This window comes from Anaerotruncus rubiinfantis, from assembly GCF_900078395.1.
Lineage (GTDB): Bacteria > Bacillota > Clostridia > Oscillospirales > Ruminococcaceae > Anaerotruncus > Anaerotruncus rubiinfantis.
Map to the genome: position 1 here is coordinate 55543 of NZ_FKLA01000007.1, position 57671 is coordinate 113213.

At 56.6% G+C, this 57671-nt stretch carries 55 protein-coding genes and 1 tRNA gene (2 of these 56 only partly in view); 48 read left to right on the top strand and 8 right to left on the bottom strand.

What is annotated here, in order from left to right; genetic code table 11:
- From BN4275_RS01175 to BN4275_RS01300, 26 genes are all read left to right on the top strand, one after another.
- Nucleotides 1-149: the 3' portion of a cell division protein ZapA gene (locus BN4275_RS01175; RefSeq protein ID WP_066452774.1), read on the top strand. 217 nt of this gene lie to the left of the window's left edge; 149 of the gene's 366 nt are visible here — the last part of the coding sequence; the start codon falls outside the window, past its left edge; it ends in the stop codon at nt 147-149.
- A complete protein-coding gene (locus BN4275_RS01180; RefSeq protein WP_066452776.1) occupies nt 149-2221 on the top strand; it encodes a U32 family peptidase in 2073 nt (690 codons plus the stop codon). The genes BN4275_RS01175 and BN4275_RS01180 overlap by 1 nt, the downstream gene beginning before the upstream one ends.
- Before the next feature lie 6 nt (nt 2222-2227).
- The gene (gene dut, locus BN4275_RS01185; protein WP_423230140.1) at nt 2228-2662 is read left to right on the top strand and encodes a dUTP diphosphatase; all 435 of its coding nucleotides are present in this window, start codon (nt 2228-2230) and stop codon (nt 2660-2662) included.
- Between the two features lie 50 nt (nt 2663-2712).
- On the top strand, nt 2713-3006 hold the full coding sequence (locus BN4275_RS01190) for a DUF4321 domain-containing protein (protein ID WP_066452778.1): 294 nt from the start codon (nt 2713-2715) through the stop codon (nt 3004-3006).
- On the top strand, nt 2981-3580 hold the full coding sequence (locus BN4275_RS01195; protein WP_066452784.1) for a Maf family protein: 600 nt from the start codon (nt 2981-2983) through the stop codon (nt 3578-3580). Before BN4275_RS01190 ends, BN4275_RS01195 begins: the two co-directional genes overlap by 26 nt.
- A 107-nt stretch (nt 3581-3687) precedes the next feature.
- On the top strand, nt 3688-4704 hold the full coding sequence (mreB, locus tag BN4275_RS01200) for a rod shape-determining protein (RefSeq protein WP_066452785.1): 1017 nt from the start codon (nt 3688-3690) through the stop codon (nt 4702-4704).
- Between the two features lie 106 nt (nt 4705-4810).
- Nucleotides 4811-5662, top strand: a complete 852-nt coding sequence (mreC, locus tag BN4275_RS01205) for a rod shape-determining protein MreC (protein ID WP_066452786.1) — start codon at nt 4811-4813, stop codon at nt 5660-5662.
- Nucleotides 5655-6176, top strand: a complete 522-nt coding sequence (locus BN4275_RS01210) for a hypothetical protein (protein WP_066452788.1) — start codon at nt 5655-5657, stop codon at nt 6174-6176. The genes mreC and BN4275_RS01210 overlap by 8 nt, the downstream gene beginning before the upstream one ends.
- Nucleotides 6177-6194: 18 nt before the next feature.
- Nucleotides 6195-8303: a penicillin-binding transpeptidase domain-containing protein gene (locus tag BN4275_RS01215; RefSeq protein ID WP_066452792.1), complete on the top strand. Its 2109-nt coding sequence runs from the start codon at nt 6195-6197 to the stop codon at nt 8301-8303.
- Nucleotides 8304-8321: 18 nt separating this feature from the next.
- The gene (locus BN4275_RS01220; protein WP_066452794.1) at nt 8322-9050 is read left to right on the top strand and encodes a nucleotide-binding protein; all 729 of its coding nucleotides are present in this window, start codon (nt 8322-8324) and stop codon (nt 9048-9050) included.
- Between the two features lie 132 nt (nt 9051-9182).
- Entirely contained in the window at nt 9183-9587 is a 405-nt protein-coding gene (mgsA, locus tag BN4275_RS01225; protein WP_066452797.1) for a methylglyoxal synthase, read from the top strand.
- A gap of 339 nt (nt 9588-9926) precedes the next feature.
- Nucleotides 9927-10253 carry a hypothetical protein gene (locus BN4275_RS01230; protein ID WP_066452799.1) on the top strand — a complete coding sequence of 109 codons (327 nt, stop codon included), beginning with the start codon at nt 9927-9929 and terminating at the stop codon, nt 10251-10253.
- Between the two features lie 50 nt (nt 10254-10303).
- Complete coding sequence (hisS, locus tag BN4275_RS01235; protein WP_066452801.1) at nt 10304-11629, top strand: histidine--tRNA ligase; 1326 nt, start codon at nt 10304-10306, stop codon at nt 11627-11629.
- 288 nt (nt 11630-11917) lie between these two features.
- Complete coding sequence (aspS, locus tag BN4275_RS01240; RefSeq protein ID WP_066452804.1) at nt 11918-13705, top strand: aspartate--tRNA ligase; 1788 nt, start codon at nt 11918-11920, stop codon at nt 13703-13705.
- Nucleotides 13706-13766: 61 nt separating this feature from the next.
- Nucleotides 13767-14993: a class I SAM-dependent rRNA methyltransferase gene (locus tag BN4275_RS01245; protein WP_066452806.1), complete on the top strand. Its 1227-nt coding sequence runs from the start codon at nt 13767-13769 to the stop codon at nt 14991-14993.
- Nucleotides 14994-15081: 88 nt separating this feature from the next.
- The gene (locus BN4275_RS01250; RefSeq protein WP_066452808.1) at nt 15082-15837 is read left to right on the top strand and encodes a hypothetical protein; all 756 of its coding nucleotides are present in this window, start codon (nt 15082-15084) and stop codon (nt 15835-15837) included.
- A 175-nt stretch (nt 15838-16012) separates the two neighbouring features.
- Entirely contained in the window at nt 16013-16441 is a 429-nt protein-coding gene (gene rplM / locus BN4275_RS01255; protein ID WP_066452812.1) for a 50S ribosomal protein L13, read from the top strand.
- 18 nt (nt 16442-16459) lie between these two features.
- Complete coding sequence (gene rpsI / locus BN4275_RS01260) at nt 16460-16858, top strand: 30S ribosomal protein S9 (RefSeq protein WP_066452814.1); 399 nt, start codon at nt 16460-16462, stop codon at nt 16856-16858.
- A gap of 416 nt (nt 16859-17274) precedes the next feature.
- On the top strand, nt 17275-18321 hold the full coding sequence (locus BN4275_RS01265) for a resuscitation-promoting factor (RefSeq protein WP_066452816.1): 1047 nt from the start codon (nt 17275-17277) through the stop codon (nt 18319-18321).
- A 170-nt stretch (nt 18322-18491) separates the two neighbouring features.
- A tRNA-Arg gene (locus BN4275_RS01270) sits at nt 18492-18568 on the top strand.
- 472 nt (nt 18569-19040) lie between these two features.
- Complete coding sequence (locus BN4275_RS01275) at nt 19041-19718, top strand: GntR family transcriptional regulator (protein WP_079987981.1); 678 nt, start codon at nt 19041-19043, stop codon at nt 19716-19718.
- A 256-nt stretch (nt 19719-19974) separates the two neighbouring features.
- A complete protein-coding gene (locus BN4275_RS01280) occupies nt 19975-20676 on the top strand; it encodes a cyclase family protein (protein WP_066452819.1) in 702 nt (233 codons plus the stop codon).
- Nucleotides 20677-20728: 52 nt separating this feature from the next.
- On the top strand, nt 20729-22252 hold the full coding sequence (locus BN4275_RS01285) for an amidohydrolase family protein (protein WP_066452820.1): 1524 nt from the start codon (nt 20729-20731) through the stop codon (nt 22250-22252).
- Nucleotides 22253-22299: 47 nt separating this feature from the next.
- Nucleotides 22300-23028 (top strand): aspartate/glutamate racemase family protein, encoded by a 729-nt coding sequence (locus BN4275_RS01290; RefSeq protein WP_066452821.1) that lies wholly within the window; start codon nt 22300-22302, stop codon nt 23026-23028.
- Between the two features lie 17 nt (nt 23029-23045).
- A complete protein-coding gene (locus tag BN4275_RS01295) occupies nt 23046-24452 on the top strand; it encodes a cytosine permease (protein WP_066452823.1) in 1407 nt (468 codons plus the stop codon).
- 75 nt (nt 24453-24527) lie between these two features.
- A complete protein-coding gene (locus BN4275_RS01300) occupies nt 24528-25919 on the top strand; it encodes a carcinine hydrolase/isopenicillin-N N-acyltransferase family protein (protein WP_066452825.1) in 1392 nt (463 codons plus the stop codon).
- Between the two features lie 112 nt (nt 25920-26031).
- Here BN4275_RS01300 and BN4275_RS01305 read toward each other — a convergent pair whose 3' ends face one another.
- On the bottom strand, nt 26032-27051 hold the full coding sequence (locus BN4275_RS01305) for a LacI family DNA-binding transcriptional regulator (RefSeq protein WP_147349428.1): 1020 nt from the start codon (nt 27049-27051) through the stop codon (nt 26032-26034).
- Between the two features lie 209 nt (nt 27052-27260).
- Here BN4275_RS01305 and BN4275_RS01310 point away from each other — a divergent pair, with 209 nt between their 5' ends.
- On the top strand, nt 27261-27548 hold the full coding sequence (locus BN4275_RS01310) for an acylphosphatase (RefSeq protein ID WP_066452826.1): 288 nt from the start codon (nt 27261-27263) through the stop codon (nt 27546-27548).
- Between the two features lie 53 nt (nt 27549-27601).
- On the opposite strand, the gene BN4275_RS01315 is transcribed toward BN4275_RS01310, so the two are convergent.
- Entirely contained in the window at nt 27602-28636 is a 1035-nt protein-coding gene (locus tag BN4275_RS01315; protein WP_066452827.1) for a LacI family DNA-binding transcriptional regulator, read from the bottom strand.
- Between the two features lie 373 nt (nt 28637-29009).
- On the opposite strand from BN4275_RS01315, the gene BN4275_RS01320 reads away from it, so the two are divergent.
- From BN4275_RS01320 to BN4275_RS01370, 11 genes are all read left to right on the top strand, one after another.
- Nucleotides 29010-29849: a 3-hydroxyacyl-CoA dehydrogenase family protein gene (locus tag BN4275_RS01320; protein WP_066452828.1), complete on the top strand. Its 840-nt coding sequence runs from the start codon at nt 29010-29012 to the stop codon at nt 29847-29849.
- A 61-nt stretch (nt 29850-29910) separates the two neighbouring features.
- A complete protein-coding gene (locus tag BN4275_RS01325; protein WP_066452830.1) occupies nt 29911-30747 on the top strand; it encodes an N-acyl homoserine lactonase family protein in 837 nt (278 codons plus the stop codon).
- 163 nt (nt 30748-30910) lie between these two features.
- On the top strand, nt 30911-31447 hold the full coding sequence (locus BN4275_RS01330) for a TRAP transporter small permease subunit (RefSeq protein WP_066452832.1): 537 nt from the start codon (nt 30911-30913) through the stop codon (nt 31445-31447).
- The gene (locus tag BN4275_RS01335) at nt 31444-32784 is read left to right on the top strand and encodes a TRAP transporter large permease (protein ID WP_066452833.1); all 1341 of its coding nucleotides are present in this window, start codon (nt 31444-31446) and stop codon (nt 32782-32784) included. Before BN4275_RS01330 ends, BN4275_RS01335 begins: the two co-directional genes overlap by 4 nt.
- 69 nt (nt 32785-32853) lie before the next feature.
- Entirely contained in the window at nt 32854-34065 is a 1212-nt protein-coding gene (locus BN4275_RS01340; RefSeq protein WP_154018784.1) for a C4-dicarboxylate TRAP transporter substrate-binding protein, read from the top strand.
- 105 nt (nt 34066-34170) lie between these two features.
- Nucleotides 34171-34959 (top strand): SDR family NAD(P)-dependent oxidoreductase, encoded by a 789-nt coding sequence (locus BN4275_RS01345; RefSeq protein WP_066452835.1) that lies wholly within the window; start codon nt 34171-34173, stop codon nt 34957-34959.
- Between the two features lie 14 nt (nt 34960-34973).
- Nucleotides 34974-35837 (top strand): sugar phosphate isomerase/epimerase family protein, encoded by an 864-nt coding sequence (locus BN4275_RS01350; RefSeq protein WP_066452838.1) that lies wholly within the window; start codon nt 34974-34976, stop codon nt 35835-35837.
- Between the two features lie 33 nt (nt 35838-35870).
- A complete protein-coding gene (locus BN4275_RS01355; protein WP_066452840.1) occupies nt 35871-37505 on the top strand; it encodes a class I adenylate-forming enzyme family protein in 1635 nt (544 codons plus the stop codon).
- Nucleotides 37499-39085 (top strand): acyl CoA:acetate/3-ketoacid CoA transferase, encoded by a 1587-nt coding sequence (locus BN4275_RS01360; protein ID WP_066452842.1) that lies wholly within the window; start codon nt 37499-37501, stop codon nt 39083-39085. The genes BN4275_RS01355 and BN4275_RS01360 overlap by 7 nt, the downstream gene beginning before the upstream one ends.
- Nucleotides 39086-39104: 19 nt before the next feature.
- The gene (locus tag BN4275_RS01365; RefSeq protein WP_066452844.1) at nt 39105-40286 is read left to right on the top strand and encodes a thiolase family protein; all 1182 of its coding nucleotides are present in this window, start codon (nt 39105-39107) and stop codon (nt 40284-40286) included.
- Between the two features lie 268 nt (nt 40287-40554).
- Nucleotides 40555-41739, top strand: a complete 1185-nt coding sequence (locus tag BN4275_RS01370; RefSeq protein ID WP_066452845.1) for an aminotransferase-like domain-containing protein — start codon at nt 40555-40557, stop codon at nt 41737-41739.
- Nucleotides 41740-41882: 143 nt separating this feature from the next.
- Here BN4275_RS01370 and cysK read toward each other — a convergent pair whose 3' ends face one another.
- The 3 genes from cysK to BN4275_RS01385 all read right to left on the bottom strand — a co-directional run bounded on the left by cysK (nt 41883) and on the right by BN4275_RS01385 (nt 44537).
- Nucleotides 41883-42812, bottom strand: a complete 930-nt coding sequence (gene cysK, locus BN4275_RS01375; RefSeq protein ID WP_066452847.1) for a cysteine synthase A — start codon at nt 42810-42812, stop codon at nt 41883-41885.
- Between the two features lie 188 nt (nt 42813-43000).
- The gene (locus tag BN4275_RS01380; RefSeq protein ID WP_066452848.1) at nt 43001-43321 is read right to left on the bottom strand and encodes a cupin domain-containing protein; all 321 of its coding nucleotides are present in this window, start codon (nt 43319-43321) and stop codon (nt 43001-43003) included.
- A gap of 34 nt (nt 43322-43355) precedes the next feature.
- A complete protein-coding gene (locus tag BN4275_RS01385; protein ID WP_066452850.1) occupies nt 43356-44537 on the bottom strand; it encodes an iron-containing alcohol dehydrogenase in 1182 nt (393 codons plus the stop codon).
- 248 nt (nt 44538-44785) lie between these two features.
- On the opposite strand from BN4275_RS01385, the gene pyrB reads away from it, so the two are divergent.
- Genes pyrB through BN4275_RS01400 form a run of 3 tightly spaced genes read left to right on the top strand, consistent with a single transcriptional unit; the run spans nt 44786 to nt 46647 of the window.
- Nucleotides 44786-45697, top strand: a complete 912-nt coding sequence (gene pyrB / locus BN4275_RS01390; protein ID WP_066452852.1) for an aspartate carbamoyltransferase — start codon at nt 44786-44788, stop codon at nt 45695-45697.
- 14 nt (nt 45698-45711) lie between these two features.
- Entirely contained in the window at nt 45712-46140 is a 429-nt protein-coding gene (locus tag BN4275_RS01395) for an aspartate carbamoyltransferase regulatory subunit (RefSeq protein ID WP_066452854.1), read from the top strand.
- A gap of 30 nt (nt 46141-46170) precedes the next feature.
- Nucleotides 46171-46647: a peptidylprolyl isomerase gene (locus tag BN4275_RS01400; protein ID WP_066452857.1), complete on the top strand. Its 477-nt coding sequence runs from the start codon at nt 46171-46173 to the stop codon at nt 46645-46647.
- 71 nt (nt 46648-46718) lie between these two features.
- Here BN4275_RS01400 and ypeB read toward each other — a convergent pair whose 3' ends face one another.
- Entirely contained in the window at nt 46719-48068 is a 1350-nt protein-coding gene (gene ypeB, locus BN4275_RS01405; RefSeq protein ID WP_066452861.1) for a germination protein YpeB, read from the bottom strand.
- 184 nt (nt 48069-48252) lie between these two features.
- Between ypeB and BN4275_RS01410 the strand changes: the two genes are divergently transcribed.
- From BN4275_RS01410 to BN4275_RS01435, 6 genes are all read left to right on the top strand, one after another.
- Nucleotides 48253-49395 carry a cysteine desulfurase family protein gene (locus BN4275_RS01410; RefSeq protein WP_242863530.1) on the top strand — a complete coding sequence of 381 codons (1143 nt, stop codon included), beginning with the start codon at nt 48253-48255 and terminating at the stop codon, nt 49393-49395.
- A 43-nt stretch (nt 49396-49438) separates the two neighbouring features.
- A complete protein-coding gene (gene thiI / locus BN4275_RS01415) occupies nt 49439-50608 on the top strand; it encodes a tRNA uracil 4-sulfurtransferase ThiI (RefSeq protein ID WP_066452863.1) in 1170 nt (389 codons plus the stop codon).
- Nucleotides 50609-50641: 33 nt separating this feature from the next.
- Nucleotides 50642-53113, top strand: a complete 2472-nt coding sequence (srtB, locus tag BN4275_RS01420) for a class B sortase (RefSeq protein ID WP_066452865.1) — start codon at nt 50642-50644, stop codon at nt 53111-53113.
- Between the two features lie 358 nt (nt 53114-53471).
- A complete protein-coding gene (locus BN4275_RS01425; protein ID WP_066452867.1) occupies nt 53472-54206 on the top strand; it encodes a SpoIID/LytB domain-containing protein in 735 nt (244 codons plus the stop codon).
- A gap of 177 nt (nt 54207-54383) precedes the next feature.
- Entirely contained in the window at nt 54384-55490 is a 1107-nt protein-coding gene (locus BN4275_RS01430; RefSeq protein WP_066452869.1) for a class B sortase, read from the top strand.
- Between the two features lie 70 nt (nt 55491-55560).
- Nucleotides 55561-56133: a serine acetyltransferase gene (locus BN4275_RS01435; protein ID WP_202614979.1), complete on the top strand. Its 573-nt coding sequence runs from the start codon at nt 55561-55563 to the stop codon at nt 56131-56133.
- A gap of 43 nt (nt 56134-56176) precedes the next feature.
- On the opposite strand, the gene BN4275_RS01440 is transcribed toward BN4275_RS01435, so the two are convergent.
- Entirely contained in the window at nt 56177-56512 is a 336-nt protein-coding gene (locus tag BN4275_RS01440; RefSeq protein ID WP_066452870.1) for a helix-turn-helix domain-containing protein, read from the bottom strand.
- A gap of 184 nt (nt 56513-56696) precedes the next feature.
- On the opposite strand from BN4275_RS01440, the gene BN4275_RS01445 reads away from it, so the two are divergent.
- Nucleotides 56697-57092: a hypothetical protein gene (locus tag BN4275_RS01445; RefSeq protein ID WP_066452871.1), complete on the top strand. Its 396-nt coding sequence runs from the start codon at nt 56697-56699 to the stop codon at nt 57090-57092.
- Between the two features lie 69 nt (nt 57093-57161).
- On the opposite strand, the gene BN4275_RS16865 is transcribed toward BN4275_RS01445, so the two are convergent.
- A protein-coding gene (locus BN4275_RS16865; protein WP_079987988.1) for a TSUP family transporter crosses the window boundary here: on the bottom strand, nt 57162-57671 show its 3' portion. It continues 735 nt past the right edge of the window; 510 of the gene's 1245 nt are visible here — the last part of the coding sequence; the start codon falls outside the window, past its right edge; the stop codon is at nt 57162-57164.

The window sequence follows — 57671 nt, forward strand, 5'->3', positions numbered from 1 at the left end:
ACCGGATGCGCTCTCAGATCACCGAATATCTGGAAGACGCAGCAAAGGCGCGCATCGAGCTCGACGAGGTCAAGCGGGAGAACGCCCATCTGCGCCGCCAGCTTGACGGCCAGGAGCTGAAGGGCCAGATAAAGGATATGAAAGTTTGATGCCGGTGAACCAGCCTGAAATCCTGGCGCCCGCGGGCGGCCCACAGGCGCTTGCGGCGGCGGTGCTCTGCGGCGCGGATTCGGTCTATCTTGGAGCCGGCGCGTTCAACGCCCGCCGCAACGCGGAAAATTTTACAATGGAAAATCTGGCGGAAACGGTCCGTTACTGCCACATCCGGGGTGTCAGGGTTTACCTGACGCTCAATATTGTTTTACTCGAAAACGAGATCCCGCGGTTCCTCGCGGCGGCGCAGGCGGCCTGTGAGGCCGGGGTAGACGCGGTGATCGTGCAGGATTTGGGCGCGGCTAGGCTTTTGCAGAGACATTGCCCGGCGCTGCGGATGCATGCCTCCACCCAGATGGCTGTGCACAATCCCGACGGCGTCCGCATGCTCGAGGACCTTGGCTTTCGGCGTGTGGTACTTGCGCGCGAGTGTTCCAAAGACGAGATTGCCCGAATTGCCGCCGCCACGCCGCTCGAAATCGAGCTGTTTGTGCACGGCGCACTGTGCATGTGTGTGTCCGGCCAGTGCTACATGTCCTCGGTGCTCGGCCAGCGCAGCGGGAACCGCGGACTCTGTGCCCAGCCGTGCAGGCTGGCGTTTTCCTCGTCCGCGCGGGAATATGCGCTCTCTCTGAAGGACATGAGCCTCATCTCCCGCATGGACGAAGTGCGGGCGCTTGGGGTGCATTCGCTCAAGATTGAAGGCCGCATGAAGCGGCCGGAGTATGTTGCCGCGGCCGTGACCGCCTGCCGGTCGGCGCTGGCAGGGGAAGCGGTCGATCTCAATGCTTTACAAGCGGTATTTTCCAGGGGCGGATTTACGGATGGTTATTTTACCGGCAAGCGTACCATTGATATGTTCGGGGTGCGCGGCAAGGAGGACGTCACCGCCGCCGCGGGGGTCCTAAAGCAGCTCGAGAATCGCTATACCGACCCGCGCAAGCAGGTGCAGAAGGTTGGCGTGGAGTTTGCTTTTGCGATGAAACCCGGCCAGAAGGCGTTCCTGTCCGCTTACGATTGTGACGGGAACAGCGTGTGTACCGAAGGCCCGGTGCCGGAAAATGCCGTCAATAAGCCGACTGACGAGGCCCGCGTGAAAGCGAGCCTTGAAAAGACCGGAGGCACGCCCTATCATGTAGAAAATGTCCGGTGCTCCATTTCGCCGGGGCTGATGCTGCCCGCGTCAGCGCTCAACGCGATGCGCCGTGAGTCCCTTACGCAGCTTGATGAAACCCGCGGAACTTTGCGCCCGATCCCGTGGCAAGCCGCCGGGCGCGAAGCGCCCGCGCCGCGTATAAGTGCGCGGCGGCCTGCGCTGCGGGCGCGGCTTGCCGCGATGGCGCAGCTGACCCCGTCCATCCGAAAACGCGCGGCGCTCATCACTCTGCCGGCGCCGGAACTGCTCAAGCTCTGCGAAAGCGGCGCGGAGGACTGCATGGACCGTCTCTGCGCGGGCGTGCCGCGCATCCAGTTTTCCGGGCAGGAGGAGACGAAAGCGCAGCTCGCAAAACTGTGGGAATACGGCGTGCGGCATGCCGAGGTGGGGAATCTCGGCGCAATCGGGCTTGTGTCCGGTATGGGATTTGCGCTGCATGGAGAAGCTTTCCTCAACGCGGCCAATTCCGAAGCTGTGCAGGCGCTCGCTGGGATGGGGCTCCGTGACCTGACCCTTTCCTTTGAACTGAGCCTTGCGGCGGCAAAACATCTTCCGGAGGAGATCCCCTGTGGGGTTGCGGCCTATGGATTCCTGCCGCTGATGACGGTGCGCAACTGCCCGGTGCGGCTTTCCGCCGGGTGTGCCCGCTGCAAAAAGGGGGAAGCTGCGCTCACCGACCGCAAAGGCAACAAATTGCGGACAACCTGCGCCTATGGGTGCAGTGAAATTCTCAATCCGGTGCCACTTTATATGGGAGACCGGCTGGAGGAACTTTCCGGGTTCGATTTCGTCTCTTTACAGTTTACGGTCGAAAGCCCGGAAGAATGCGAACAGATTTTTCTGGACTATGAAAATGGGGGTGAACCGCGCGGAGCGTTCACCCGCGGGCTGCTCTATAAAACGATCCTGTAGGAGGGCATTATGCTGAAAATGAAACGCCTGCGTCCGTCGGCGCAGATCCCGAAGAATGCCACACCCGGAAGCGCCGGGTACGACCTCTGCGCCGATCTTGACGCGCCGGTGGAGATCCCCGCGGGCAGGACGGTCAAAATCCCGACCGGTCTTGCGATGGCGGTGGAACCTGGCTATGCGGGTTTTGTGTTTGCACGCAGCGGGCTGGGGATCAAGCATGGGATTGTGCCGGCCAACTGTGTCGGCGTGATCGACAGCGACTACCGCGGAGAGGTGATCGTGGGGCTGCACAACCAGTCACAGGAGGCCTTCACGGTGAACCCGGGAGACCGGGTCGCCCAGCTGGTGCTCCTGCCGGTTTTTACTCCCGGGATCGAGGTCTGTGAAGAATTGGACGAGACCGGCCGCGGAGCGGGCGGTTTTGGTTCGACCGGGCGATAAGCCGGGAGAAGCGATACACGCCGGCGGACGGACAGGGAGGAATGACAGCAATGCGAAGGGCGCTGATAGGAATTTTTTATACTGTGGCGGCGGTGATCGTGGGCGCGCTGGCCGCGGCGATCGCGGCGAACGTGCCGTTTCTCAGCTGGCTGGCCTTTGGCAAGAGCATCGGCCTGCCGGTGGACACCCCGATGGTGCTCGATCTATCGGTTGTGAAGGTCGCATTCGGATTCGAGGTCGGTGTGACGGTCGCGCATATCCTGGCGTTCATTGGGGCATTTTTCGGATATAAATATACGATAAAGGCGATGCATCTGAATGGAAAACACGAAGGTGAAGAATAGGCGGGTGGTGCTGGCTTCCCAGTCCCCGCGCAGGCAGGAACTTTTGAAGTTCCTGTTCGAGGATTTTGAAGTCCGGGTATCAGACGCGGACGAAAGCCTGCCGGACGCAACTCCGCCCGCCAAGGCGGTCGAAACGCTCGCTTTGCGCAAGGCGCGGGCAGTGGCGGCGGACTGTCCGGGCGCGCTGGTGATTGGCTCGGATACGGTGGTGGCGATCGATGGGCTGATCCTGGGCAAGCCGGATGATCCCGAAGAGGCCGCCGCGATGCTTCGCAGGCTCTCCGGGCGGGTACATGAAGTTTACACCGGCGCGGCGCTTTGCCTTGGCGGACGGGAAACAGTGTTCCATGTCTGTACCGGCGTGGAATTCTGCCCGCTCAGCGACGCGGAGATCGCCTGGTATCTCTCAACCGGCGAGCCGTTCGACAAAGCGGGCTCCTATGGCATCCAGGGGTATGGCGCGCGGTATATCAAAGGCGTTCGCGGGGATTATTTCACCGTGATGGGGCTGCCGGTCAACCGCCTATATGCAGAAATTGGGGAATTCGCCAAAGAATACTTGACCGAAAAATGAAGAATATTAACATTTACCCTGTTGTGCATTTTGGCGGGAACAGGTATAATATGTAGGATAATGAAAGCGCAACGCTGTTTTTGTAAAAGTATAAGGGGGAACCGGGTATGTTTTCGAAAGACATTGGAATAGATTTGGGCACCGCAAACACCCTCATCTTTATGAAGGGAAAAGGAATCATCATGCGGGAGCCCTCGGTCGTGGCGGTTGATACCCGCAACGACACCATGCTGTACGCGGGCAATCAGGCAAAGGAAGTCATCGGGCGCACACCGGGCAGTATTGTGGCGGTCCGGCCCTTGAAAGACGGCGTTATCGCCGATTTCGACGTCACTGCCTCGATGCTCCAGTATTTCATCAAGCGGGCGCTCAACAACTCGATCCTGGCGCGCCCGCGGGTGATCATCTGCATCCCCTCCGGCGTCACGGCGGTCGAGCGCCGCGCGGTCAAGGAGGCCTCCTTCAAAGCCGGCGCGAAACACGTTTCAATCATCGAGGAACCCATGGCGGCCGCGATCGGCGCGCAGCTTCCTGTGGCGGAGGCCACGGGAAGCATGGTGGTCGACATCGGCGGCGGCACCAGCGAGGTCGCGGTGATTTCGCTCGGCGGCATTGTGGCGGCGCGTTCGGTGCGCGTGGGAGGCGATGAGCTGGACGCTTCGATCATCCAGTATATCAAACGCAAATACAACCTCCTCATCGGTGAACGCACCGCCGAGGACATCAAGATCGGAATCGGTTCGGCTTATCCGCTCGAGGAGGAAGCCACCATGGACATCAAGGGCCGCGATCTGATGGACGGCCTGCCCAAGAACATTCAGATCACTTCGGAGGAGATCCGCGAGGCGCTTGCCGACCCGCTTTCGATGGTGCTCGACGCGATCCGCACCACGCTTGAAAAAACCCCGCCGGAACTTTCCGCGGACATTATCGACCACGGCATCACCCTCACCGGCGGCGGCGCCCTGCTGCGCGGGCTCGATTCGCTCATCGAGCGGGAAACGGGCATGCCGGTACATATTGCGGAAAACCCGCTCGACTGCGTCGCAATGGGCACCGGCAAGGTGCTTGACGACATCGATAATCTGCGCAAGCTGCTTGCAGACGACGACAAAAGTTACTAATCCGAACATGTTGCGGCGCCCGTTCAATCTGTGAAACAAGGAGGATTGGACGGGCGGCCTTTCATTCTGACCAATCCGTGGATTTTGCCGGAAGAGGAGTGGCCTTTTGGGAGACTTTTTTAGAAGCGCAAAATTTAAAATACTTGCCGGTGTGTTCATCGTGCTGCTCGCCTTCATGCTGCGGGCCGCGTGGACCGGCGGCCTTTCCCCGATCATCTCCTCGGCGGTCGGGTTTGTTGTCACGCCGCTGCAGAGGGTTTCGGCTTCGATTTCCGATACGGTGCGCGGCTACTTTGAACGCTATACCAGAGCGGACGAGATCGCGCTGGAGAATGAGCAACTGCACGCGGAGGTGAATGAGCTGCGCCGCCAGCTGGTTGATTACGAGCAGTCGAAGAAGGAAAACGAGATGCTCAAGCAGTTTCTTGACCTCAAGGAACAGAACCCTGACTTCGTCCTGGAGCCGGCCTCGGTGGTCGCGCGCGACCCGAACGACCGATTCTATTCCTTCACGATCGACAAGGGCTCGCTGAACGGCGTGAGCCTGCACGACCCGGTGGTTTCAGCCGACGGGCTGGTCGGGCGGGTCAAGGAGGTCGGCCTCAACTATTCAAAGGTGCTCACAATCCTGGATGTCGCGGTCGATGCGGGCGCTTATGATGTGCGCACCCGTGATATCGGCATCATCGGCGGCTCGATCGACCTGGTGGACAAGGGATACTGCAAAATGAGCTACCTGCCGCGGGAAAGCGGAGCGGCGGCGGGGGATCTTGTGGTGACGACCGGCGGCGGCATCTTCCCGAAGGACCTTGTGATCGGCAGGATCACCCGCATCGCGGACGAGGCCGGCGGCATTTCGCTCTACGCGGAAATCGAACCGGCTGCCGATATCCCAAACCTCACCGACGTGATGATCATCAAGGCGTACGACGGGCAGGAGGAACAGCCGGATGAATAACAAGGCCCGAATCCACATAGAAAAATACATTTCGTATATTATTGCGATGATATTGCTTTTTGTTTTGCAAACAACGCCCGGATTCCTCGCGATTTTCGGCGTCAAGCCAAATTTTGTCGTCCCCGCGGCGGTCTGTATCGCGATGATGGAGGATGAATTCATCGGCGGGCTGTATGGCGCGTTCGCCGGGGTACTGTGCGATTTGGGCGGATTTACGCTGTTCGGCTTCAACGCCATCCTCATCATGGCCGGCTGTGTGGCTGTGGGGCTGCTTTCGATCTACCTTCTGCGGATGAGCGCCATCAACTTTGTCCTTTTGGTCGCTGGGGTGCTGCTCGCGCGCGGGCTGCTCGATTACCTGCTCAATTTTTACATGTGGGGATATGAAGGAGTCTGGCGGGTGCTCTGCTACCGCATCCTGCCCGGCGTCATCTATTCGGCGGCCGCCGCGCCGCTTTGTTACTGGCTTTTTACCCGGATGCGCGGTTATTTTGAAGCGCGCATCCAGTCCTGATATTTTGGAGATTACCGCATGAAAAAACATTCCCAGACGGTACGCATGATAATCCTCGGCGCGGCGTTTGTGCTGGTGCTGCTGCTTTACTGCCTGCGGCTGATGCAGATGCAGGTGGTCGAAGGGGAGGACAGCGAAGCGCTGCTTGAACGCGGCTGGTCCTCCACCCAGGTCATCAAGGCGGCGCGCGGCGAAATCCTCGACCGCAACGGCCGCCCGCTTGCCATGAACGCGATTGGCCGCGACGTGGTGATCAACCGCGCGTTTTTGGAGCCGAAGGACACCAATGCCGTGATCCTGCGGCTCATCCGGATTATGGAGGAAGCGGATGAGGACTGGATCGACAACCTCCCCATCACCGAGGAAGCGCCTTTCCGTTTCAAGGATCAGCAGACCTATGCCACCGAGATCGCACGTCTCAAGAACGCTTTCGACCTGGGACAGTTCGCCACGGTGGACGACGTGATCTATCACCTGAAGAAAACCTACAATCTGGAGACCTATGGCGATCCGGAAAATCCGCAGCATTACACCGACGAGGAATTTCGCAAGATTGCGGGTGTCCGTTACGAGATGACCCAGCGGGGATTCTCGATGTCGGTGCCGTACACCTTTGCAACCGACATCAAAATCGAAACGGTCCCGAAGATCAAGGAGCGCAGCTTTGAGATCCCGGGCGTGGACGTGGTGGAAAGCCCGATCCGCCAGTATGTAAGCGGCGATATCGCGCCGCACATCATAGGCAGCGTCGGCCCGATCTATAAAGAAGTATGGGACGGCATGAAAAAGGAAACGGTGGACGGCCAGGTCTATGCCACCAGGGAGGGCCGCACCTATCAGATGAACGATGTGATGGGCAAGGACGGCGCTGAGCTTGCGTTTGAGCAGTACCTCAAGGGGGTCGACGGCGAACGCAAGATCGTGCAGAATTCCCGCGGCGACGTGATCGATATTGTCGAAGAGGAGGCGCAGGTTCCGGGCAGCACGGTTGTGCTCACCATCGACAGCCAGCTGCAAAAGGTTGCGCAGGATTCCCTCGCCAGCAATATCAAACGCCTCAACGAGACAAAAGAGGAAGGCAAGGGCAAAGAAGCGCAGGCCGGCGCTGTGGCGGTGGTCGAATGCGAAACCGGCGAGATCCTCGCGCTGGCCACCCACCCCTCTTACAGTCTTGTGAATTTCCAGCGGGATTATGAGCAGATCGTATCCCAGCCCAACCAGCCGCTTTTCAACCGTGCGCTCAGCGCCGCCTATACACCCGGCTCGTCCTTCAAGCCCGCGGTTTCGCTGGCGGCCCTTGCGAGCGGCACCATCACCCCGTCGACCCGATTCAACTGCACCCATGTCTACAACCGTTTCGCGCCGGGCTACACCCCCTACTGCGAATCGATGCACGGACAGATCGACGTGGTGCGGGCAATCCAGGGCTCCTGCAACATCTTTTATTATGAAACCGCCTATTATATGGGTATCGAGACGCTGGACGAATACGCCGCGCGGCTGGGCTTTGGGGTGCCGACCGGCATCGAGCTGCCCGAAAATATCGGGCAGGTGGCTTCTCCTGAGGTCAAAGCGAAATCCCCGGCTTATGCGAACGATCCGACTTGGTGGCCGGGTGATGTGATTCAGGCCGGTATCGGCCAGCAGGCAACAACGGTTTCACCGCTGCAGCTGGCCAATTATACCGCCGCGCTTGCCAACAACGGCAAGCGGATGAAGGCGACCATTTTGAAGTCCGTGCGCTCCTATTCGTTCGACGAGACGATCTATGAGCACACCGCCGAAATCGCGGAGGAGATCGACGCGCCGGAAGCATTTGCGACCGTCCGGCAGGGGATGGTCGCGGCGTCCGGTGTGGGCGGCACTGCGAGCGGTACTTTTGCGAACTATCCGATCCAGGTCGCGTCCAAGACCGGCACGCCGGAACGCGGAGATGGACTGTTCAACTCGGTATTTATTGCCTACGCGCCGGCCAACGATCCGAAAATCGCGGTTGCGGTGGTGGTTGAAAAGGGCTGGGAAGGCTTCCAGGTCGCGCCGGTGGCACGGGATATTTTTGATGCATATTTCTTCTCACAGAACAGCAAGTCGTCGGCGGAAGCGGATTACGGCGTGCTGCTGTCCTGATTTTATAAGGAGGGCCCTATGGCACAGGTGATACTGGTGACCGCCGGACGCGGCGGCGTTGGAAAATCCACAGTGACCGCGCTTCTGGGCGGCGCGCTTGCGCGCGCCGGGAAAAGCGTGCTGCTGATCGAAGCTTCGCACCGTTCGCTCGACGTGATGTTCGATGTGGCGGACAAGGTGCTTTTTGATCTTTCGGATATTCTGGAGGGCAGGTGCGAGGTAGCTGAGGCGATGCTCCAGGTCGGCGCGACAGAACGGCTGCAACTCATCTGCGCGCCGATGGAACCGTTTGATGAGATCCCGCTGGCGGTTTGTGAGGAGCTGATGCGGGCGCTTGATACGCATTTTGATTTTATCCTGGTTGAAGCGGACGGACATGACCGGGAGCTGCTGATCGTGCTGACGGCGGTGATCGACCGCGCGATCATTGTGGCCACGGCAGATCCGGTGAGCGCCAGGGACGGGCGCTCGGTATCGGATCTGCTGGCCGCGGCGGGCGTGATAGATATCCGGCTGTGCGTCAATATGCTGCCGGGCGATTTTCTCAAACGGCGGACAATCCCGGATCTGGACTGGCTGATCGATCAGATCTGCGCACAGCTCATTGCAGTGATCCCTTACGATAAATCGATGGCCGTGTTGCATGGTCTGTCACAATCGATCAATTTGTCCAATATATCCAAAATGGTATTTGATAATTTTGCACAAAGAATTCTTGGAAACTATATTGATTTATTGATCCAATAAGTGCTATAATATAATATGTAATTTTGTCTGGAATTTCGTGGAAAGGGACTCCGTTTCTGTGGCTTTCGTGGATCCGCGGCAAAATACTTGATTTTTTCCCAAGGTTTGGATAATATAGAGGAGGCAACGCCCATGAACATCGCACTGATCGCACACGACTCCAAAAAGGAGCTGATGGTGCAGTTTTGCATCGCCTATTGCGGCGTCTTCAGCCGCCATAGCCTTTGCGCCACCGGCACCACCGGAAAGATGGTGGCGGAGGCAACCGGACTGGAAGTGTTCCGTTTCCTCGGCGGATCGCAGGGCGGCGACCAGCAGATTGCGGCGCGTATCGCCTGCAATGAGATCGACCTGCTGCTCTATTTCCGGGACCCGATCCGGGCTAATCCCGGCGAACCGGATGACGCGGGGCTGCTGCGCCTTTGTGATGTACACAACATTCCGGTCGCGACCAACATCGCCACTGCTGAAGCGCTTATCCATGCGCTGGAGCGCGGCGACCTCGACTGGCGCAACATTGTAAATCCAAAGCGTTGACCCGTTTTTGATAAAGAGGAAAGGCGTCGATGCGGGAACAGTACCAACAGCATGCGGACAGAGAAGCCGGACCTGGCTGAGAGCCGGCATACGCGGGATGCTTTTGGGAAGGACACCTGCATAGCCTGCCGTGAGAACGGCACGTAAAGCCTGCGTTAAAGGCCTTGAGTGGGATGCGTTCAAAGCATCCAACAAGGGTGGCACCGCGTGGAAAAAACCTCGTCCCTTTGCAATGGCAGAGCTTTGCATCGAGACGGGGATTTTTGTTTTTTCTGCGGCCCCATAGGCAGGCGCCTTCCAGCGTACCATCCGGTGGGAATTTGCTTGGGGGTGAAAAGATTGGACAGGCTCACAAAGGACCTGCTTTCGCTGGCAGCTGTGAGCGCGGTGGTTTTTTATGGGCCGTGGATTGCGGCCAGGACGGCGGAGGGATTTTCGTACAGCTTTCTGTTTCCCATTTTCCATGCGGGGAACGTGCTGTTCGGGTATCCTATCTTCTGCCTCGTTGCCGGGATGCTCTGCAGCGGGCGGCACGGGTTTTCCTGGCTGCGGGCGCTTCTGCCCGCGCTTGTTTCGCTTCGTTTCTGGGAGATGTTCCCGCTTTATGCCTTGGCGGGGTTGCTGGGCGCCTGGATCGGCGGCAGGGGGCGTAAAAAAGGCCCCTGATACATTTAATTCCCGTTTCAAACAACATTTCAGATATAGGAGGAACCTTCATGGCATTACTCACAAGCGCCCCGCGCGGAACGCAGGACGTTATTCCGGCGCAGAGCCGGAAATGGCAGTATATCGAACAGACCGCGCTGGAAGTTGGCAGGCTGTTCGGCTTTTCGGAGATCCGCTTCCCGACCTTTGAGCACACCGAACTCTTCAACCGTTCGGTGGGCGATACGACCGACGTCGTCCAGAAGGAGATGTACACCTTCAATGACAAAGGCGGCCGTTCGATCACCCTGCGTCCGGAAGGCACCGCGGGTGTGATGCGCGCCGTGCTGCAAAACGGCCTGCTCAATGACGGCATCCCGCTCAAGGTGAGCTACCTGACCAGCTGCTTTCGGTATGAGAAACCGCAGGCGGGACGGCTGCGCGAATTTCACCAGTTTGGCGTGGAGATGGTCGGCTCCGCGAACGCCGCCGCCGACGCACAGGTCATTGGTGTGGCCAAAGCGATCTTTGACAAGCTCGGAATAAAGGATCTGCGGCTCGAGCTCAACTCGATCGGCTGTCCGGAATGCCGCGCGAAATACCACGCGGCGCTCAAGGACTACTTTACCGCGCATATCGATGAGCTCTGCGAAACCTGCCGCGGCCGGCTAGACAAGAATCCGATGCGCATCCTAGACTGCAAAAGCCCGGTTTGCGCGGAGATTGCGAAGGGCGCTCCAGTCGTGCTCGATTATATCTGTGACGATTGCCGTACGCACTTTGAAACACTCAAGGGCAATCTCGACGCAACGGGTATTTCCTACCAGGTGAACCCGACTATCGTGCGCGGGCTTGACTATTACACCCGTACGGTGTTTGAATTTGTCGCGACCGGCATCGGCGCGCAGGGAACCGTCTGCGGAGGCGGTCGGTACGACGGACTGATCGAGCTGCTCGGCGGCGCGTCCACCCCTTCGGTTGGATTTGCGATGGGGCTGGAACGGCTGCTGCTCGTGATGGAACAGCAGGGGTGCGCCTTCCCGGATGCCAAGCCCTGCATGCTTTATATCGGCAGCATGGGAGAACCCGCTTCCCGGAAAGCGGCGGAGCTCTGCACCGCGCTGCGCGAGGAGGGCTTTTACGTCGACTGCGACACCGTGGGGCGCAGTATCAAGGCGCAGATGAAATACGCGGATAAGCTGCATGCAAAGTTTAGCTGTATCATCGGCGACAATGAGCTTGCCGAGGGCAGCGTGAAAATCAAGCGGATGGACAGCGGAGAAAGTGAAACAGTCTTTCTCGACCCGAACGATCTGACTCGTTACATCTACGGCGAAACACTGAGCGACCTGAATGAATTCACCGACGGCACCATGGGTTCCGTTTTGCGCTACTGAGTGCAAGCGCTGTCCGATGCTGGGGATTGAAGGACAAACCGATTGAAAAATGCGCGTTGGGAGCGCAAAACGTCGGCTTCAGCCCTGAGCTGACCGTGTGTTGGGAGCGTTTGCGGCGCGAGTTTTGGCAAGGCGTCCGCCGGGATTTCGCAAGGGGTCGGCTAGTCCCCTTGCGCGAACTTTTAGTTACTTTTCGTTCGCCCGAAAAGTAACCCGTGGAGCGCGGCGCACCGCGCCGGTCAGGCCGCAATACAATCTAAATTTACAGAAAAGGGAGACTATAAAAAAATGGATACCATGCAGGGACTTAAACGAACCAAATACTGCGGACAGTTCACCGCGGACGATATCGGCAAAGAAGTGGTAGCCTGCGGGTGGGTGCAGAAAACCCGTGATCTTGGCAACCTCATTTTCATCGATCTGCGGGATCGAAGCGGTATTGTGCAGCTCGCCTTTGATGACGGCACCGCCCGCGATGTACACGAAAAAGCCGCTTCGGCGCGCGCGGAATACGTGCTGATGGTGAAAGGCGTGGTGCGCCGCCGCGAATCGGTGAACCATGAAATCCCCACTGGTGAAATTGAAATCTATGCAGGAGATCTGCGGGTGCTCGCCAAGGCGCAGACCCCGCCGTTTGAGATCACTGACCACACCAACGTCAAAGAGGAGCTGCGGCTCAAATACCGCTACCTCGACCTGCGGCGCGGCGAGATGCAGGACGCTTTGATGATGCGCCACAAGATCGTCAAGATCGCCCGCGACTATTATGATGAGAACGGCTTCCTTGAGATCGAAACCCCAATGCTCATCAAGTCCACGCCGGAAGGCGCGCGCGACTATCTGGTGCCCTCCCGCGTGAAACCGGGCTGTTTTTATGCGCTGCCGCAGTCGCCCCAGCAGTACAAGCAGCTGCTGATGCTTTCCGGCTACGACCGCTATATGCAGATCGCGCGGTGCTTCCGTGACGAGGACCTGCGCGCTGACCGCCAGCCGGAGTTCACCCAGATCGATATGGAGATGTCCTTTGTCGAAGAAGAGGACGTTATGGCCATCAACGAGGGTTTCATGGCCCGCGTTTTCCAGGACGTGCTGGGTATCGAGGTGCAGACGCCGTTTTTGCGGATGCCTTACCAGGAAGCGATGGACCGTTTCGGCTCGGATAAGCCGGACACCCGCTTCGGACTGGAACTCTGCGACCTGTCGGATCTGCTCGCGAACTGTGAATTCAAGGTGTTCAAAGGCGCGTTGGAGGCGGGCGGCAGCGTGCGCGCCATCAACGTGAAGGGCGCGGCGGCAAACCTCTCCCGCAAAGAGATCGACAAACTTACCGATTTTGTCAAAACTTACAGGGCCAAGGGTCTTGCCTTTACCCGGCTGACTGCGGACGCGGAATCCTCCTCATATGAAAAATTTCTCACCGAGGACGAGAAAAACGCCATCCGCGCGCGCATGGGAGCCCAGACCGGCGACGTGATCCTGGTGGTGGCAGACGGCAGCAGCCAGGTCGTTTATGACAGCCTGGGCGCGCTGCGCTGTGAACTGGCACGCCGGCTCGATCTGATCCAAAAGGACACTTTCAACTTCCTGTGGGTCACCAAATTCCCGCTTTTCGAATACAGCGAAGAGGAGGACCGGCTGGTCGCCAAGCACCATCCATTTACCCACCCGGCGCTCGAGGACCTCGACAAACTCGAAAGCGACCCGGCCCACTGCAACGCCCGCGCCTACGATATGGTCCTCAACGGCTGCGAAGTCGGCGGCGGTTCGATCCGTATCAACAATCCGGAGCTGCAGGATCGGATGTTCAAGGCGCTTGGATTCACCGAGGAGCGCGCGCACGCGCAGTTTGGCTATCTGATCGACGCGTTCAAGTACGGCGCGCCGCCGCATGGCGGCATGGCCTATGGCCTTGACCGTTTGGTGATGCTGATGCTCCAGAAGGATTCGATCCGCGATGTGATCGCCTTCCCGAAGGTGCAGAATGCGAGCGAACTGATGACTCAGTGCCCGGCTGAGGTGGACGAGCAGGCCCTCAAAGAGCTTTCGCTCAAGCTCGACATCCAGAAAGAAGAATAAACCCGAAGTATTTTGCAGGGGAAACTTCATCCGGAAGTTTCCCCTGTTTTGGAGGAAGCAGATGAAAGAACGCAATTTTCCGCAGGCGCAGATCACCCGAAAAGGCCAGAACGCCCTGGAAGGCGGGCATCCGTGGGTATATGACACGGAGGTCGCAAAGCTTTCCGGCCCGTATGAAAACGGCGGGCTTGTCGATGTGGTAAGCGACAAGGGCCGGTATCTGGGCACCGGGCTGCTCAGCGAAAAATCTAAGATCCGCATCCGGCTCATCTCCCGCAACGCGAACGACCGTTTTGACGAGGCCTTCTGGGAGCGCCGGTTCCATTATGCATGGGAATACCGCAAGGCGGTCATGGGGGAACAGGATCTCTCCTGCTGCCGGGTGATCTTTGGGGAAGCGGACCAGTTCCCTGGCCTCACCGTCGATCGGTTCGGGGATGTGCTGGTCACCCAGACCCTTTCGCTCGGCATCGAGCGGCTGAAACCGGTGCTGCTTCCCGCCCTTTACCGGGTGCTCACAGCGGACGGGCAGGCGGTGCGCGGCATCTATGAGCGCAACGATGTGGCGATCCGGGAGCTTGAAGGGCTGGAGCAGAGCAAGGGCTGGTACCCGCTGCCCGGCGTGACGCCCCCGGAAAACACCGAAACGATCATCACCGAGAATGGAATCGAATACCTGGTGGACTTCGAGAACGGACAAAAGACCGGTTTTTTCCTTGACCAGAAATATAACCGGCAGGCGGTGGCAAAGCTTGCGAAAGACAAACGGGTGCTCGACTGCTTCACCCACACCGGATCGTTTGCCCTGAACGCCGCGAAAGGCGGCGCGGGACATGTCACGGCGGTGGACATCTCGGAAGCGGCGGTAGCGCTCGCGCGGGAAAACGCGAAGCGAAACGGCCTTGACGGCCTTATGGACTTTCAGGCGGCGAACGTGTTCGACCTGCTGCCCACGCTGGAAAACGGTCCGGAGCGGTACGACTTCATCATCCTCGACCCGCCCGCCTTCACCAAAAGCCGCAAAACGGTCGAGTCCGCGTCGCGCGGCTACAAGGAGATCAACCTGCGCGCCATGAAACTGCTGCCGCGCGGCGGATATCTGGCCACCTGTTCCTGTTCGCACTTCATGACCGACGAGCTGTTTCGGAAGATGCTGCACGCCGCGGCGCGCGACGCGGCGGTGCAGCTGCGGCAGATCGAAGCGCGCCAGCAGGCTCCCGACCATCCGATCCTCTGGAATGTGCCGGAGACCGACTACCTGAAATTCTACCTGTTCCAGGTGGTCTGACGGCGCAGAAGCGGGATGCCTGTCCCGCTTTTTGCATGTGGGTGGTTTCATTCGTAAGCAGTATTTGCGGAAAGGAGAATCTTCCGTTATGAAAAAAACATTTGCAGCGCTTCTATGTGCCCTGCTTCTGCTCGTGGGCTGCCAGTCCCAGGCCGGAGTGCCGGATACCTCCGGTTCCCCCGCGCCGCCGGTCTCCGCCGCTTCGTCCGCAGCCGAACCCGCCGCCTCCGGGGCGGCAGAGGATTCGGACCCCGGCCTGCAGGTGCCCGAACCGGCGGCCTCTGTGCCGGAGACTGAAAAGTCGCTCACAGCGACGGACTGCGCGCCGCGTTTTGTGCCGGACGGCTGGCAGGTCTTTGTGGTGCGCCTTGCGGTCTATGACCAAGCGGACCGCAAGGAGATCGGCTATAACGGGCTGGCACTCGCTGTTCCGGCAGGCTGGACGAACGGCTCGGAGCCGGACGAAAACGGTATGACCAGCTCGATCAGCTTTTCGGATGAAAACGGCAGGAAGATGCTCGATATCTTCGGCGGGCGGAATATGGAAGGGGAGGGCTTCCCGGACGAAAAGAACATCAGCGATTCGCCCGAAATGACCCCGCGCACCGACCTTGTGATCGATAGCCGCCCGGCCGCGGCATATATTGGGGAACCGTCCGTGATGGATGGCGGCGGACCGGAAATCCGGGTCACGGTGCCGCGCGTCTACGAGATCCTTTCGGGCGATTACCGGATTGGAATGAATGCCTATCCGGACGAAAACGACCTGGCGGCGCAGAGCGCGGTGCTGGAGCAGATCCTCGCAAGCGCCGCGGTCACGCCCGGAAATTTTGAAAAAACGTGATTTGGGTTTTGAGCATACGAGAGAATGAAAGAGAAAACAGGTGAAAACGGGAGTATCCATTTTGTAAATTAAATTTTTCTGAAAAAAGTGTTGACATGCCGTGCCCGGCAGGTTATAATACAAACTGTCGTCTAATGGAATTAGAACAATACTGAAGAAATTTGGAGGAAACGGTATGTCTACTACAATGCCTAAAGCAGCCGAAATTACCCGCAAGTGGTATATTCTCGACGCTGCTGGAAAACCGCTTGGACGTACGGCGGCCACCGCTGCCAACATCCTGCGCGGCAAACATAAGCCCGACTTCGCCCCGAATGTTGACTGCGGTGATCACGTCATCATCATCAATGTCGAGAAAGCGGTTCTGACCGGCAAAAAGCTCGAGCAGAAAATGTACCGCCATCACAGCGGATGGGTCGGCGGCCTCAAAGAGGTTAAATACAGAATCTTTATGCAGGAATCCCCGGAGAAAGCGATGCTGCTGGCTGTGAAGGGCATGATCCCTGACACCACGATCGGCCGCAAAGCGCTCACCAGATGCCGCGTTTTCAAAGGCGCAGAGCATAACCATGCCGCGCAGAAACCGCAGGCATGGACACTGTAAGGAAGGGGGATAAAAAGAATGTACGAATCGAGACCTTATTTTTACGGCACCGGCAGAAGAAAACAGTCGGTTTCCCGTGTACGGCTGTATCCCGGCACCGGCTCCATCACCATCAATGGCCGTGACATCGACGATTATTTCGGCCTTGAAACCCTGAAACTGGTTGTCCGCCAGCCGCTGAACCTGACCGATACAGTCGGCAAGTTCGATGTCGTCTGCACCGTTACCGGCGGTGGCGTTTCCGGCCAGGCAGGCGCGATCCGCCATGGCATTTCCCGTGCGCTGCTCCAGTCGAGCGATGAGATGCGCCCCATCCTGAAGAAGGCCGGGTTCCTTACCCGTGATCCTCGTATGAAAGAGCGTAAGAAGTACGGACTCAAAGCGGCCCGCCGCGCTCCGCAGTTCTCCAAGCGCTGATTTCAGTATATTGCTTGCCAAAGGGCCTCCCGTTTTTCGGGAGGCCCTTTTTCGTCTTCGCGTTTTCTTGTCGGCCGTGTTTTGCAAATATGCCTCGCAAATGAATGTTAGAGCAGGAAAAATTGTAGTAAAATTTTTGTGAATATTTACCGCAAGCCCGACTTTGGACTGTAGAAAATTTGTCCAGATTTGTCACAAAACATTTTAAAAAAACAGATAAAGCGCCATTTGGGCGAAGATATTGCACAACCGGAATTTGACAAAACTGTGGATATTGAATATAATGGCAACTGCTCTGCTATACTAAGCACAGGGTGATTTTTCCAACATCAATTGCGCAAATCCAACTGACAGAGTACACCCTATGTAGGTCTCCGCGGGCTTGCCTGCGGATGGAAAAGCGAGAAGGAGTAACTATGATAAACCTATGGAACAAAGTCCGCGCGCTGGGCAGATTTATGCGCAGCCGGGCCTTTGCGGTAAGCATGTTGTCGGTGGTGCTGGCCTTTGTGGTATTCCAGATCACCACCCGTACCAACGTTGTTTACTACATGGATCAGGATCAGCGTACGATCACTTTTACCATGGAAGATCAGCCGGAAAAAATTCTGCAGCAATTTGGGAGCGGAATGCTTTCGTCAAAGGACATCAATTTTTCCGGGATATCCGGACACTTTGCACAGATCAATGCGGACCACCTGCTGGAAGCCAGCATCACCGTTGACGGTGCGACCACCCTTTATCAGGTCAAACGTGGTACGACCGTGGGGGAACTTCTTTATCAGCAGGGCATCACCTACGACGGCAATGACCTGCTCAGCCCCGCGTCCGACAAACCGCTGGAACAAGGAGATAAAATCCAGCTGCAGCGGGTGGAATATGAGCGGTATACGGTGGACAAACCGATTCCCTATAAGACGGTGCATAAAAACACCTCTCTGCTGCGCGTGGGCGCGACCCGGACCATCCAGCCGGGCATCGATGGGATCAACACCCAAACCTATGTGCGGCGCACAGTAGATGGGGTGAAAGAGGACGTGCAGCTGCTTGGTGAGCATGTGACCAGACAGCCGGTGACTGAAACCATTTTAATCGGATCGGTGGCAGCGGTCTCACCCCTGGATTTCGATTTGGATGTGGATGAACATGGAAAGCCGATGGAATATGCCCGGCTGCTGACCGAACAGATCGCTACCGGCTATAGCGCCCGCCCGGGCGCAAAGACTGCCAGCGGACGCTATGCGGTTCCGGGGCATGTGGCGGTGGACCCACGGGAAATCCCGTACGGTTCCAAACTCTATATCGTTTCGCGTGACAACAGCTTCATCTACGGCTGTGCGATCGCGGCCGATACCGGGACAGGCTTGATGCAGGGGATCGTGGATGTGGACCTGTTCTACGACACCTATGCGGAAAGCGCGCTCAACGGGCGCAAAATTCTGGATATCTATGTTTTGGAATGATTTTTTCCGGCCGCGTCAAAAATATGGCGCGGCCGGAAAAAATATAAAATAATACTTGACTTCGCTTGGTAAATATAGTATTATAGTAGGGCTGACGAAAGCTCCGTAAGGGCAGGCTGGACAGGCTTGTTATGAAGCGGAAGCGCTCTCGTCGGATGCCGTTCATAGATGCGCGTGTAGCTCAGCTGGATAGAGTGACTGGCTACGAACCAGTAGGTCAGGGGTTCGAGTCCCTTCACGCGCGCCAATTGTTTGGCGGACCGCCCACACCTTTTTGGTGTGGGCGGTCTTTTTGTATTTGCAGAGTGTGCAAAGCTGAAGCCATGTGGATTCCATTCATAAACGGGTGCAAAGCGGGAGGGGAAAACCTACCGGATCGTGGCTCGTTTCCAATTTTACATACAATTAATTGGCTGGGATGATGGACTCCACAGATGCAGCTCACAATGAAAAGTGCTCTGGAGAGGACGTTTCCGGACAAGGACATCTCTGACAAACCTGATTTTATATTTGTTAAGGCCTGCTCTATTGCAATTCTGTACAAAAGGATTTCGGAATCTTTGTAAAGTCGATGGAATTTCCTCGAATGGTATTGACATGCCTTTTGGGGGATGCTATCATCAAGTTAATAAAAATTGCATGCAAAAATCCATTATTTATCGTAAGAAACGTTAAATTTAAGAAAATTTTGCAAATTTTGTATACAACGGGGTGTACTTGTGAAATCTGGTGATCAATTAATCGTAACTTCGATCGTCGAAGTACTACGCAAAAAAATTATTAGCGGGGAACTCCCGCCGGGCAAAAAAATGCGGGAGGTGGAACTGTCAGCCGAATTTTGCGTCAGCCGTACCCCCATCCGGGAAGCATTCCGTGTCCTGCAGTCCGAAGGACTGCTCACATATATTCCGCGCTGCGGGGTGATGGTAGCCGACGGGCTCGATGATCTGAAAGTATTTGAGATGATCCAGGTGTGGGGGCTTCTCTCTACCGAAGCGTCCTTTCTGGCTGCCATGAACGCCACCGATTCGGAGAAGGCGGAACTTTTGCGCATCCAGGACATCATGGAGCGGGATCCTTTTGAGCCAAACAAGATGGGGAATCTGGATCATCGGCTGCATGGCGCCATTGCGAAAATCAGCCGGAACTCCGCACTTTACGATTATGTCTGCGATATCCAGAGCCATCTGGGAAGCCTGGCTTTCGCGACCCAATTCAATGAACGCAGGTATGTAAATTCAGTGATGGAACACAAGAACATGGTAGATGCCATTGTCAACGGCCATGCCGAACTAGCGCGCGCCTACACCCAGATCCATTTCCAGCTGTCCGCGGCTTTCCACCGTGGCAACGTCCAAGAGTTCAATCAACGCCTTTCCGGGAAAAAAGGCCCGTGAGATACTTTGAAATCACAGTAAAAAAGAGGCTGCTGCGGACTGGTCCTCCGCAACAGCCAGATGGTTAATTACACTTGGGGAAGCGTAGCTTAACCGTTTTCCAGTTTACGCTGTTTCCTGATTTCTGTCAATTGTTTTTTCTAATTGGCACGGGAAATGGGTACGAACAGGAAGCTTTGGTTGCTGCTGGTTTGCAGAGGATCTTTCCGGCCTTTTTCATAAATGTCCATATACAATTATGAAGGAGGTCTCACAAATGGCAAAGAAAGTATACGATCTGACACAGGAACTCTACATGGGTATGCCTATCTGGCCGGGACATGTGCGTACCGTGGTCTGGACCCACGATACCCATGAAGGCACCTTAAAGGAGCCGGGTGGGTATTCCTGGGAATCCCGCGGCATCATGGTCAGTGATCACGGCGGCACCCATGTGGATGCGGTCACCCATATGACTGACGATCCAGCCGCACCGTCGATTGAACAGATCCCGCTCGACAAGTTCTACGGGACGGCGGTCTGCCTGGATGTCTCCGAAACCGACCGCGATGGCTTCATCACACCTGAAATCCTCGACAGGGCGGAAGAGAAACTCAGAGCCGCAGGGCAGGAGATCCGGCCGGACGACATTGTTCTGCTCTTCACCGGCGCCTGGGCCTATCATCATGACGACAAGGACTTTTTAACCCGTTACGCCGGACTCGATGGCCCAGGAACCGAATGGCTGGTCAATAAGAAGGTCAAGAATTTCGGTATCGACGCCCCCAGCACCGACAATCCCAAAGCACCGTGGTTCCCTTCGCATCTTGTAACCAAGGAACATTGGCTGATCCACATCGAATACCTGGCGGATCTGCGCCCGGTTGTCAATAAACGTTTCATGTTCTACGGCTTCCCGCTCAAAGTCAGAGGCGGCACAGGGTCCCCGATCCGTGCGGTCGCTGAAGTGGATGAATAACCGATACGATTCGTGTAACCGCCACAGGTCACTTTGAGAAGGAGGGTAAAGCATGGAAAATATCCGTCGGAAATTACTCAAAAATGCGCTCGTCATGACCCTGAACGAAAAGGACGAGATTCTCGAAAATGGTGATCTTTTGATCGAAGACGACTTGATCAGTGAAGTCGGCCGTGGGCTGAATCCACAGCCGGGCGACCAGGTCATCGACTGTACCGGCAAACTGGTGATGCCAGGCCTTGTCAACGCACATCTGCACTCACAGGAAAACTTATTCAAGGGCTATCTGGACAATCTGCCGCTCGAAATATGGATGCTCTACACCTATCCGCCGCTTGCGTATGGGCCGATTTCCCATCGGCTGATCTATCTGCGCACGATGCTAGGTGCGATTGGCATGCTCAAAAGCGGGGTCACCTCGGTACAGGACGACTTCCATGAGATTCCGTTCGCAACGCTGGAAGGGGAGAGCGCCGCCATTCAGGCGTATGTTGACGCAGGGCTGCGCGCGAACGTTTCTATGACCGAGACGACAAAACACCTGTGCGATATGATCCCCTATCTGCGGGAGATCTTCCCCAAGGAGGTACAGGACAGCATTCCCAACTCGCGCGGTTCGGACGAAATTTACCATACCCAGGAGGAGATCATCCAGGCATGGAACGGCAAGGAAGACGTGAAGATTGTCGTTTCTACCGGCGCGCCGCAGCGGTGCGATATCGCGCATCTGCAGCGGATGTTCAGACTGGCGGAACAGTACGATCTGCCGTACCATATCCACATCTGCGAAACCCGTGCGCAACGGGTCACCGGGCATGAATTTTATGGATCCACCATCGCGCAGTTCGCCGAATCTGTTGGGATTCTCGCACCGCGCACAACCATCGCTCACAACATCTGGGTGGATGAAAAGGATCTGGAAGTCTATGCCCGCACCGGCATCAACGCGGTGCATAATACGGTGAGCAACCTGAAGCTCTGCAGCGGCGTCATGCCGATCATCAAGCTGCGGGAAGCCGGGGTCAACGTCTGTCTCGGCACCGACGGCATGAGCAGCAACGACAGCTACAATATTTTCGAGGTGATCAAGACCACCGCGTTGCTGCATAAGGTCACCCAGCCGGATTTCACAAAAGCCCCCACCAGCGGGGAGGTCCTTCAGATGGCCACCAAAAATGCGGCCCGCAGCCTGATGCGCTCGGACGAGATCGGATCGCTCGAGGAGGGCAAAAAGGCCGACCTGCTGATTTTGGACCTCACGACCGATGCGTTCGGGCCGCTGACTACCCCGGAGAATCTCAAAAACCATCTGGTCTACTGCGAAAACGGCACTTCAATTGAAAAATCCATCATCCGCGGAAAAATTGTCATCGACGGCCACAAGATCGTTTCCATCGACGAAAAAGCGTTGCTTGCGGAACTGCGGAGTCTGATGCCCGCTTTCTGGGAGGACTACAAAAAGACCAAAGCGGCCTCCGACAAGCTGGTTTCGTACCTTCGGGAAATGTATTGGAAGTGCATCAACCATCCCGATCCGATGTGGCGATTTACTGCGCCAAAGTCCGAGTATCTCTGAAGGGGTGGTTATCCGTCTGAGGCACCCGAACGATGGGAGGGACTATGATGAAAATATTGGTGATCAATCCAAATATTGTCCTGCCGATGACCCGCGATATCGAGGCGACTGCCCGTACAGCAGCCGGCCCTGGCGTGCAGGTCGACGCGGTCAGCCCGCGGATCGGGCCGTCGGCCATCGAATGCTACCTGGAATTCAACTATGCGTCGATCGGTGTGGTTGACACAATTGCCAGAACGGAAAAAGAGGGCGGCGCGGACGCCTATATCACCGCCTGTTTCTGTGACCCCGGACTCGAAGCGGGCCGGGAGATCACCGAAAAGCCAGTGGTCGGCATCTGTGAAGCGGCCGTGACCTACGCGCGGATGCTCGCCCCCAATTTTTCCATTGTTACCGTGCTGGATGCAACCAGGAGGCTTAACGAATTTCGGATGGTCTCCTACCACGCGGAAAAGCTCTGCAAATCAATCCGCCCGACCCATGTGGGCGTTTTGGAATTTCGAGAGAACCCGCAGTGCGGGCTCGACGCGCTTTTTGAGCAGAGCCGACTTGCGGTGGAGGAGGACGGCGCTCGATGCATCCTGCTGGGATGTGCGGGTTTTGCGGCGGCCGCCCGTGAATTCACCGAAAAACTCGGCGTACCGGTGCTTGACGGGGTGACCCTGGCGGTACGGTTGGCGGAGAGCCTGGTACAGACTGGGCATAAAAATGTAGCAACGCTGAGCCGCGCGTACCTCGAGACAAAAACCATGAAGGGCTTCGACATAACCTTTTAAGATGGAGGAGGGACAACATGATTAATTTTGATATGCCCGAGAAATGCGACCTCATCAACGACGATACGAAACCGGTCAATTATGCCAAACGCCAGGTCGGCATGATCTCGCTGATCACCCTGTGGGTCGGCATGGAAGTGAACCTCGGCGCAATGATGATCGCCGGGCAGCTCTATCCGACCCTTTCGGTGGGGCAGGTCTATGTCATCATCGTGCTGGGCATGCTGACCATCGGTGTGATTCTGGGCTGTGTACAGGATATGGGGCTCAAGTACGGCATTCCCTTCATAGTGGCGATCAAGGCCTCCTTTGGATACCGCGGGGCTGCTATCGTGGGCTTCTTTGAATGTATCCCACTGGTCTTTTGGCTGGGTATTAACACCTGGGCCGGCGGCGAGGCGCTTTCAGAAATTTCCCGGATGCTCTTTGGCGTGTCGAATACGCTTATCGGTGTGCTGGTATTTATGGCCATCCAGATGTATCTTTGCTTTTATGGTATCAAGTTACTCAAATACTGTAGCTGGGTCGCCACACCAATTCTGCTTGTGATGTGCGGTTACGCTTACTATTCGCTCGTACAGCAGTCAGGCATGAGCTTTGGACAGATTCTCACGCAGGGCGGCACCGCGTTCACCTTTTCCAATTTTCCGATCTTTGCGGCGGCCTTTGTCGCGTATGTGGGCGCTTGGGTGGGCGTCATGGAAAAGATGCAGGACGTCACCCGCGACGTCTATACCAGCGACGCGGTCTCAAAAAGTTGGTGGAAGTCGAATTTTAAATATGTGATTGCACAGATCATCGGCCTTCTGCCGACAGGTATGTTGGTCAACGGCCTGGGCGTCATCTCGAACGCCACCACTGGAAATTGGAATCCGATCATCATGTTCAGCAATGTTTTTGGCGCGAAATCCACCGCCTTGGCGGTGGCGGCACAGATATTCATCGTTTTTGCGCTGCTCTCCACCAATCCGGTCGCGAATATGTATGGACCGGCTATCACCATCTCCAATTTCTCTAAGAAGCGGCTCAGTATCCGGCAAGCGGCGTTCATTTTCGGCATCATTGCCATCCTGATCCAGCCGTGGAGCCTCATCAACTATCTGAATAACATCATCACCTATTTCGGCAGCTTTATGGGTCCGATCTTTGCCATTTCGGTGGTCGACTATTTCATCATCCGTCACCGCGAGTATACGCTTGAGGACCTCTACTGGTCGAAAGGCAAATACCGTTATGACAAGGGATTCAGCCTCGCGGCCATCTATTCCATGCTCATCGGCTTTGGTGTGGGCTGTATTCTCAGCAGCTTCATGTATTTTGCCAGTATCCTTGGGGCGGGTATCGCCTACTATTTCCTGATGACCAAATGGTATCTGAAGAAGCATCCGGAAGTGGCCGACCTGCCGTTACCTTCCGTCGTTTGATCAGATCCGCACCGGCAAATGGGCGGCCTGCAAAATGATCCGTTTTGCAGGCCGCCCAAAGAAGGAGAAGAAGTTATGTATCATATGAATGAAGGCGGAGGGTGTTCTTCTATGGTTGCGCTGCCGGAAGCCACGGCGGACGGCAGCACTATCTTTGGCAAGAACAGTGACCGTCCTTTAAACGAATCACAGCCGTTCTGCTTTTATCCCGCGCGGGATTATCCAGAGAGGGCGCAGGTGGAATGCACCTATATCCGCATCCCGCAGGCCTCCCACACCTATGCCTGCTTCGGCTCGCGCCCCTACGCAATCTTCGGGTTTGAAATCGGGGTCAACGAGCGGGGCGTTGTCATTGGAAACGAAGCGGTCTATGGCAGGGAGATCCCCGAGCGGCGCTGGGGACTTTTGGGAATGGATATCCTGCGGCTGGCACTCGAGCGTGCCGACAACGCGGCGAACGCCGTGACAGTGATGGGGGAACTGCTGGAAACCTATGGAACCGGCGGTAATCCGGCGACGCGCGACCAACGCTTCAACGGCAACTATATCATCGCGGATGCGAAGGATGCCTACCGCTTTGAATCGATGCAGCGCTGCTGGGTGGCAAAAAAGATCGAACACGTTGGCTATCTCTCGAACTGCTATTCCATCCGGGATGACTACGACCGCATTGGGCGGGATACGCTGCGAACGGCTGCTGAAAAAGGCTGGACGCTGCCCGGGGAACGCATCGACGCGGCCAACTGCTTCACCCGCAGCGATCTTGTTTTTGCCGATGTAAAAAGCTTTCTGCGCTTTCCGCGCCTGCGGTACCTGATGGAGGGCCGGGAGCCCTTTACCCCCAAGATGATGATGAAAAATCTGCGTGACCACTATGAGGGCACCCCACAGGAAAGTCTCTTCTATGGGCGCGCCGCGGCCAAGGTGCCGGGCGTCTGTGGACATTCAGGCGGGCTCAGCGGCAGTACCTCGGCGGCAAGCGCGGTTGTGGTGATCCGGGCGGATGCGCCGGAACCGCTGCGTTTTACCTACTGGAACAGCATGTCTCCGCCCTGCTGTTCGGTGTTCCGACCGTTTTATAATATCCACTGGTTGCCGGAGGATCTCCAGCACGCGCACGCGCTGTTCGATGAGCGTGACCAGTGGTGGGTATTTATTGCGCTGGAGCGCTACATCGCGCTCAATTATGACCGGTTCGCACCTGTGGTACAGGAACGCTTTCAGGCGTTGGAGGACGATTTTCTGCAGGAAGCGGCTTCCCTGGAGAAGTTCTTCGACGGAAACGTCGAACCGCTGCGCGCCTTTTCGCTGCATGCCTCCTGCCAGAGCGTGCAGCTTGCCAAGGACTGCCTGAATGAAATCAAATCCAAGCTGAAGACGACCGATATCGACCGCCTGCTGCTTGACTATTTCCAATTGTCGGCCGAGGGGTGCGGGATGCCTTACGACCAGCGGGTAATCCGTTAGAAGGGGGCTTTTGCAGTGGCCTGCCTTTCGGCGACAGGGCTTCCAAACAGAACAAGGCCCTCCGCAGGAAACTGCGGAGGGCCGTTTTTATCACATGATAAACAATACAAAATCAGCCGCCAGCTGGTCCGGTGGTCTTGCGCACGATGAGCTGGGGATCATAGATCACACACTCATTCGCGCTGGACGGCGCGGAGATTTTCTTATGCAGAAGCTCGGCGGCACGCCTGCCCATCTCGCCCGACTTCTGACGCATGGTGGTGAGGTCGATGCCTGCCACAGCGGAAAATGGGATATCATCAAAGCCGATAATCGACATCGTTTCCGGGATAGAAACCTGACGTTTGCGGCATTCGTCCAGAAAACCGATCGCCATCAGATCATTGCAGCAGATGAGCGCATGCGGCAGCTGGTCGAGCCGCGGCAGATAAGCCTGGGCGGATCGGCGACCGCATTCCATCGTCAGATCTCCGGGAATGAGATAATCGTCCCGATAAGGAAGATTATAATTTTTGAGCGCCTGCCGGTAAGCATCGTAGCGGGCAATCATGGCGGGGGAATCTGCCGGACCCATCAGGAAAGCGATATGCCGGTGGCCGAGCTCGATGAGATGACGCGCTGCGGTATAGCCGGCCTGGAAGTTATCCTGGATAACGACGTTGCCGTCGAAATCGTTGAGATGACGGTTGAGCAGCAGCACCATTGGGCAGGAGAACAGACGGACCGCTTCCTTTGCCTGTTCAGGGTCGGCGGGCGGCATCATAAGGACCCCGCCGAAACTCGATGGCACATCGGTTTTTGCCAGCTCCTGCAATTCCTGCAGGGTGCCCTTGAACGGCATTGCGACGGGGATATACCCATTTTCAAGCAGGGCCTCCTGCGCATGATAGATGATATCCGCGTAGAAAGGATTGCGCACATCGCGGATAAAAATTGCGACAATATTTGAAGAACGGGCCCTTCTGTTTTCATAGGAGGAACCGCTCGGCGCATAACCGAGAGATCGGGCAATTTCTAGAATTTTTGCCCGTTTTTCCTGTCCAACTCCAGCTGTTCCATTCAACACGCGGGACACTGTGGCGGGGGAAACCCCAGCCAATTCGGCAATATCCCGGGCGGTATATTTTTCCACACGACCACCCCTATTTGGTATTATTATAAGCAATCCGTCGCAATTGCGCAAGCGGTTTGGAATGTTTTCTATTTATTGGATGAAAACAAGTTGATTTTCCTGCAATATTTCATAGGCCGCTTGCCAGATGCGGTGAAATCCACTAAAATAAGAGACGTTCAGATTTTGACAGGCTTATTGTAGGCTTTTAAAGATTGTGAGGGATTCTGATGCAGAAGATCAGATGGTATGTACTGGTGTCCGGACGCGTACAAGATGTTGGATTTCGTTTTTTTTCGCGCTGTCTGGCGCTGTTGGGCGGATTGACGGGTTGGGTGCGAAACCGGCCGGACGGCAGGGTCGAATTGGAAATCCAGGGGCCGCAGGACCGTGTGAATACATTCCTTCGCCGGATGAAAAAAGGAACCCGGCGCGTCCAAGTGGAAACGGTGGAGACTGAACCGCGGGAAACTCTCCCAAATGAAAAGCATTTCATAGTCCGGTACGACGATATCTGAATCCGTGTGAAAAAGGAGATCCCCTGTATGGATGTACCATACGGGGGATCTCCTTATTTTTGTTTCCGATCCGCAGGAAGGACGCCGGTAGTCCGGCGCACAATCAGCTGGGAATCCAGGATTACATATTCATTGCCGCTTTCGGGGTGGCTGATCTTTTTATGCAGCAATTCCACCGCCTGGAAGCCCATTTCGGCGGTGGACTGGCGCATTGTGGTCAGTGCGATCCGCTCGAGCGAGGCGCTGGGGATGTCGTTAAAACCGATGACCGAAATTTCCTCTGGAATTTTGATGCCGTTATGTTCGCATTCGTCCAGAAAACCGATGGCCATCAGATCATTGCAGCAGATGAGTGCGGTCGGCAACTCACCTTTGGCGATGCAGGCAAGCGCAGTCTTTCGACCGCGTTCCAGCGTAAAATCCCCTGGATATACCATATCTTCCCGGAAGGGGATATTGTAGTACCCGAGTGCCTGCCGGTATCCCTGCAGGCGCGCGGCGCTTACCGCGGAGCGCTCCGGCCCGGTCAGGAAGGCGATCTTGGTGTGGCCGTACTCGATGAGGTGGCGGGTTGCGGTGTAACCCGATTGGAAGTCGTCCAGGATGACCACGCTGCAGCTCATCTCGCTGCCGACCGAATAGTTGAGCAGAAGCACCGTCGGGATGGTCAGGGACTTGAGCGAGTCGAGAAATTCGGGCGGTTCGTCGACAGATATGAGGATGAGTCCGCTCAGTCTCTGTGGGAGGCATGGGGTGCTGGAGCGGGCCTGCGGTTTCTGAAAATTGGAAAAAGGGAACAGGACGGGGAGATACCCGTATCGTTTCAGCCGTTTCTCCATATGATAAGCAATTTCCGCATAGAAAGGATTGCGCAGATCTCCGCCGATCACGATGCCGATTATCGAACCGCAGTCTCCGGTGGCGCGGTTCATTGCGATTTTGGGCGCATATCCAAGCGATTTTGCAACAGAAAGGATTTTTCGGCGGCTTTCGCCGCGCACGCCCGGGAAATTGTTCAGCGCGCGGGAAACGGTCGCCGGCGATACGCCGGCGATCTGGGCAATATCCTGAATGGTGTGTTTTTGCATTGAAACTCCCCCTCTGTACTGATTATAGCGCTTTCTCACCTTTGTTTCAATGAGTTTTTATGAATGCCTAATAAAAATGTGAAAAAATTTCAAAAATAATTTTTTATAAAAGAAATTTTAGTCGCAATTTGTTTATGCAAATTTGCTAAGATTTCTAAAAAAACTTTTTAAACTGTGGTTATTGCATAATTATAATATAAAAATTTTTACATTAATATTTAATTTGATTATTTAAAAAGTATTGAAATTACTAAACACAGGTAGTATGATTCAATTACAAGAGAAATATTTCTAAATATATTTCGTTTATCAGAGAAATGGATTACGAAACAATATGAAACAAATCAGAAAAACAAGGAAAGAAGGAGCCAGCATGAAAATTGGAGTTGTCGGGGCTGGGATGATGGGCTGCGGAATTGCGGAGACCGCTGCGCAGGCCGGCTTCACGGTAATCAATGTGGACACCTTTTCGTCCGCCTTGGAAAATGCGCAAAAATGTGTGCAAAAGGATATGGAAAAGCTGGTCGCCAAAGGCAAACACACCCGCGGGGAAGCCGACGCGGTGATCGCGCGAATTGCCTATGGCACAGATATGCGGATGCTGGCTGATTGCGATGCGGTGATCGAGGCCGTCCCGGAAAATCTGGAGCTCAAAGCGTCGATCTTCGCGCAGCTTGACGCGATTGTAAAGCCGGAGGCATTTCTGGCGAGCAACACCTCCGCCATCGCCATTTCGGCGCTCAGCGCCAAAATGACAAATCCGGCGCGCTGCGTGGGTATGCACTTTTTCTGTCCGGCGCCGGTCATGAAGCTGGTGGAGATCGTGGACGGCCTCTATACCGCGCCGGAGACCACCGGGCGCGCCGTCGAACTCGCAAAGGCGCTTGGCAAGACGCCCGCCAAAGCACCGGAGATGCCGGGCTTCCTGGTAAACCGAATGCTTGTTCCAATGCAAAACGAAGCCGCTTTCCTTGTCATGGAGGGGGCCGATCCGAAGGATGTTGACACGGCGATGAAGCTTGGCGCGAATTTTCCGATGGGTCCGCTGGAGCTCACCGATTTTGTCGGTGTGGACATCATGTACAACACGATGCTCACCCTTTATGAAAGCTTCCACGACAGCAAATACCGCCCCTGTCCGCTGCTTGCGAACATGATCGCGGCGGGAAGGCTCGGGCGCAAATCCGGCCGTGGATTTTATGAGTATGGATGACGGAACCTGGGCTGGAAAGGCCTGAAAATATAATCATCAAGGAATAAGGAGAGAAAACTGTATGGCAAAAAAGATTATCGGCGCGGGCAAATGGAAAGCAAAAGTCCTTTTCTGCGGGGATCATTCCACCTATAAGGCGAACCTCACGATCGAACACGATCCGGACCTCTATATCAAGCTGCCGTATCTCGCCTTCCTGCTCACAGACGGCGAGATGAACGTCCTCATCGACAACGGCATGAACGACCGCTTCATCATCGACGGCAAAGCCTGGGCGAACTGCCCGTGCAATTCCGGCGCGCAGTATTTCCTCGATTCGCTTGCGAAAGAGGGCCTCAAGCCGGACGACATCGACCTGATCCTCTACACCCACCTGCACAACGATCATGCCGGCAACTGTAATTTTTTCCCCAAGACCAAATCGATCGCGCAGTATGACGAGTGGCAGAACCTGCTTGATCCGAACTTTTCGGAACGCCGCAGAAGAGACTATGACCTGGATGTCATCCCCTACCTGCACAACAACCCGAACTTCTATAAGATTGACGGCGACGCGGAGATTCTCGAAGGAATCAAGCTGATCAAAACCCCGGGACACACCCGCGGCAGCCAGTGCATCGTGGCCAACACCGTGAACGGCGTGCGTATCTTTGTGGGCGACCAGTTCCATATGGGATGCAGCTTTTATCCGTGGCTTGAGGAGATGCCGGATGTCGACGGCGTGTCGCATAAGATCACGGCGGAACACGAATGGCCGACCATCCCCTCCAGCCTGATTTACGACTATCCGTCCTATTATAAGAGTGTGGAAAAGGTCCGTGCGTATGTCCCGGACATCACCGACACCCAGTATGTCATGTGCGGGCATGACCCCGCCCTGCTTTTCAGAGAGATTTAAGCTCCTTTCTGTCCCCTCCGGCGTTCCGGAAGGCCGTCCGCCGGAGGGCCCCTGGTTTTAAAGGGTTCCATCCCATTCGGTTTCCCTGCCGAAAAATCCAGCAGCTGGTCGTCGTGACGAAATCGAAACGGCGGTTCGATGCGAAAGAAAGGAGATATGCAGATTGATCCGGAAGTTCGACGCTTTTATGAATAAGCTGGCGTCCTGGTCCAGCTTCATTGGGGCAATCTGGATTTTTATTATTATGATATTCATCTGTGTCGATGTCAGCGGGAGGCTGTTTTTGCACCGCCCGATCATCGGCACGCCGGAAATTGTCCAGAATTCGCTGGCCGCCATCGCTTTCCTGATGCTGCCCTGGGCGACCCATCTCGGACAGCATGTCCGCTCCACCATGATCAAGGATAAACTCCCGGAAAGGGGCGGCTATATCATAGAGATCTTCGCTTTCCTGATAGGCGCGCTCCTGTTTGCCTTCATCGTCTATGCGAGCTGGGAACCAATGGTTTTCGCAACGCAGATCAAGGACTTCCAGGGCGAAGGCCTGCGTGTCCCAATTTATCCCGTCTGGTGGGTGATCGTTTTCGGCGCGGTGCAGAGCTGCTATCAGTGTATTTCCAAAATCGTCCGCGCGGTGCTCCTGTTCAAAGGGAAGAAAGGCGTGGAGGACCTCAATGAGGAAGGAGGCATCCAGATATGAGCGCAATCACGGTTGCAGTCCTTTCGATCTTCGCGCTGCTGGTATTGGTTCTTTCGGGTGTGCATATCGGCTTTTCGCTGGCTGCTATGAGCTTTGTCGGCATCTGGATGATGACGGCGAACCATGTCACCGCGTTTTCCATTCTGGCGACCACCTCGTTTGAGGCGATCCGCGACTATTCCTTCGCGGTCATCCCCTTGTTTGTCCTGATGGGCTGCTTTATGAGCCGGTCGGGCGTGGCGCGGGATTTATTCGATGCGGCGAACTATTTTCTCAAGAAGCTGCCAGGCGGCATGGGCATCGCCACGGTTATTTCGAACGCGGTCTTTGCGGCCGTGACCGGCGTGAGCGTCGCGTCCGCTGCGGTTTTCAGCCGCATCTGTTTGCCGGAGATGGACCGCTTCCACTATAAGAAAAATTTTGCGCTGGGCGCGGTGGCGGGAAGCTCGGTGCTCGGGATGCTCATCCCGCCGAGCCTTCTGATGATCGTCTACGGCATGCTCAGTGAGACCTCGATCGGAAAATTGTTCGTGGCGGGCGTCGTACCGGGGCTGGTGCTCGCGGGAATCTACTGTATCGGTATCATCATCATGGTCACCCGCCGCCCGGAGCTTGCTGGACAGCGGCGCAACGAACATGGTAAAATCATGCCGGTGAAGGTCGATTCGGACAAGAATGAAAGCTTCCTGAAGGTCTTTTTCCGCGCACTGCCAATCTTTGGCGTGGTGGTGCTGGTGCTCGGCGGCATCTGGGGCGGGCTTTTCACCCCGACCGAAGCGAGCGCGGTAGGCGCGCTGGCTTGCTGCATCCTGAGCATCTGCAAGGGGATGCGGCTGCAGGAACTCAAAAGCGTTCTGCTCGAATCGGTCGGCACGACCGCTTCGATCCTATTTTTGCTCATCACCGCGCAGATGTATTCCCGGATGCTGGCGGTGAGCGGCATCACCGTCCTTTTGGGCAATGCCATCGTAAATTCCGGCCTCACTTCCGGGTGGGTGCTGCTGATTGTCTGCCTTGTGCTGATCGCGCTGGGCTGCGTGCTCGATTCCACCTCGATTTTGCTGCTCACCGTGCCGCTGATCCTGCCGATCGCGGACGCGTTTGGATGGGACCGCATCTGGCTCGGGATCGTGATGATTATCGTGGTCGAGATGGGGCTTCTGACCCCTCCGTTCGGCATGGTGGTATTCTCGATGAAGGCGACGGTCGACGACGACAGCGTTTCGGTCGAGAGCATTTTCCGCGGGGCAATGCCGTTTTTATTCATGATGGTGATTGCGGTGCTGCTCGTCATCTTTTTCCCATCGCTTGCCACCTGGCTTCCCAGCCTGCAATAGAAGCCTGTACGTTCTGAGACCGGCCTGACGGCGGGTTTGCCGCAGGCCAACATGAAATGGAGGAGCAAAATGAAAGGCATCAAGAATATCGTCAGCATCCTGTTGGTTATCTGCATCGCAATGGGCCTGCTTGCCGGATGCGGCGGCAGCGCCGCTCCAAGCGCGGCGGCTCCGGCATCCTCCGCAACAGCCTCCGGCGCTGCTTCCGCGCCCGCGGCTCCGGCATCCTCCGCAACAGCCTCCGGCGCTGCTTCCGCGCCCGCGGCGCCCTCGGCCGACCGGCAGAAGATCACTTTAAAGATCGGCGGCGGCCATCCGTCAAACACAATGGCCTATACCGCGGTCTGTCAGGATTTTTTCCAGTCGGAAATTTCCCGGCGCTGCGCGGAGGAAACCAACTACGACATCGAATGGATCGAAGCCTACGGCGGGACCATCGCGAAGCTCGCGGAATGCCTGACCGCCTGCCAGCAGGGCCTGCTCGATGTCATGTGCAGTTCCTACTCCTTTGACAACAAGAAGCTGTTCCTGATGAACATGCCATATTATATCCCGTTCTCCTCTCCGGACCCGGTGACCGTAACCCAGGCCGCCCGCAAAACGGTCGACCAGTTCCCGGAAATCTATGAAAATCTTTGGAGCACCTACAACCAGAAATTTCTGGCGTTCGGCCCGACCGGCCGCTACGAGCTCATCACCAACTTCCCGGTCAATTCCCTCAGCGACCTGAGTGGGCATAAAATCGCGGCGGCGGGCGCGAACCTGCCGTGGCTGGACGCGGGCAACTCGATCCCAGTGCAGTCGAACCTCAACGAGGCGTATACCTCGATCCAGACCGGCGTTTATGAAGGCTGGGTCATGTGGCCGGATTCCTCCTATCGCTACAAGCTGCACGAGGTTGCGCCATATTACACCTTTGTGGGCTTTGGCGCAATGCCGATTCAGGGTATCTCGATCAACCTGGATGTTTGGAACAAGCTTGACCCGTCGGTTCAGAAGATCTTTACAGAAGTAGCCGCCGAGTATGAGGTCAAGTCCGCGGAAACCGCGAAACAGTGGGATGAAGAGGCAACCGAGGAAATGAAAGCCGCTGGCGTTACGGTCACCGACCTGCCCGCGGCGGATGTCGAAAAATGGATTGAAAGCCTGCCCAACATCCCGCAGGAAAAGGCGGATGAAGCGACCCAGATGGGTTATCCGGGCGTGGAGATCTTCAACGCCTATATCGCCGCGCAGAAGGAACTGGGCTATACCTACCCGCGCGAGTGGGTTATCGAGTAATCCCGCAGTGAATTGGGCGGTCTGGAAGCGGGCAAACACCCGCTTCCAGATCGTTTCGCCGCATCTGTAAGGATGCGGATAAATGCGAATAAAGGAGGCGGCGCAATGAGCGTCTATGGAACCAGCGAAACAATTTTCAGCGTCAGGGGGAGGAAAGCGCTTGTGACCGGCGGCACCAAGGGGCTGGGCAGGGAGATGGTGACCTGCCTTTTGGAAAATGGGTGTGATGTGTTTGCCGTGAGCCGGCACGTGGACGGGAACGATGATTTGAAGGCGCTTGCAGAGGAAAACGGCTGCAAGATCCATTTTTACGCATGCGATGTGACCGTGACCGAAAAGGTTGTGGAAATGGCAGCAAAGGCCGTCCAAACCATGGGACGGATCGATATTCTCATCAATTCAGCCGGAATCAACATCATCAAATTCCTCACTGAAATGGATGACGAATCCTGGGACAAAGTCCTCAATCTCAACCTGCGCTCGGTCTTTATCGTCACCCGCGAGGTGGCCAAGGTGATGAAAGCGCAGAAATACGGCAGGATCATCAACCTCTCCTCAATGAAAAGTGTCTTTGGGACCTCTGAGCAGGGATATACCGCCTACTGTGCGTCCAAGGGCGCCATCAATATGCTTACCAAGCAGATCGCCTGCGAATTGGCGGCGGACAACATCACCGTCAACGCGATCGCCCCCACCTTTATCCGCACTGCCATCAACGCGCACCAGCTTGACAATCCGGATTTCCGAAAAGCGCTTGAAGCGCGCATCCCGGTCGGCAGGGTGGGGCAGTTTAAGGATTTGATGGGACTGCTTTTGCTGTTCGCATCCGACGCGTCCGAATTTATCACCGGGCAGACGGTGCTGCTCGACGGCGGGATTGCAGCCAGGCAGTAGGAAGGGGATTTGAGATGAAAAAGATGAAACAGATCGTGCACACCTGGATGTTCGGGGATTCCCCGCTCGAAGAGAATACCGCCAGCCTTGCGCGCGTTGGCGCGGATGGCGCGGATCTGAGCATCACCTATGAAGGCAGGCACACCACCGAACAAGCGCTCCGAAAGCTGGATATCCAGCGGATCATGGCGGACAGCGGCCTTAAAGTGATGGCGGTGACCCCGCTGTATATGCATCCGGATCTGGAGCTCTGTCATCCGGATGAAAGAGTCCGGCAGATTGCGATTGATTTTTCCAAAGCGGGCGCGGACATCGCCGCGCAGGCGGGCTGCGACCGTATGCTCATTTCCCCGAGCTGGATCTCGGTGCGCCATCAATATTACCGCTGCTATGAGGACGACTGGAAGCAGGCGGTGGATTCGCTGCGCATAATCGCGGAATACGCGGGAAAGCAGGGCGTTTCGCTGATGATCGAACCGATCAACCGCTATCGGGTCAGCCTGGTACATACGGTGGAGGAGGGCCTGCGGATGATGCGCGAGGTGGATATGCCCAAGGTTGGTCTGGTGCCGGATATTTTCCATATGAACATGGAGGAGCCGCTCCCGCTCGCGCAGACCCTGAGAGAAGCGAATGGGCATCTGCTCTGTCTGCATATCGGGGACAACAACCGGAAAACTCCGGGCGGCGGCTACCTCGACTGGAAGCCCATCCTCCAGGCAATTTCCGATATGGACATGGAGATTCCACTCTCCCATGAGCCGGTATTTCTCTATTTCAGCGAGCAGAAGGTTGCGCAGGACCAGTCCTGCCGCAAATTCTTCGAGGATCACCTCGCAAACGGAATCCGTCATCTGAACGCCGTTATGGAGGCGTAAAAATTCCGCTTCAGCTTCAAGGAGGGGAGCCGTATGGCCTCGTGGGGAAAAAACTGGCCCGAAGAGATGGAAAAAGACCTTGCCGCGCGGGAAATTGGCGGCAGGCAGGTTGTCACCTTCCCGGGCCTGCCGCCGAGCATCTATCATGCGCTGTCCGCGTCCGCCGCGCGGAATCCGGACAAAACCGCGCTTGTGGACAACTGGGGCAGACCGTACTCCTATGCCATGCTGCTCCGCTTGACCAACCAGTTTGCGGGGCTGCTGCACCACAACTTTGGCGTTCGTAAGGGCGACCATATCGGGCTGATGCTCTATAATTCGGTGGAATTTTGTATCAGCTTCCTGGCGCTTTGCAAAATCGGGGCGGTCACCGTGCCGCTGCCGAGCAAATATAAGCAGCCCGAAGTGCTTTCCCTGGCGGAAAAGGCGGACGTCTGCGGCGTCATCTGTGACGCGGACTTCTACAACTGGTTTTTGCCATGCCTGGAGCAGGGGGTCTGGCTCATAAAATCCACGGAAGGCGCCCGGGGTTATGGATTCGCCTCTCTGTTCCCGGAGGAAGCCGCCTCGGTCAAAGCTGCCGGGGAACCTGCCGACCCGGTCATCCTGATGTTCACCTCCGGCACAACCTCCCGTAGCAAGGGCGCGCTTTTGCGCAACTATAATCTTATGCATGCAGTGGAAGCCTACCGCCGGACATTGAGGATCAGCGAAGAGGACCGGACGATGATCTCGGTCCCGATTTACCATATCACCGGTATGTCGGCGCTTTTAAGCCTGTTTCTTTATGTGGGCGGCACCATCTATCTGCAAAAAAAGGTGGACGGCCCCCGGATGCTCGCCTGTATCCGGGAAAATGAGATCACCTTTCTGCATGTTTCGCCCACCGTGCTTTACCTGCTGCTCGACTGTCAGGAACGTTTTCCGCATATCCCCAGTCTGCGCAAGATCGCCTGCGGCAGCAGCAACACGCCGCCGGAAATTATCCGCCGGTACCATTCCTGGATGCCGCTCATGGAGTTTCACACCGTTTACGGGCTCACCGAAACCACCTCGCCCGCCAGCGTCTTTCCCTATGACGCGGCGCTCAGCCCCCACATCGGTTCGGATGGTTGGCCGATCCCCGGGCTTGAATGCATCATCGTGGATGAGAATGGGCAAGAGCTGCAGCAGGGGGCGGTGGGAGAGGTTGCGCTCAGAGGCGCCGTGATCCTGGAAAGCTATTATCACATGGAAAGCGGCGCGTTTTTGCCGGGCGGCTGGTTTCGTACCGGCGACCTTGGGTATTTCGACCCGCAGGGCTACCTGTTTATCGTCGACCGCAAAAAGGATATGATCAACCGCGGCGGCGAAAAGATCTGCAGCTTCGATGTGGAAAATGAACTGTATGCGCTGCCGGGCGTGGCGGAAGCCGCCGTAGTGGGCGTCCCGGACGAAAAATACGGGGAAATTCCGGCCGCCGCCGTGCGGCTGCAAAAGGGCGCGGAACTTACGGAAGCGGAAATTCGCGCGGCACTGGCAAAACGGCTGGCGAAATACCAGATCCCGCAGCGTTTCCTGTTCTTATCCGAGATTCCCAAAACCCCGAACACAAAGACGGACAAAAAGGCCATCCGCCTCCTGTTCACCGAACTCCCTAAGCAATTGACGGAGGATTATATATGTTAAAAACGACTTTTATCACCGCACAGCAGGCGGCCGGCATGATCCCGGATGAAAAGACGGTCTGCACCATCGGCATGACGCTGGTCAGCGCGAGCGAAAGCATCCTCAAGGCGCTGGAAACCCGTTTTTTGACGTCCGGCCATCCTGCAAACCTGACTTTGCTGCATTCCTGCGGGCAGAGCGACCGCGACCGGGGCATCCAGCATTTCGCGCACGAGGGGTTTATCAAGCGGATCATCGGTTCCCACTGGGGGCTGCAGCCGCGCTGGATGGATATGATCGCGCAGAACAAGGTGGAGGCCTACTGCCTGCCGCAGGGACAGATCGCGCAGCTCTACCGTTCGATGGCATGTGGCCTTCCTGGCAAGCTCTCGAAGGTCGGGCTCGGCACCTTTATTGACCCGCGCCTCGAGGGCGGCAAGATGAACGACCGTACCAAACCTCTGCCGGACATCGTGGACGTGGTGGAGCTCAAGGGCGAGGAATATATGCTCTATAACGCCGTCCCGCTCGACTACTGTATCATTCGCGGCACCGTCTGCGACGAGATGGGCAACCTCACCACCGACGACGAAGCGATGAAGCTGGAGGTGCTTCCGGCGGTGCTGGCGACAAAGCGGTTCGGCGGCAAGGTGATCGCGCAGGTGCGCGAGGTCGCCCAGACCGGCACCCTCAACCCCAAGAACGTCACGGTGCCCGGTGTGTTTATCGACGCGGTCGTCGTCTGCGAGAATCCCTTCGAGGACCACCGGCAGACCTCCTCCTGGTACTTTGATCCCTCCTACTGCGGCAAACTGCGCACCCCACGGGGCAGCATGGAGCCGGTGCCGTTTAACGAGCGCAAATTTATCGCGCGCCGCGCCACGATGGAGATCTGCCGCGGCAACGTCATCAACCTCGGCACCGGAATCCCCAACGACATGGTCGGCAAGGTCTGCAACGAGGAAGGGGTGGCGGACGACATCATGATCACCGTTGAGTCGGGCATTTACGGCGGTGTGCAGGCCGGCGGGATCGACTTCGGCATCGGCAAAAACCTCTATGCGATGATCGCCCACCACGAGCAGTTCGATTACTATAACGGGGCGGGCGTGGACGTGACCTTCATGGGCGCGGGCGAGCTCGACCAATGCGGGAATGTCAACGCTACCAAGATGGGGCCGCGCTGTACCGGCGCCGGAGGCTTCATCGACATCACCCAGAACGCGAAGAAAGTGGTTTTCTGCGCGACCTTCACCGCTTCCGGCGCGAAATATGACTTTTCCGGCGGGAAGCTGCGGATTTTGCAGGAGGGCAAAGTGCGCAAGATGGTGAAGCGGGTGGCGCAGATCTCCTTCAACGGAAAGATCGCGCGCGAGAAGGGCCAGAAGGTGGTCTTTGTCACCGAACGGTGTGTCTTCGAGCTGGTGCCAAACGGCGTGCTGCTCACTGAGATTGCGCCCGGCATCGATCTGCAAAAGGACATCCTGGCCAATATGGATTTCCAGCCGATCATCAGCAAAAATCTCAAAACCATGGAAGCTTCCCTTTTTAACCGGGACGGCCTTTTCGGCCTGCGCGAAATGATGCTTGGGAAAGCTTAGAAAGATAGGAGGCAGCCTTATGAACCAGAAGATTGTACTTGTGAGCGGATGCCGCACGGCGGTCGGGGAATTCCTCGGCGGGCTTTCCACCGTGAACCAGATCGACCTGGGCGGCATTGTGGTGAAGGAAGCGGTGAAGCGCGCGGGGATTGATCCGGCAATTGTGGATGAAGTGATTGTCGGGAATGTCGGCCAGATCGCGGAGAGCGGATTTATCGGCCGCGCGGTCATGCTGAAAGCGGGTCTGCCAAAAGAAACGACCGCTTACAGCGTCAACCGGCAGTGCGGCAGCGGCATGCAGGCGATTGTTGACGGCATGCTCGAGATTCTGACCGGCAACGCGGAGGTGGTCGTGGCCTGTGGGACTGAAAACATGTCGCAGGCGCCCTATTATATCAAAAATGCCCGCACAGGGCTGCGCATGGGCCATCAGCAGCTGGAGGACGGCCTCATCGACCTGCTGACCTGGCCGCTTGGTCCATACCACAATGGCATGACCGCCGAAGCGGTCGCGGAGAAATTTGGCGTCACCCGCGAGATGCAGGACCGGTTCGCGCTGGAGAGCCAGAACAAAATGATCGCCGCGATGGATGCGGGCAAATTCAAAGAGGAGATTGTCCCGGTGCAGGTGAAACAGAAAAAAGAAACGCTGACAATCGACACTGACGAGCATCCGCGCCGCGGGCTTACGCTTGAGAAGCTCGCACGGCTGCGTCCAGCTTTCAAGGAAGGCGGATCGGTCACGGCGGCGAATTCCTCGGGTATCAATGACGGCGCGGCTGCCGTGGTGATGATGACCGAAGAAAAAGCAAGGGTGCTCGGCTGCAGGCCGCTGATGGAATTCGTTGGATACGCGGTAGCGGGATATGAGGACATCCTCATGGGTTACGCCCCATATTTTTCGACCCGAAAGCTGCTCAAAAAGCTGGATATGAACCTTGATGAGATCGACCTGGTCGAGCTCAATGAAGCGTTTGCCTCTCAAAGCGTTGCGGTGATCCGGGATCTCGGGCTTAACCCGGCAAAAGTGAACGTCAACGGCGGGGCGATCGCCATGGGCCATCCGGTCGGCGCGACCGGATGCATCCTCCCGGTCAAAATGATGTATGAGATGAAGCGCACCGGCGCGAAAACCGGCCTCATTACCATGTGCATTGGCGGTGGGCAGGGCATCTCCGCCATCTTCCGAAACCTTCAATAAGCCTTTTCTTCATCACTTTCCATAAACCGCGGGGGCGGGCCGGGAAATTTACTCCCCGGCCCGCCCCCGCGGCTCAGCGTGAAAGGTTTGCGTTAGAATCGCTTTTTCACCGGCAATTGAACCATATGGTCATTTTTTTCCATCATCCGCTCAAATAAGGCGTATTATATAGGGATAAAGAAGGCGGTAGAAAGAGGTATCGACAGAACTTCGACAAATCGTCTTGAAAAAGACTTTTATACGCAGAAACAGGAAGGGGTAAAATTTTATGCACACAAAGTTTGCGAAACGTGTCGGTCAGATCAAGTCCTCGGAAATACGGGAGATCTTGAAGGTAACAGAGCGGCCGGAGGTCATCTCGTTTGCCGGGGGGCTTCCCGCCCCGGAACTGTTTCCCGTTGAGGAAATGAGAGCAGCCTGTGACGCCGTTTTGAAAGAGTCCGGCGAGCAGGCGCTCCAGTACGGCATCACCCAGGGAAAACCTGCGCTGCGGCAGTGGATTGCCGAACGCATGAACGGCAAAGGCATCAAAACCGACGCGGACGGCGTGATGGTCCTCACCGGCTCCCAGCAGGGGCTTGACCTGACCGGTAAGGTCTTTATCGATGAAGGAGACGTCATCCTCACCGAAAGCCCGACCTACCTGGCGGCAATCAATGCGTTCAAGGCATATTCCCCGCGCTTCGTCTCGGCCGAGATGGATGAGGAAGGCATGATCATGGAAAGCCTGGAGGAAGTGCTGAAAAAAGAACCGGTCAAGCTGATCTACACCGTTTCGGACTTCCAGAACCCGACCGGCCGGACTATGAGCCTGGAAAGAAGAAAGAAGATTGTGGAACTGGCCAACCGTTACAATGTGATCATTGTGGAGGATAACCCGTACGGCGAGCTGCGTTTTGCAGGAGAAGCGGTCCCGCCGATCAAATCTTTTGACACCGAGGGCCGTGTGATCTATCTGAGCACCTTCTCCAAGATTTTCGCTCCCGGCCTGCGGCTTGGATGGCTCTGCGCCAGCCCGGAAATCCTGCAGAAATATATTGTCTTTAAAGAAGGCTCCGATCTGCATACCGACACCTTCTCCCAGATGATCGCCGCCCGGTACCTGCAGGACTTTGATATCGAAAAGCACATCGAGGAAATCCGCAAGGTCTATGGCTCCCGCCGCAACCTGATGCTCAAAACGATGGAAGAAACCTTCCCGGAAGGCGTGAAATTCACCCATCCGGAAGGCGGCCTGTTCCTTTGGGTGGAGATGCCGGAAGGCATCAATTCCCGGGATGTCTTTGCCGAGTGCATGAAGGAAGACATCGCGTTTGTTCCCGGCGAGCCGTTCTTTACCAACGGCAAAGGCCAGAACACCTTCCGTCTCAATTTCTCCAACATGCCGGAAGAACGGATCGTCGAAGGCATCACCAAGATGGGAAAGGTTCTGACCCGTGTGATCAAGGGCTGATTTTGGCCTTTAAGAACGCATTTTGCCGTGCCGTATCCAGATGGATACGGCACGGTGTTTTTGTCTCCCGCATCGGGCACACAACCTAAACGAGCCCCGCCGCCCGAAAATTTCCCGGGCGGCGGGGCTCGTTTTGAGGTCCTTTATTCTTCAAAAAGGGGCGTGCTGAAATACCGTTCGGCGGTGTCGGGCAGGATGGTGACCACTGTTTTGCCCGGGCCGAGCTTTTCGGCCAGCCTCAGCGCCGCAGCCACATTGGTGCCGCTTGAAATGCCGCACATCAGGCCCTCCAGCCTTGCGAGATTGCGCGCGGTTTCGATTGCCTCATCGTCGGTGACGATGTAAATGTCGTCATAAATTGCCTGGTTGAGATTATCCGGGATGAGCCCGTCGCCGATGCCCATCTGCAGATGGGTGCCGATGTTGCCGCCCGCGAGGATTGCGGCGTTTTCCGGTTCGACTGCCCAGATGGTCATAAGGGGATTTTCCGCTTTGAGCACCTCCCCGATGCCGGAGATGGTTCCGCCGGTGCCCACGCCGGAGCAGAAGCCGTCGATGGGGCCGTCCACATCCGCGAGGATTTCGAGCGCGGTCTGCTGTTTATGTACCATCGGGTTGGCGGGATTTGTGAACTGCTGCGGGACATAGACCCGCGGATCTTCCCGCGCCATACGCAGAGCGGTATTAAGGCACTCCTCAATGCAGGCGCCGATATCGCCGTCGTCATGGATAAGAACCACTTCAGCGCCATAATGCCGCACCAGCTTGCGGCGTTCCTCGCTCACTGAATCCGGCATAATGATGATGGTATGGTAACCCTTCACCGCGCCGATGAGCGCGAGCCCGATGCCCTGGTTGCCGCTGGTCGGCTCGACGATGATGGTTTCCGGGCCGATAAGCCCCTTTTGTTCCGCATCGGAGATCATATTGAACGCGGTGCGCGTTTTGATTGACCCGCCGACATTGAGTCCTTCATATTTGACGAGCACCCGCGCCATCTGCGGCCCGGCCATGCGGGAAAGCTGGATGATGGGCGTGCGGCCCATCGCATCAAGTACATTTTGATAGATCACTGCATTATTACCGCCTTACCTTGCAAAATCATTATCAGAACACAATAATACATTATATACCGAAAACCGAATTTGGGAAAGCGGTCTTTTGAAAAAAACAAAAGGTTTTTCCAATGGTTTTGGAGGATAAACAAAAACGGGCTGCCCGGATATTTTCCGGACAGCCCGCAAAGAGCTTGCGACTGCGCTTACAGGAAATCCTTGCGCACCGGCGTGAACACGTCGAGCAGCACCGCGTCGGTGACCGGGTAGGCGTTATGCAGCGCGTCCGACGGGACAACGATGCTGTCGCCCTCCTCCAGCACAAACAGATCCTCGCCGATCGAGTATTCGACCCGGCCCTTCTTGACATAGCTGACCTGATTGTGGGGATGGCTGTGAGGCGCGGTTTTTATCCCCGCTTTGAAGGTGAACTCCACCAGCATAATGTCGTCGTCATAGGCAAGAACCCGCCGCTCCTGGCCGGGCTGCAGTTCCACCGCCTTGACGTCCTGATAATGTACGGCCATATAGAATCCTCCTGAATGAAAAAATTGATTTGTTTTAGTGGTTTGCCGCCTGGTAGACGGCAAGAATGCCATTGTAATCGAGCTTGCGGAAAGACCCGATGGTGCGCTTGCCGAAGAAGGTGCATTTGACGCTCAGCTCGTCGAGCTCCTCGCTGGTGAGCGTCCGCCCAACCAGTTCCCCGATACAGGTCGGCATGCCGAGCGAAGCGAAGAACTGCACGGTGCGCGCGATACCCTCCAGCGCTGCCGTATTGTCGTCCATTTCGGTTACGCCCCAGACATTGCGCGCGTAACGGGCAAAACGGGAGGGATTGTCTTTATAAACATGGTGTGCCCAAGCTCCCCACATGGCGGCCAGAGTGGCGCCGTGCGCCTTGCCGAACATGGAGGAAAGCTCGTGGCCAAGCTGATGGGTGGCCCAGTCGCCCGCGTTGCCGAGCCCGGTGAGATGGTTGTGGGAGATGCTGCCTGCCCACATCATTTCGGAAGCCGCCTGGTAATCCTGCGGGTTTTCGAGCTGGAGCGGTCCAAAATGGATGGCTGTGCGCAGGAGCCCTTCGGCGATCTGGTCGGTCAGCTCGTTGCCGGTGATGGGGGAGAAATAGCGTTCCAGCGTATGCATGACAATGTCGGTGGCGCCGCAGGCGATCTGGAACGCTGGGAGCGTATAGAGCAGCTCCGGATTCATGAAAGCGACGACCGGACGGTTGAGTTCGGTATTGAGGCCGCGCTTGAGCATACCGTCCTCATTGGTGATCACCATGCTGGTGCTCATTTCACTGCCGGCCGCGGCGATGGTCAGGACCGAACCGACCGGCAGATGTTTTTGTGGGACAGCTTTCTGTTCAAAAAAATCCCACGGGTCGACCTCCGGCGCGGGCGCGGCCAGCGCGATTGCCTTGGACGAGTCGATGACGCTGCCGCCGCCGACCGCGAGGATGAAATCGACCTGTTCCTCACGGCAGAGCGCTGCCCCGGTGCGCACAAGGCTGAGCACCGGGTTGGGCTGGACGCCGCCGAGCTCAGTGAACGCGATTTCTGCTTCGGAAAGGGAATCCTTGACCCGGCCGAGCAGCCCGGAACGGATTACGCTGCCGCCTCCGTAATGGAGCAGGACCTTTTTTGCCCCGCGTTTTTTGAGATCCGCGCCTACCTTGTTTTCCGCGCCTTTTCCAAAGTGCACGCAGGTGGGGGAATAAAACTCAAATGCCTGCATAAACATTCCTCCTGTATCTTGCGTCCAGCACCGGTTTTGCGCACCGGGCCGGCGTTATTTTTTACCAATTTGACAATAGCACGCCAGGGGCTTTCTGTCAAGAAAACCGTGCGGCGAAAAGGCGCGGCGGATTGCCGCAAAATAATTTTGAACAAGCCGTAAAACCGGCGCAAATGCTCTTGCGTGCGCGGCTGGGTTGTAGTAAACTAGGTTAGAATATAAACCGGAAAGACGGAGGAGGGCTCTGATTGAAACATCTGATCGAACCGAAGGACCTCACCGACCAGGAAGTGGACGGCATTCTCGACCTGGCCGACCGGATCATTGCGGATCCGAAAACCTATGCCCACAAATGTGACGGCAAAAAGCTCGCCACGCTGTTTTATGAGCCGAGCACCCGTACCCGCCTGAGTTTTGAAGCGGCCATGCTCGAACTTGGGGGGAGTGTCCTCGGCTTCTCGTCGGCGGATTCCTCATCGGCCGCGAAGGGTGAAAGCGTGGCTGACACCATCCGCACCGTCCAGTGCTATGCTGACATCGTCGCTATGCGCCATCCGAAAGAGGGCTCCGCGAAGGTTGCTTCGCTGCACGCGGATATCCCGGTCATCAATGCGGGCGACGGAGGCCACCAGCATCCCACCCAGACGCTCACCGACCTGCTTACGATACGCAGACTCAAGGGAAGGCTCGACAACTTCACAATCGGGCTCTGCGGCGACCTCAAATTTGGACGCACGGTGCATTCGCTTATCCGCATGCTGCTGCGTTATCCGAATATTTCCTTTGTGCTGATCAGCCCGAATGAACTGCGGGTGCCGGACTACCTGCGCGAGGAGCTCGAAGACAAACAGGCAAAATTTAAGGAGGTCGAGCGGCTCGAGGAGATCATCGGCGAGCTGGATATCCTATATATGACCCGTGTCCAGCGGGAACGCTTCTTCAACGAGGAGGATTATGTCCGCCTGCGTGACAGCTATATCCTCGACATGGACAAGATGAAGATGGCAAAGGACGATATGATCGTGCTGCATCCGCTGCCGCGCGTCAATGAGATTTCGGTCGAAGTGGACAGCGACCCGCGCGCCTGCTATTTCAAACAGGCCCTCTGCGGCAAGTATGTCCGGATGGCGCTGATGCTCAAGATGCTTGGGCTCGACTAGGAAAGGGGTTTCATATGAACGTAGACAGCATTAAACGCGGCTTGGTCATCGACCACATCAAGGCCGGCAAAAGCATGGATATCTATAAGTTCCTGGAGCTGGACAAGCTCGACTGCAGCGTCGCGATCATTAAGAACGCCCGCAGCAAAAAGACCGGCAAAAAGGATATTATCAAGATCGAGGACAACATCGACATCGATCTTGACGTGCTCGGTTTTATCGATCCGGATATCACCGTCAACATCATCGACGATGGCCGCATCATTGAAAAGAAGAAGTTAACCCTGCCCGTTGAGGTCACAAACGTCGTGAAATGCAAGAATCCCCGCTGCATCACCTCGATCGAGCAGGAGCTGCCGCAGGTGTTCCGGCGGGTGACGGGCGGCTCCAAAGCGGTTTACCGTTGCATCTACTGCGAGCAGGAATACGATCCGCACAAATAAAACTTACAAAAGAAAGAGTGGAGATTTCTCATGGTAACGATCCAGATGGAAAACGGAAAAGAGATCAAGATCGAGCTTTATCCCAACGTCGCGCCGGTCACGGTAGAGAATTTCAAAAAGCTGGTACAGGAAGGCTTCTATGACGGGCTGATCTTTCACCGGGTCATCTCCGGCTTTATGATCCAGGGCGGCTGCCCGGAAGGCACCGGCATGGGCGGCCCGGGCTACCAGATCAAAGGCGAATTTGCCCAAAACGGCGTCAAAAATGACCTCAAGCACACCCGCGGCGTGATCTCGATGGCGCGTTCAGCGCGTCCGGATTCGGCGGGCAGCCAGTTCTTCATCATGCATGCGGACGCTCCGCATCTTGACGGGCAGTACGCTGCGTTCGGCAAGGTGGTAGAAGGCATGGACGTGGTGGATGAGATCGCCGCTGTGCCGGTCGATTACAGCGACCGGCCGCGCACTGAACAGAAGATGGCCAAGGTCACCTACACGGAAGATTAACCACAGTCTCTCAAAACCAGAAGAGAAGGAAGGCCGCCGGCTTTTGCCGGCGGCCTTCCTTGAATTTCACATTATTTCGTAAGCGTGCCGTAGGGCGTTTCGAGCAGGAGCAGGATCTGCTCTTCCGCGCCGTTTTGCGCGTTCACATAGATGAGCAGTTTTTCGCCGTCCGGCGCGGTGGTGAGAAATTCGTAGGTGAGCACCTCTCCCTTGCCGCTTGTGGGGATGAGCGCGAGCCGGTTTGACAGTACGGCGAGGTCGGGGTTTACCGACGCCTGTGCCTGCTCCGCCGTGAGGGCGGGCGGTGTGATGGCGCGGTCATAATGGTTATTGATATAACCGCGCGCGTCGAAAAAGACGGTCCCGCCGTCGTCAAGGGCGATGCCAACCTTGACAAGATCGGTGTAAAGGGTGATGTCACCGTTCATCGCGGCGTAATTGATCGTGCAGACGCCGTCGATGGTCTCGTAGTAGGTTGCCCGCAGATTCTGAAGACCCATGCGTTCGAGGTAACGCCCGGCGTTTTCAAAAATGGAAGCTTTGTTGATACGTTCCTCATTCACATCGCGGGAGTTGACCATGTAGGCGGTAAGGCCACCTGCCTTTGTCACAGCGGCGTTGATGCTCCCTTTTTGGAAAGTATAACAGGGCATATTGGAATTTTCATCATCCGCGCGGGTCAGATCGCCGGGGTTGACCATGGCGGCGCGGGCGGCAATTTGCAGGGCCTGTTCAGGCGTGACCGCAGCCAGGCCGCGCGTGAGCTTCGGCCGCTGGGTCAGCAGATGGTCGGAGAACGGACCATCATAAATGAGGGTGGGATAACCGGTCATCGTCTGTTCGATATCCTCAAAGCCGGCGGAGAGACTGCGCGGCATGGTGCCCTCGGTGCCGTCCCCCTGGCTGGTGCGCATGGCCAAAACTTCAATCTCGCCGTCGCGCACCCGCTGCTGGAGGATATCGATATATTCGGTCAGGCTGAGCGCATACCGGCGCAGCGCCTGTGCGTTTTCCTTTTCTTCCTCGCTGAGCGCCCCGCCGGAAGCCACCTTTTTCGAGAGCGCCATCGCATAATCCCCCACCTGAGAGAGGAATTTATAGGTGGCGTCCATATGCAGGTCGCTGACAGGCAGGGTGGAAAGGGCGGATTTTGCGCCGCCGCTCTCCCGCCAGATGCGCGCGGACATCTGTGCGAGCTGGCCACCGGTGCCAATATACTGCCCCTTGTCCAGATCGGTGGAGATATTCGTCAGATAACTTGACAGTTCTCCAAGCGAACGTTCATAGGTGTTTTCGAGCTGACCGCGGTAGTCGGCCGCTGCGGCGTTTTGCTGCCAGGCAACGCCGCCAAGGGTGAGCATCCCAGCAGTGGTATAGCTGATGACGCGCACCAATACGCGCCGTTCAATAAAGAGTTCCATAGGGCACCTCCGGATAAAATTCCTGCAATTCGATGGAAACTGTTATACGTAAAGTTATTTTGTGAATAAATATTGAAAATATTATGATCCATATGGGCATTTGGTTGAAAAGAACGGCGAATTCATGTATAATATAACAGATAATGGGTTGATATGACCTTCGCCGATGGGGGAACGATCAAAAATGGAACAGAAAATGGCATATCTTGACAATGCCGCGACCACGCGCGTCTGCCAGGCTGCCGCTGAAGCCGCAGCGCGGATGATGCGGGAGTGCTTTGGCAACCCGTCCTCGCTGCACGCTTTGGGTGTTGCCTCTGCGCGTGAACTTATGAAATCGCGGGAAGCGGCTGCGGCGCTTTTGGGCTGTCAGGAGGAATGTGTGGTTTTCACCTCCGGAGGCAGCGAATCGAATAACCTCGCCATTTTCGGTGCGTCGCAGGCAAAAATCCGCCGCGGCAAAAAGATCGTAACCACCGCCGCCGAACATTCTTCGGTCGCGGCGGCGATGAAACGGCTTTCAGAGACCGGTTTTCAGGTGACTTATGTCGCGCCGGATGCGTCGGGCTGTGTCGATCCGCAGGCAATCGCGGACGCGGTGGACTCGGAAACGACCCTCGTGAGCATGATGCTTGTGAACAACGAGACCGGCGCGATTTTCCCGGTGCAGGAGACGGCGCAGCTGATCCGCCGCAAAAATCCCGAAACACTCATCCATTGCGACGGGGTGCAGGCATTTGGCAAGCTGCCGCTTCGGGTGAGCCGGATGGATGTCGATCTGATGAGTGTGAGCGGGCATAAAATTTGCGGCCCCAAGGGTTCCGGCGCGCTCTATGTGCGGCGCGGCGCGCGGATACTGCCGCTCATCTACGGCGGCGGTCAAGAGCGGGGGCTTCGCTCCGGCACCGAAAGCCTGCCGATGATCGCGGCTTTCGGCGCGGCCTGCGCGGAGCTTTCCGGCAAGGTTCCGGAAAATCTGAAACGGGTGCAGGCGCTAAGCGGCATGCTGCGGGAGAAGCTCGCCGCCATCGAGGGCGTGCGGATCAATTCGCCCGAAGATGCGTCGCCCTACATCCTCAACATTTCGGTGCCCGGCTATCGGTCGGAGACGATGCTGCATTTTCTTGAGAGCCGCGGCGTCTATGTTTCGAGCGGCTCGGCCTGTTCAAAGGGCGCGGCCAGCCCGGTGCTTGAGGCGATGGGGCTTTCACCCCGCCTGATCGACAGCGCGCTGCGCGTCAGCATGATCTACGACACCACCCAGGAGGAGCTTCTCCAGCTCGTGCAGGGACTGCGGGAAGGCATCTCTTCGGTCGCGCACCGATGAACAAGAAAATACACAGATTGAAAATAGATTGGTTGGGAAAGAAATGAAAGAACTCATCCTGCTCAAATGCGGCGAGCTGGCCCTCAAAGGCCTCAACCGCCACACCTTCGAGGACGCGCTCATCAAAAACTGCCGCAGACGGCTGGAAAGCCTGGGAAAATTCCGTATCTACAAGGCGCAGTCGACCATCTACGTCGAACCGCAGGCGGACGATATCGACCTGGATGAGGCGGTTGACCGCCTGCAAAAGGTGTTTGGCGTGGCGGCGCTGACCCGGGCGGGAATCGTCCCGAAGGATTTTCCACAGATCCGCGCGTTTGCGGTGGAATATCTCCGGCGGGAGCTCTCGCGGGCAAAGACCTTCAAGGTGGAGGCCAAGCGTTCGGATAAGGCGTTCCCGATGAAGTCGCCGGAGATCTGTATGGAAACCGGCGCTGCGCTGCTTGAAGCGTATCCGCACCTGAAGGTGGATGTGCACCATCCGGATGTGACTGTCTACGTTGAAATCCGCGAGGTGGCCGCCTATGTCCACGTCGACCAGCTGCCCGGCGCGGGCGGTCTGCCGGTTGGAACAAGCGGCTCAGCCGCGTTGCTCATCTCGGGCGGCATCGACAGCCCGGTGGCGGGATACATGATGGCCAAACGGGGCCTGCGGCTGATCGCGGTGCACTTCGTCAGCCCGCCGTACACCAGCGAACACGCGCTCGAAAAGGTAAAAACCCTTTGTAGAAAGCTGACTCCTTGGTGCGGACGGATCAGCCTGTTTGTTGTACCGTTTACCGAAATGCAGGAGGCGATCCGCGACTGCTGCCCAGAGGAATATTTCACGATCATCATGCGCCGCTGCATGATGAAAATTGCGGAGCGGATCGCGCTGGAAAACGGTTGCGAAGCGCTCATCACCGGCGAAAGCGTCGCGCAGGTCGCGTCCCAGACGGTGCAGGCGATCGCCTGTACCGATATTGCCTGTCAAATGCCGGTTTTACGGCCGGCCATCGGCATGGACAAGGACGAAATCGTGAGGATCGCGTATAAGATTGACACCTTTGACACCTCGATTCTTCCGTATGAGGACTGCTGTACCGTATTCACCCCGAAGCATCCAAAAACCAAACCGCGTCTGGAACAGGTGCTCCAGGCGGAAGAACACCTGGAACTTGACACGCTCCTGCAGAAATGCATCGACGGCACAGAATCGGAAATGATCGGCTGATGACCCGAAGCCGGATACAAGGAGGTGGGGTATTTGATCGCTGAGATCATCGGCGTGGGCGCGGGCCTGGCGGCGCCCGGCATGCTCGACGAAAATACCCGCTTGATCGCCCGGGAACTGGAAGCGTGTGAAATCCGCGTCAACCATTCGGTTCCGGTGGGCGTGAACGTCCCGCAGCTGCGGCGCGCGATTGCGCAGGCGCTCGGGCGCAGTGACGTTGTGATACTTTTGGGCGGGCTTTCGGCCGGTGCGGACGGGATCACCAAGGAGACCGTCTGCGAGGGTTTGGGCAAACGCCTTGTTTTACATGAGGACAGCCTGCGGCGTATCCGCGAGGCCTATCAGCGCGCCGGGCGGCAGATGCCGCAGCAGGTGGCGCGGCTTGCAATGCTGCCCGAACAGAGCGTGGTGTTCCCGGGTGTGCGGGGCATCACGCCCGGCTGCGCGCTTTCCGCGGGCAGCCAGTATATCATTATGATCCCCGACACGCCAAAGGAATTTGTTCCGATGCTGCAGAACAGCGTTATCCCGTATCTGGCGCGTTTTTCGGAGGCGGCGGTCGTCACCCGGACGGTCAACGTCTTTGGACTGGATGAAACGTCCGCGGCGGAGAAACTTGGGGAGCTTTTGCGGTCGGAAAACCCTGCGGTGACGATCCACCAGAACAAAGGCGAGCTGTTGGTGCGGATCACCGCGCGCGGAAAAAATAAGCGCGAAGCCACGGCTGTCAGTATGCCAATGCTTCAGAAGGTGGTAAATTTCCTGGGCGAAGCGGCTTACGGAACCGACCAGAAAAATCTGCAGAGCGCGGTGGCAAACCTGCTTTTGGAAAGCCGCATGCGCGTGTCCGCGGGGGAATCGGGAACAGGCGGGCTGCTGGCCGACTGGTTCACGGCGCTTTCGGGCGCGGAAGGAATTTTGCGTTTCGGCGTTTCAGCGAATACCGGAAAGCTCAAAGAAGAATCGCTGCACGTCCCGAAAAAACTCCTCCGGAAATTTGGTCCGGTCAGTGCGCAGACCGCGGCGGCAATGGCCGCGGGCGCGATGCAGGAGGGCCAGTCGGAGCTGGGGGTGGGGATTACAGCCGGCGTGGGTGAGGAACCCAAAAAGACCGGGCTCATCTATGTGGCGGTCTGCGACCGGGAGAATGTCTGGGTCCAAAAGCTTGATCTGCCGAAAAAATCCGAGCCGGATTATATCCGGTATATGGCCTGCATGGCGGCGCTCGACCTCTTGCGGCGGTACATAATGGCTCTGCCTGGAAGGATGGAAGGCGCGTCCAGCCGTAAAGCGGCCGCGGCGGGAAAACTCGCGGCAGTTTTGGAACGGGAATCGGGAGACGGCCAGAAAAAGCGCAAAAATGGGAAAAAACGCCCGTGGTATGCAAAGATATTCCCGGTAAAAGGGGACGACGGAGCGGAGATTGTGCGCAAGCTGATCCTGCTTCTCGCAGTGGCAATTTTTCTCACATCGATTGGGTATCTCGGGAATTTCCAGCTCCAGTCGAAGCGCAACAAATCTCTGCAGAGCGACCTGGAAACGATGTATGTGGAGGGTATGAGCGAACAGGACGCGACCGAACTGGAGATCCCCGACAATTATCCGGAAGGCTACCAGAAAAAATTTGCAAATCTTTATAAGCTCAATGAGGACGTTGCGGGCTGGCTCAAAATTCCCGGTACCAACGTGAGTTATCCGGTCGTGCAGTATGAGGACAATGATTACTACATGCGCCGGGACTTTAACCGCAAGCCGAGCAAATACGGCGTCCCGTGGCTCGAAGCGGCGGACGAGATGAACCCGCAGAGCGCGAACTACGTCATTTACGGCCACAATATGACCGACGGGCAGATGTTCGGGGAGCTTATGAACTATAAAGGCCAGAACGGCCTTACCTTCCTGCAGGAGCATCCGATCGTAGAGTTCGACGATGTCTATCGCGACAATACCTATAAGATTTTCTCAGTCTTTATCACCAATGCAAAGTCGCAGTACGGGGAAGTATTCTATTATAATGAAGCAACCGATTTTGCGGATGACGCGGCATTTACCGCATTTGTGCAGGAGGTCAAAGACCGCTCCTACTACGATTCCAATGTGGATGTGCAGCCCGGTGACCATCTGATCACCCTGTCGACCTGTTCGTATGAATTCGGCCCGGTTTCCGATGACGCGCATGTGCGCACCGTCATTGTGGCCCGCAAGGTGCGCCCGGGTGAAAAGGACGATGGCAGCGATGTCTCTTATCAGTGGAACCCGGACTATAAACTTCCACCGGGCTTTGTAACAGGCGGCACGGCGGCGGTGCAGGCCGCCGCGCCCGCGAGCATGCCAGCATCGGCGTCATCGACTCCGGCATCGTCCGCGCCGGTGACGGTGAATACCCAGACCGCCGCCGCACAGGCGGAAGCTGCGAGCAAGGCGGCGTCCGACGCGGCGGCCAGCAAAGCGGCAGCGGAGGCCGCGAGTAAGGCGGCGTCTGACGCGGCGGCCAGTAAAGAGTAAGGCGGCGTCTGACGCGGCGGCCAGTAAAGCGGCAGCGGAGGCCGCGAGCAAAGCGGCGTCCGACGCGGCGGCCAGTAAAGCGGCAGCGGAGGCTGCGAGTAAGGCGGCATCCGACGCGGCAGCCAGCAAAGCGGCAGCGGAGGCGGCGCAAGCGAGCCGGCAGGCCGCCGAGGAAGCAAGCCGGAAAGCTTCTGAGCAGGCGGAGTCCAGCCGTATCGCCTCTGAAGAAGCGGAAGCAAGCCGCCAGGCTGCGGAAGAAGCGGCTCGCGCGGAAGAAGAGGAGGATGACGAAGATGAGGACATCCGGACTTCCGGCAGCGGCAGTGACAAGCTGACCATCGTTTCGGGCGGCAGGAAAGTGAGCGGCAGGGCGGACGATATTGTGGCCAAGGTCGTCATGAACGAAATGGGGACAGGCTTCAATGATGAGGCGCTCAAAGCGCAGGCGGTCGCGGCTTACACTTTTATCAAGCAGCAGAACGCCAGCGGCATCACCCCGGCGCTCGGGACAAAAAACCCATCCAGCCAGGTGCAAAACGCCGTGGATGAGGTGATTGGGGAAGCGGTCTACTATAAGAACAACCTCGCGTTCACTCCGTTTTATGCGACCAGCGCAGGGGTGACGATCTCGTCGAAGGACGTGTGGGGCGGCAGCTACGCTTACCTGGTGCCGGTCGACAGCGAAATTGACGAGCAGGCCCGCAACTATGAATATACCGTCACAATGACGGCGGATAAGGTGGCCGACCGGGTGGAGGATGTGCTGGGGGTGGACCTGTGGGACTTCAGTGACGACCCGGACGACTGGTTTGATATCCGCAGTTATACCGAAGGCGACCGTTACGTCAAGGAAATCAAGGTCGGAAAAAAGACAACCACCGGACGGGTGGTGCGCGAGCAGGTGCTTGGCCTGCGTTCAGCCGCGTTCGAGATTGATTACAGTGACAGCACGGAAAAGTTCACCTTTACGACCTATGGTTACGGCCACGGCGTGGGAATGAGCCAGACCGGCGCAAATCTTTATGCCAATGAGGAGGGCTGGGATTACGAGGAAATCCTGACCCATTATTATCCCGGCTGTAAGGTGAAATAAAAAGATGAAAAGAAGGCGGGGCCGCTGCCCCGCCTTCTTTTGTGCGCTTTTGGTGATGCGGATATTGCAGGGCAACAAAAAATGAATTTTCTAGAAATTTCCCCTCCACAAGGAAGGAAAGATGTGCTATAATTATAAACTGATGTTAGCAAGTTCATTTACATAAAGAGGATGGTTATGAACATATTGAAGAAACTTTTACGCGGCATTTATTATTTTTGTGTAGGGGTCAAATCCTCCTGCTGTGACTTTTACGAATGGTACATCGACAACCGAAGCATTCCTGGTTTCCTGCGCAACAAGGTGGCGCTCATCGTGATGGCCCTTGTGATCGTAGGTGCGGGATGGGGGCTTGTAGCGGCGATTGGCAGCGCTTCGAGCGGTGAACGGCATCAGCTGCCGTCCTCTTCCCAACAATCCTCTTCGTCCACAGTTTCCGACAGCGGGGAAAGCAGCGCTTCTGAACCCGCTGCGTCCCATGAAGCGCCGTCAGATGCGGATTCAGCCGTTTCGGACGCGTCCTCCGAAGCTGTTCCTGCGCCTTCCGAGAGCACACCCGAAGCAATCGACGCGATGGCCAGTGCTACCCGGTATACCCCATTCACCGCGGAGGAGCTGACCGCCGCGCTTGCCGAACGCGCAAAGAGTTATTATGAGCATCCGGTATTTATCCCGCCGGCAGCGGGCGATATCGCGGGCTGGAAAGAAGTTAACCCGGATGTGGTCGGCTGGATTTCCATCTCGAACACCAACATCAACTACCCGCTGGTCATTGGCCAGTACACCGACTATTATACCCACCGCGGCTATTATAAGGAAACCAGCCGCAACGGCGTCATCTGGTTCGATTCGGACACCCGTTTTGACGCGCAGGGCAATATCACCTCGACCAACGCGGTGCTTTACGGGCATAACTGGACCAACTGCTGGCGGCCCACCCGGGTCGGCAATCCGAACGATGTGATGTTCGCGCAGCTGGCCGCTTACGACCACGCCGACTTCACCGCCCAGAACCCGTATATCCGGATTGCGACGCTCGGAGGGGAAAGCCTCTATCAGATTTTTGCAGTCTTCTATACCGATCTGAGTTTTGGATACAACTATGCGGAACGTCCTGGCAACGGCATGATGAACATCATCAACACCGCGAAGGCCAAGAGCATCCACAAGCTGGATGTTCCGGTAACCGCATCGGATAAGATTCTGACCCTGTCGACCTGCACACGCGTAATGGGCGCGGGCGACAACCAACGCTTCGTGGTTATGGCCAAGAAGATTTCCTAGCAGGAAAAAACAGAAGAACGGCTCCCGATGCCTGACCGGGAGCCGTTTTTTGAAAAAGGAGGCGGGGACCTTGCTGAAAGAGATGATTTTTGGGCTGCTGCGCCCGTTTTTAACCTTTTATGCCATACTGCGTTACAAAAATATCTGGGGACTCAAACAGTATCTGCAAACCCATCCAGGTAAGCTCATGAAGCTCACCTACCTGCATTACTTTATGCGGCGCGGCAGCTTTGTAGGCCTTTCGAGTGAAATTGCGGGAACACCGTGTTTCCCGCATGGAATTCAGGGCATCTTCATTTCCAATTCCGCAAAACTGGGCAGGGATGTGGTGATCTTCCAGCAGGTGACGATCGGCTCGAATACCCTGCCGGACAGCAAGAACCCCGGCGCGCCGGTGATCGGGGACAATGTCTATATCGGCGCGGGCGCCAAGATCATCGGCGGCATCAGGGTGGGGGACAACTGCCGGATCGGTGCGAACGCGGTGGTTTATACGGATATGCCCGCCAATTCGGTCGCGGTCTGTGCGCCGACCCGGATCCTGCAAAAGGAAAATCTGGACAACACCTACATCACCCGGCTGGACGGGGAGGAATATTATTTTCGCGGCGGCCGGATGCACCGGAGTGAAAAAGCGGAATAAAAGTAAATAATGGGCCGCCAGCGAAAGCTGGCGGCCCATTTTGTCATTTTGCGTTTCGCTGGGAAAGCAGCAGGTCGATGAAACCGTTGACCAGCCGCCGTTCGGAAGGCGAACAGGTTTCGAGTTTCTGGATGATGTCGCTGCTCAGATATTCCGGGCTGGCGGTGCCGGTTCCAAGCAGGATCTCATCCGGCGTGACCGAAAGCGCGTCACAAAGCTTGACGATGGTTTCAAGGCTTGGGATTGAACGGCAGGTTTCGATATGGGAAATGAAGTTGTTGGTCAGGTCGGCCATTTCCGCAAGTTTTTCTTGGGTAAGGCCGCGCTTTTTTCGGATTTCTGCGATGCGCCTGCCCATCAGATTGTAATCGATCGTCAAATCAATCCCCCCTCAATCAAATTTTACAGGAACTGGGTCTGATAAACACAAAATATAAGTACAATAGTACTTGTATTTATAATTATTCTAAGTTATAATACGATTATACTTTTGGTTATAATCAGAGGAGAGAAAAGACACCGGGAGGAGACTCCCGGCGGGGACAAAATTCGGGAGGCCAAACATGGTGAAATGGAAAAACACACAGCGCGGGCCCTTTTGCCGCGGCATCGGTTTCGCGGTTCTGGCCGCGCTTTTACTGTGTGCGGTGACGGTACAGGCTTCGCTTCCCGATACGTCTTTGTCCGCCGAGAAACGCGAAACGCCGCAAAATAGCTGCGCCGCGCTTTGCTCCATTGACAGTGAACCGGTCCGGCTGGCGGTTTTCTATTCGCGGGAGCGCGCCTCCCGTCCGGACAGCTTTCAGCTGTCGGGTGTTTCACTGGCGGACCGCCCGGACGGGAAGGGCTGGCTGATCGCGGTAAAGTTTTCGGTGCAGGAAGCAGGCGGGATGAGGGTGAACCGGGCGGACTACTATGATTACGATAAAAACGGCGGGAATATCACGCCGCGAGCATAAAAAAAGAGGCTGCCAGTCGATACGCAGCCTCTTTTTGATTCAGGAGAAACACAGGGAAAGAAAAATTTATTATTCAACGACCTTGCCCATGGCTTTGAGCGGATCGACCCATTTTCCATCCGACTTCATGGCGAAATGCAGATGCGGATCGAGGGAAATTTCGCATGGGATATCACCGATTACGCCGATGGCTTGTCCAACCTTGACTTTGTCTCCCTGTTTTACAGTGACATCTTTTGCAAGTCCGCAGTAAACAGAGGTGACGCCGTCCTCATGCAGGATTTCAATGGTCATGCCCCAGAGCGGATCGTCGCGCACAGCGGAAACCTTGCCGTCACTGGCGGCTTTGACCTGGGTGCCTTTGTCCGACTTGATGTCGATGCCGTCGTGGGTGCGCCATTCCTTCAGAGTGACGTTTTTCACAAGCTCACCGTTGCTGTACGGTGCGAAGATCTCTCCAGAGATCGGCAGAACGTAGGAGGAGGGCTGCGGCGCCGGCTGCGCGGCGACCTCTTCGGATTGCTTTTGCTCCTCGGAGGATGCTGCCTGCGAGGACGAAGATGCTGTAGCAGAGGAGGA

Excerpts from the sequence above, each read along its gene's own strand:
- BN4275_RS01345 (WP_066452835.1), top strand. The coding sequence starts at position 34,171 with ATGAGCGTCTATGGAACCAGCGAAACAATTTTCAGCGTCAGGGGGAGG.
- BN4275_RS01310 (WP_066452826.1), top strand. The coding sequence starts at position 27,261 with ATGCAGAAGATCAGATGGTATGTACTGGTGTCCGGACGCGTACAAGAT.
- hisS (WP_066452801.1), top strand. The coding sequence starts at position 10,304 with ATGGCATTACTCACAAGCGCCCCGCGCGGAACGCAGGACGTTATTCCG.
- BN4275_RS01250 (WP_066452808.1), top strand. The coding sequence starts at position 15,082 with ATGAAAAAAACATTTGCAGCGCTTCTATGTGCCCTGCTTCTGCTCGTG.
- BN4275_RS01365 (WP_066452844.1), top strand. The coding sequence starts at position 39,105 with ATGAACCAGAAGATTGTACTTGTGAGCGGATGCCGCACGGCGGTCGGG.
- BN4275_RS01220 (WP_066452794.1), top strand. The coding sequence starts at position 8,322 with ATGGCACAGGTGATACTGGTGACCGCCGGACGCGGCGGCGTTGGAAAA.
- BN4275_RS01360 (WP_066452842.1), top strand. The coding sequence starts at position 37,499 with ATGTTAAAAACGACTTTTATCACCGCACAGCAGGCGGCCGGCATGATC.
- mreB (WP_066452785.1), top strand. The coding sequence starts at position 3,688 with ATGTTTTCGAAAGACATTGGAATAGATTTGGGCACCGCAAACACCCTC.
- BN4275_RS01190 (WP_066452778.1), top strand. The coding sequence starts at position 2,713 with ATGCGAAGGGCGCTGATAGGAATTTTTTATACTGTGGCGGCGGTGATC.
- BN4275_RS01210 (WP_066452788.1), top strand. The coding sequence starts at position 5,655 with ATGAATAACAAGGCCCGAATCCACATAGAAAAATACATTTCGTATATT.
- BN4275_RS01215 (WP_066452792.1), top strand. The coding sequence starts at position 6,195 with ATGAAAAAACATTCCCAGACGGTACGCATGATAATCCTCGGCGCGGCG.
- thiI (WP_066452863.1), top strand. The coding sequence starts at position 49,439 with ATGAAAGAACTCATCCTGCTCAAATGCGGCGAGCTGGCCCTCAAAGGC.
- BN4275_RS01320 (WP_066452828.1), top strand. The coding sequence starts at position 29,010 with ATGAAAATTGGAGTTGTCGGGGCTGGGATGATGGGCTGCGGAATTGCG.
- BN4275_RS01395 (WP_066452854.1), top strand. The coding sequence starts at position 45,712 with ATGAACGTAGACAGCATTAAACGCGGCTTGGTCATCGACCACATCAAG.
- BN4275_RS01315 (WP_066452827.1), bottom strand. The coding sequence starts at position 28,636 with ATGCAAAAACACACCATTCAGGATATTGCCCAGATCGCCGGCGTATCG.
- BN4275_RS01355 (WP_066452840.1), top strand. The coding sequence starts at position 35,871 with ATGGCCTCGTGGGGAAAAAACTGGCCCGAAGAGATGGAAAAAGACCTT.
- ypeB (WP_066452861.1), bottom strand. The coding sequence starts at position 48,068 with ATGGAACTCTTTATTGAACGGCGCGTATTGGTGCGCGTCATCAGCTAT.
- BN4275_RS01295 (WP_066452823.1), top strand. The coding sequence starts at position 23,046 with ATGATTAATTTTGATATGCCCGAGAAATGCGACCTCATCAACGACGAT.
- BN4275_RS01290 (WP_066452821.1), top strand. The coding sequence starts at position 22,300 with ATGAAAATATTGGTGATCAATCCAAATATTGTCCTGCCGATGACCCGC.
- BN4275_RS01335 (WP_066452833.1), top strand. The coding sequence starts at position 31,444 with ATGAGCGCAATCACGGTTGCAGTCCTTTCGATCTTCGCGCTGCTGGTA.
- BN4275_RS01380 (WP_066452848.1), bottom strand. The coding sequence starts at position 43,321 with ATGGCCGTACATTATCAGGACGTCAAGGCGGTGGAACTGCAGCCCGGC.
- BN4275_RS01370 (WP_066452845.1), top strand. The coding sequence starts at position 40,555 with ATGCACACAAAGTTTGCGAAACGTGTCGGTCAGATCAAGTCCTCGGAA.
- BN4275_RS01245 (WP_066452806.1), top strand. The coding sequence starts at position 13,767 with ATGAAAGAACGCAATTTTCCGCAGGCGCAGATCACCCGAAAAGGCCAG.
- BN4275_RS01265 (WP_066452816.1), top strand. The coding sequence starts at position 17,275 with ATGATAAACCTATGGAACAAAGTCCGCGCGCTGGGCAGATTTATGCGC.
- BN4275_RS01280 (WP_066452819.1), top strand. The coding sequence starts at position 19,975 with ATGGCAAAGAAAGTATACGATCTGACACAGGAACTCTACATGGGTATG.
- BN4275_RS01195 (WP_066452784.1), top strand. The coding sequence starts at position 2,981 with ATGGAAAACACGAAGGTGAAGAATAGGCGGGTGGTGCTGGCTTCCCAG.
- BN4275_RS01445 (WP_066452871.1), top strand. The coding sequence starts at position 56,697 with ATGGTGAAATGGAAAAACACACAGCGCGGGCCCTTTTGCCGCGGCATC.
- aspS (WP_066452804.1), top strand. The coding sequence starts at position 11,918 with ATGGATACCATGCAGGGACTTAAACGAACCAAATACTGCGGACAGTTC.
- BN4275_RS01300 (WP_066452825.1), top strand. The coding sequence starts at position 24,528 with ATGTATCATATGAATGAAGGCGGAGGGTGTTCTTCTATGGTTGCGCTG.
- BN4275_RS01340 (WP_154018784.1), top strand. The coding sequence starts at position 32,854 with ATGAAAGGCATCAAGAATATCGTCAGCATCCTGTTGGTTATCTGCATC.
- BN4275_RS01385 (WP_066452850.1), bottom strand. The coding sequence starts at position 44,537 with ATGCAGGCATTTGAGTTTTATTCCCCCACCTGCGTGCACTTTGGAAAA.
- BN4275_RS01400 (WP_066452857.1), top strand. The coding sequence starts at position 46,171 with ATGGTAACGATCCAGATGGAAAACGGAAAAGAGATCAAGATCGAGCTT.
- BN4275_RS01430 (WP_066452869.1), top strand. The coding sequence starts at position 54,384 with ATGAACATATTGAAGAAACTTTTACGCGGCATTTATTATTTTTGTGTA.
- rpsI (WP_066452814.1), top strand. The coding sequence starts at position 16,460 with ATGTACGAATCGAGACCTTATTTTTACGGCACCGGCAGAAGAAAACAG.
- BN4275_RS01325 (WP_066452830.1), top strand. The coding sequence starts at position 29,911 with ATGGCAAAAAAGATTATCGGCGCGGGCAAATGGAAAGCAAAAGTCCTT.
- BN4275_RS01350 (WP_066452838.1), top strand. The coding sequence starts at position 34,974 with ATGAAAAAGATGAAACAGATCGTGCACACCTGGATGTTCGGGGATTCC.
- BN4275_RS01180 (WP_066452776.1), top strand. The coding sequence starts at position 149 with ATGCCGGTGAACCAGCCTGAAATCCTGGCGCCCGCGGGCGGCCCACAG.
- rplM (WP_066452812.1), top strand. The coding sequence starts at position 16,013 with ATGTCTACTACAATGCCTAAAGCAGCCGAAATTACCCGCAAGTGGTAT.
- BN4275_RS01410 (WP_242863530.1), top strand. The coding sequence starts at position 48,253 with ATGGAACAGAAAATGGCATATCTTGACAATGCCGCGACCACGCGCGTC.
- BN4275_RS01285 (WP_066452820.1), top strand. The coding sequence starts at position 20,729 with ATGGAAAATATCCGTCGGAAATTACTCAAAAATGCGCTCGTCATGACC.
- mgsA (WP_066452797.1), top strand. The coding sequence starts at position 9,183 with ATGAACATCGCACTGATCGCACACGACTCCAAAAAGGAGCTGATGGTG.